This is a genomic window from Mycobacterium sp. ITM-2016-00317, from assembly GCF_002968295.1.
GTDB lineage: Bacteria > Actinomycetota > Actinomycetes > Mycobacteriales > Mycobacteriaceae > Mycobacterium.
On record NZ_CP134399.1, the window covers coordinates 4682059 to 4738581 of the forward strand.

54 protein-coding genes and 5 pseudogenes (1 of these 59 only partly in view) are annotated in these 56523 nt (G+C 68.9%); 17 read left to right on the top strand and 42 right to left on the bottom strand.

Annotated elements, in window-relative coordinates:
• Window positions 1-102: 102 nt before the first annotated feature.
• The 5 genes from C6A87_RS22420 to rpmF all read right to left on the bottom strand — a co-directional run bounded on the left by C6A87_RS22420 (window position 103) and on the right by rpmF (window position 4650).
• Window positions 103-600, bottom strand: coding sequence for a molybdenum cofactor biosynthesis protein B (locus tag C6A87_RS22420; protein ID WP_396836920.1), 498 nt, complete (start codon window positions 598-600; stop codon window positions 103-105).
• A gap of 77 nt (window positions 601-677) precedes the next feature.
• Window positions 678-2063, bottom strand: a complete 1386-nt coding sequence (locus C6A87_RS22425) for a trypsin-like peptidase domain-containing protein (RefSeq protein WP_311114264.1) — start codon at window positions 2061-2063, stop codon at window positions 678-680.
• Between the two features lie 212 nt (window positions 2064-2275).
• Window positions 2276-3715 (bottom strand): HAMP domain-containing sensor histidine kinase, encoded by a 1440-nt coding sequence (locus tag C6A87_RS22430; protein ID WP_311114265.1) that lies wholly within the window; start codon window positions 3713-3715, stop codon window positions 2276-2278.
• Window positions 3715-4404: a response regulator transcription factor gene (locus tag C6A87_RS22435; protein WP_311114266.1), complete on the bottom strand. Its 690-nt coding sequence runs from the start codon at window positions 4402-4404 to the stop codon at window positions 3715-3717. Before C6A87_RS22435 ends, C6A87_RS22430 begins: the two co-directional genes overlap by 1 nt.
• Window positions 4405-4476: 72 nt before the next feature.
• Window positions 4477-4650, bottom strand: coding sequence for a 50S ribosomal protein L32 (gene rpmF / locus C6A87_RS22440; protein WP_003930126.1), 174 nt, complete (start codon window positions 4648-4650; stop codon window positions 4477-4479).
• A gap of 354 nt (window positions 4651-5004) precedes the next feature.
• Between rpmF and C6A87_RS22445 the strand changes: the two genes are divergently transcribed.
• Together C6A87_RS22445 and C6A87_RS22450 are read left to right on the top strand one after the other, a co-directional pair.
• Window positions 5005-6156, top strand: coding sequence for an acyl-CoA dehydrogenase family protein (locus C6A87_RS22445; RefSeq protein WP_311114267.1), 1152 nt, complete (start codon window positions 5005-5007; stop codon window positions 6154-6156).
• Between the two features lie 132 nt (window positions 6157-6288).
• Window positions 6289-6880, top strand: a pseudogene (locus C6A87_RS22450) (DUF1707 domain-containing protein).
• A 6-nt stretch (window positions 6881-6886) separates the two neighbouring features.
• Here the strand turns inward: C6A87_RS22450 and C6A87_RS22455 are convergent.
• The 13 genes from C6A87_RS22455 to C6A87_RS22515 form a co-directional block, all read right to left on the bottom strand.
• Window positions 6887-8896: a VWA domain-containing protein gene (locus C6A87_RS22455; protein WP_311114268.1), complete on the bottom strand. Its 2010-nt coding sequence runs from the start codon at window positions 8894-8896 to the stop codon at window positions 6887-6889.
• Window positions 8889-10271: a sigma 54-interacting transcriptional regulator gene (locus C6A87_RS22460; protein ID WP_003930116.1), complete on the bottom strand. Its 1383-nt coding sequence runs from the start codon at window positions 10269-10271 to the stop codon at window positions 8889-8891. Before C6A87_RS22460 ends, C6A87_RS22455 begins: the two co-directional genes overlap by 8 nt.
• 135 nt (window positions 10272-10406) lie before the next feature.
• Window positions 10407-11837 (bottom strand): amidohydrolase family protein, encoded by a 1431-nt coding sequence (locus tag C6A87_RS22465; RefSeq protein ID WP_311114269.1) that lies wholly within the window; start codon window positions 11835-11837, stop codon window positions 10407-10409.
• A complete protein-coding gene (locus C6A87_RS22470) occupies window positions 11834-12691 on the bottom strand; it encodes an alpha/beta hydrolase (protein WP_311114270.1) in 858 nt (285 codons plus the stop codon). The genes C6A87_RS22465 and C6A87_RS22470 overlap by 4 nt, the downstream gene beginning before the upstream one ends.
• Before the next feature lie 2 nt (window positions 12692-12693).
• A complete protein-coding gene (locus tag C6A87_RS22475) occupies window positions 12694-13098 on the bottom strand; it encodes a RidA family protein (protein WP_311114271.1) in 405 nt (134 codons plus the stop codon).
• Window positions 13099-13133: 35 nt separating this feature from the next.
• On the bottom strand, window positions 13134-14096 hold the full coding sequence (locus C6A87_RS22480) for an extradiol dioxygenase (protein WP_311114272.1): 963 nt from the start codon (window positions 14094-14096) through the stop codon (window positions 13134-13136).
• A gap of 1 nt (window position 14097) precedes the next feature.
• Window positions 14098-14943, bottom strand: a complete 846-nt coding sequence (locus C6A87_RS22485; protein ID WP_311114273.1) for a fumarylacetoacetate hydrolase family protein — start codon at window positions 14941-14943, stop codon at window positions 14098-14100.
• Complete coding sequence (locus tag C6A87_RS22490) at window positions 14934-15725, bottom strand: ABC transporter ATP-binding protein (RefSeq protein ID WP_311114274.1); 792 nt, start codon at window positions 15723-15725, stop codon at window positions 14934-14936. Before C6A87_RS22490 ends, C6A87_RS22485 begins: the two co-directional genes overlap by 10 nt.
• 7 nt (window positions 15726-15732) lie before the next feature.
• The gene (locus tag C6A87_RS22495; RefSeq protein ID WP_311114275.1) at window positions 15733-16503 is read right to left on the bottom strand and encodes an ATP-binding cassette domain-containing protein; all 771 of its coding nucleotides are present in this window, start codon (window positions 16501-16503) and stop codon (window positions 15733-15735) included.
• Window positions 16500-17540, bottom strand: a complete 1041-nt coding sequence (locus C6A87_RS22500; RefSeq protein ID WP_311114276.1) for a branched-chain amino acid ABC transporter permease — start codon at window positions 17538-17540, stop codon at window positions 16500-16502. Before C6A87_RS22500 ends, C6A87_RS22495 begins: the two co-directional genes overlap by 4 nt.
• Window positions 17541-17592: 52 nt before the next feature.
• A complete protein-coding gene (locus tag C6A87_RS22505) occupies window positions 17593-18480 on the bottom strand; it encodes a branched-chain amino acid ABC transporter permease (protein WP_311114277.1) in 888 nt (295 codons plus the stop codon).
• Between the two features lie 4 nt (window positions 18481-18484).
• Entirely contained in the window at window positions 18485-19798 is a 1314-nt protein-coding gene (locus tag C6A87_RS22510) for an ABC transporter substrate-binding protein (RefSeq protein WP_311114278.1), read from the bottom strand.
• Window positions 19799-19935: 137 nt separating this feature from the next.
• Window positions 19936-20658 (bottom strand): transposase domain-containing protein, encoded by a 723-nt coding sequence (locus C6A87_RS22515; protein ID WP_311114279.1) that lies wholly within the window; start codon window positions 20656-20658, stop codon window positions 19936-19938.
• A gap of 169 nt (window positions 20659-20827) precedes the next feature.
• Here C6A87_RS22515 and C6A87_RS22520 point away from each other — a divergent pair, with 169 nt between their 5' ends.
• Window positions 20828-21502, top strand: coding sequence for an FCD domain-containing protein (locus tag C6A87_RS22520; protein ID WP_311114280.1), 675 nt, complete (start codon window positions 20828-20830; stop codon window positions 21500-21502).
• Entirely contained in the window at window positions 21499-22170 is a 672-nt protein-coding gene (locus tag C6A87_RS22525) for an FCD domain-containing protein (protein WP_311114281.1), read from the top strand. The genes C6A87_RS22520 and C6A87_RS22525 overlap by 4 nt, the downstream gene beginning before the upstream one ends.
• A gap of 8 nt (window positions 22171-22178) precedes the next feature.
• Here the strand turns inward: C6A87_RS22525 and C6A87_RS22530 are convergent, their stop codons facing one another.
• From C6A87_RS22530 to C6A87_RS22570, 9 genes and pseudogenes are all read right to left on the bottom strand, one after another.
• On the bottom strand, window positions 22179-22853 hold the full coding sequence (locus C6A87_RS22530; protein ID WP_311114282.1) for a hypothetical protein: 675 nt from the start codon (window positions 22851-22853) through the stop codon (window positions 22179-22181).
• A 13-nt stretch (window positions 22854-22866) separates the two neighbouring features.
• Window positions 22867-24456, bottom strand: coding sequence for a bifunctional phosphoribosylaminoimidazolecarboxamide formyltransferase/IMP cyclohydrolase (gene purH, locus C6A87_RS22535; protein ID WP_311114283.1), 1590 nt, complete (start codon window positions 24454-24456; stop codon window positions 22867-22869).
• Window positions 24453-25109 (bottom strand): phosphoribosylglycinamide formyltransferase, encoded by a 657-nt coding sequence (purN, locus tag C6A87_RS22540; RefSeq protein WP_311114284.1) that lies wholly within the window; start codon window positions 25107-25109, stop codon window positions 24453-24455. Before purN ends, purH begins: the two co-directional genes overlap by 4 nt.
• Window positions 25110-25118: 9 nt before the next feature.
• Window positions 25119-26593, bottom strand: a pseudogene (locus C6A87_RS22545) (DUF6350 family protein).
• 60 nt (window positions 26594-26653) lie between these two features.
• Window positions 26654-27511 (bottom strand): DUF5336 domain-containing protein, encoded by an 858-nt coding sequence (locus C6A87_RS22550; RefSeq protein WP_311114285.1) that lies wholly within the window; start codon window positions 27509-27511, stop codon window positions 26654-26656.
• Window positions 27512-27674: 163 nt separating this feature from the next.
• Window positions 27675-28073, bottom strand: a pseudogene (locus tag C6A87_RS22555) (LLM class flavin-dependent oxidoreductase); the annotation flags it as partial.
• A gap of 58 nt (window positions 28074-28131) precedes the next feature.
• Window positions 28132-28539: a hypothetical protein gene (locus tag C6A87_RS22560; RefSeq protein ID WP_311118044.1), complete on the bottom strand. Its 408-nt coding sequence runs from the start codon at window positions 28537-28539 to the stop codon at window positions 28132-28134.
• A pseudogene (locus tag C6A87_RS22565) lies at window positions 28537-29288 on the bottom strand (type III PLP-dependent enzyme); the annotation flags it as partial. The gene C6A87_RS22560 and the pseudogene C6A87_RS22565, both read right to left, overlap by 3 nt.
• Window positions 29257-29787 carry a hypothetical protein gene (locus C6A87_RS22570; protein WP_311114286.1) on the bottom strand — a complete coding sequence of 177 codons (531 nt, stop codon included), beginning with the start codon at window positions 29785-29787 and terminating at the stop codon, window positions 29257-29259. The pseudogene C6A87_RS22565 and the gene C6A87_RS22570, both read right to left, overlap by 32 nt.
• Window positions 29788-29920: 133 nt before the next feature.
• Here C6A87_RS22570 and C6A87_RS22575 point away from each other — a divergent pair, with 133 nt between their 5' ends.
• Window positions 29921-30769 (top strand): LLM class F420-dependent oxidoreductase, encoded by an 849-nt coding sequence (locus C6A87_RS22575; protein ID WP_311114287.1) that lies wholly within the window; start codon window positions 29921-29923, stop codon window positions 30767-30769.
• Window positions 30770-30838: 69 nt separating this feature from the next.
• On the top strand, window positions 30839-31351 hold the full coding sequence (locus tag C6A87_RS22580) for a hypothetical protein (protein ID WP_311114288.1): 513 nt from the start codon (window positions 30839-30841) through the stop codon (window positions 31349-31351).
• Here C6A87_RS22580 and C6A87_RS22585 read toward each other — a convergent pair whose 3' ends face one another.
• Window positions 31352-32881 (bottom strand): acetyl-CoA acetyltransferase, encoded by a 1530-nt coding sequence (locus tag C6A87_RS22585; RefSeq protein ID WP_311114289.1) that lies wholly within the window; start codon window positions 32879-32881, stop codon window positions 31352-31354.
• 148 nt (window positions 32882-33029) lie between these two features.
• On the opposite strand from C6A87_RS22585, the gene C6A87_RS22590 reads away from it, so the two are divergent.
• Both C6A87_RS22590 and C6A87_RS22595 read left to right on the top strand, forming a co-directional pair.
• Entirely contained in the window at window positions 33030-34169 is a 1140-nt protein-coding gene (locus C6A87_RS22590; protein WP_311118045.1) for an ATP-binding protein, read from the top strand.
• Window positions 34166-35257, top strand: coding sequence for a MarR family transcriptional regulator (locus C6A87_RS22595; RefSeq protein ID WP_311114290.1), 1092 nt, complete (start codon window positions 34166-34168; stop codon window positions 35255-35257). Before C6A87_RS22590 ends, C6A87_RS22595 begins: the two co-directional genes overlap by 4 nt.
• A 68-nt stretch (window positions 35258-35325) precedes the next feature.
• On the opposite strand, the gene sucD is transcribed toward C6A87_RS22595, so the two are convergent.
• Window positions 35326-36228: a succinate--CoA ligase subunit alpha gene (gene sucD, locus C6A87_RS22600; RefSeq protein WP_311114291.1), complete on the bottom strand. Its 903-nt coding sequence runs from the start codon at window positions 36226-36228 to the stop codon at window positions 35326-35328.
• A gap of 12 nt (window positions 36229-36240) precedes the next feature.
• Entirely contained in the window at window positions 36241-37404 is a 1164-nt protein-coding gene (gene sucC, locus C6A87_RS22605; protein ID WP_311114292.1) for an ADP-forming succinate--CoA ligase subunit beta, read from the bottom strand.
• A gap of 252 nt (window positions 37405-37656) precedes the next feature.
• Here sucC and C6A87_RS22610 point away from each other — a divergent pair, with 252 nt between their 5' ends.
• Together C6A87_RS22610 and C6A87_RS22615 are read left to right on the top strand one after the other, a co-directional pair.
• Entirely contained in the window at window positions 37657-38706 is a 1050-nt protein-coding gene (locus tag C6A87_RS22610; protein ID WP_311114293.1) for a M23 family metallopeptidase, read from the top strand.
• Window positions 38707-39309, top strand: a complete 603-nt coding sequence (locus C6A87_RS22615; protein WP_311114294.1) for a hypothetical protein — start codon at window positions 38707-38709, stop codon at window positions 39307-39309. It abuts the gene before it with no gap.
• Here the strand turns inward: C6A87_RS22615 and pcrA are convergent.
• Window positions 39306-41636, bottom strand: a complete 2331-nt coding sequence (pcrA, locus tag C6A87_RS22620; protein WP_311114295.1) for a DNA helicase PcrA — start codon at window positions 41634-41636, stop codon at window positions 39306-39308. The genes C6A87_RS22615 and pcrA overlap by 4 nt on opposite strands.
• Window positions 41637-41916: 280 nt before the next feature.
• Between pcrA and C6A87_RS22625 the strand changes: the two genes are divergently transcribed.
• Complete coding sequence (locus C6A87_RS22625) at window positions 41917-42207, top strand: chorismate mutase (RefSeq protein ID WP_311114296.1); 291 nt, start codon at window positions 41917-41919, stop codon at window positions 42205-42207.
• A 54-nt stretch (window positions 42208-42261) separates the two neighbouring features.
• Here C6A87_RS22625 and C6A87_RS22630 read toward each other — a convergent pair whose 3' ends face one another.
• On the bottom strand, window positions 42262-44268 hold the full coding sequence (locus C6A87_RS22630; RefSeq protein WP_311118046.1) for an acyltransferase family protein: 2007 nt from the start codon (window positions 44266-44268) through the stop codon (window positions 42262-42264).
• Window positions 44269-44469: 201 nt separating this feature from the next.
• Window positions 44470-45918 carry an NAD-dependent succinate-semialdehyde dehydrogenase gene (locus C6A87_RS22635; RefSeq protein WP_311114297.1) on the bottom strand — a complete coding sequence of 483 codons (1449 nt, stop codon included), beginning with the start codon at window positions 45916-45918 and terminating at the stop codon, window positions 44470-44472.
• Window positions 45919-45968: 50 nt separating this feature from the next.
• Between C6A87_RS22635 and pgi the strand changes: the two genes are divergently transcribed.
• Entirely contained in the window at window positions 45969-47618 is a 1650-nt protein-coding gene (gene pgi / locus C6A87_RS22640; protein WP_311114298.1) for a glucose-6-phosphate isomerase, read from the top strand.
• A gap of 45 nt (window positions 47619-47663) precedes the next feature.
• On the opposite strand, the gene C6A87_RS22645 is transcribed toward pgi, so the two are convergent.
• The 6 genes and pseudogenes from C6A87_RS22645 to C6A87_RS22670 all read right to left on the bottom strand — a co-directional run bounded on the left by C6A87_RS22645 (window position 47664) and on the right by C6A87_RS22670 (window position 50640).
• Window positions 47664-48194 carry a hypothetical protein gene (locus C6A87_RS22645; RefSeq protein ID WP_311114299.1) on the bottom strand — a complete coding sequence of 177 codons (531 nt, stop codon included), beginning with the start codon at window positions 48192-48194 and terminating at the stop codon, window positions 47664-47666.
• Window positions 48187-48480: a helix-turn-helix transcriptional regulator gene (locus C6A87_RS22650; RefSeq protein WP_040540913.1), complete on the bottom strand. Its 294-nt coding sequence runs from the start codon at window positions 48478-48480 to the stop codon at window positions 48187-48189. The genes C6A87_RS22645 and C6A87_RS22650 overlap by 8 nt, the downstream gene beginning before the upstream one ends.
• A 90-nt stretch (window positions 48481-48570) precedes the next feature.
• On the bottom strand, window positions 48571-49320 hold the full coding sequence (locus C6A87_RS22655) for an SDR family oxidoreductase (protein ID WP_311114300.1): 750 nt from the start codon (window positions 49318-49320) through the stop codon (window positions 48571-48573).
• 70 nt (window positions 49321-49390) lie between these two features.
• Window positions 49391-49864 carry a zinc finger domain-containing protein gene (locus C6A87_RS22660; protein WP_311118047.1) on the bottom strand — a complete coding sequence of 158 codons (474 nt, stop codon included), beginning with the start codon at window positions 49862-49864 and terminating at the stop codon, window positions 49391-49393.
• A 192-nt stretch (window positions 49865-50056) separates the two neighbouring features.
• Window positions 50057-50254, bottom strand: a pseudogene (locus C6A87_RS22665) (DNA-formamidopyrimidine glycosylase family protein); the annotation flags it as partial.
• Window positions 50255-50259: 5 nt separating this feature from the next.
• The gene (locus C6A87_RS22670) at window positions 50260-50640 is read right to left on the bottom strand and encodes a phage holin family protein (RefSeq protein WP_311114301.1); all 381 of its coding nucleotides are present in this window, start codon (window positions 50638-50640) and stop codon (window positions 50260-50262) included.
• 88 nt (window positions 50641-50728) lie between these two features.
• On the opposite strand from C6A87_RS22670, the gene C6A87_RS22675 reads away from it, so the two are divergent.
• Window positions 50729-51601 (top strand): LLM class flavin-dependent oxidoreductase, encoded by an 873-nt coding sequence (locus C6A87_RS22675; protein WP_311114302.1) that lies wholly within the window; start codon window positions 50729-50731, stop codon window positions 51599-51601.
• Here C6A87_RS22675 and C6A87_RS22680 read toward each other — a convergent pair whose 3' ends face one another.
• Entirely contained in the window at window positions 51602-52882 is a 1281-nt protein-coding gene (locus C6A87_RS22680; protein WP_311114303.1) for a glycosyltransferase, read from the bottom strand.
• A gap of 442 nt (window positions 52883-53324) precedes the next feature.
• Between C6A87_RS22680 and C6A87_RS22685 the strand changes: the two genes are divergently transcribed.
• Together C6A87_RS22685 and C6A87_RS22690 are read left to right on the top strand one after the other, a co-directional pair.
• Entirely contained in the window at window positions 53325-54047 is a 723-nt protein-coding gene (locus C6A87_RS22685) for a class I SAM-dependent methyltransferase (protein WP_311114304.1), read from the top strand.
• 44 nt (window positions 54048-54091) lie between these two features.
• Window positions 54092-54436, top strand: coding sequence for a hypothetical protein (locus tag C6A87_RS22690; RefSeq protein WP_311114305.1), 345 nt, complete (start codon window positions 54092-54094; stop codon window positions 54434-54436).
• Here C6A87_RS22690 and C6A87_RS22695 read toward each other — a convergent pair.
• Window positions 54433-55230, bottom strand: a complete 798-nt coding sequence (locus C6A87_RS22695) for an alpha/beta hydrolase (protein WP_311114306.1) — start codon at window positions 55228-55230, stop codon at window positions 54433-54435. The genes C6A87_RS22690 and C6A87_RS22695 overlap by 4 nt on opposite strands.
• A 144-nt stretch (window positions 55231-55374) precedes the next feature.
• On the opposite strand from C6A87_RS22695, the gene C6A87_RS22700 reads away from it, so the two are divergent.
• Together C6A87_RS22700 and rnhA are read left to right on the top strand one after the other, a co-directional pair.
• Window positions 55375-56025, top strand: coding sequence for a glyoxalase (locus C6A87_RS22700; RefSeq protein ID WP_311114307.1), 651 nt, complete (start codon window positions 55375-55377; stop codon window positions 56023-56025).
• A complete protein-coding gene (rnhA, locus tag C6A87_RS22705; protein WP_311114308.1) occupies window positions 56022-56486 on the top strand; it encodes a ribonuclease HI in 465 nt (154 codons plus the stop codon). Before C6A87_RS22700 ends, rnhA begins: the two co-directional genes overlap by 4 nt.
• Window positions 56487-56494: 8 nt before the next feature.
• Here the strand turns inward: rnhA and C6A87_RS22710 are convergent, their stop codons facing one another.
• Window positions 56495-56523, bottom strand: the final stretch of a protein-coding gene (locus tag C6A87_RS22710; RefSeq protein WP_311114309.1) for a DUF4267 domain-containing protein. It continues 346 nt past the right edge of the window; the window shows 29 of its 375 coding nt (coding positions 347-375); the start codon falls outside the window, past its right edge; it ends in the stop codon at window positions 56495-56497.

The following is a 56523-nucleotide window of genomic DNA, read 5'->3' on the forward strand; positions in this document are numbered from 1 at the left end:
GGTTCCGGCAGCGTCATGCAACACGCCGGCAACGCAGTGAGGCACGGAAGCACGCCGTGCCAGGACTTTCTTCATTCGACATAACCCATGCGGGCAACCCGCTTAGATATCCAAACTGGATAGCTGGGCGATCACCTGGGCCGCCAGCGGTCCCAGAGTGGCCATCCCGTCGCGGACCGCGGCGCGGGAGCCGGCGAGGTTCACCACCAGGGTGCTGCCCGAGATACCGGCCAACCCCCGGGAGACACCGGCGTCGATGATCCCGGCGGACAGGCCGGAGGCCCGGAGCGCCTCGGCGATCCCCAGCAGTTCGCGGTCGAGAAGGTCGCGGGTCGACTCGGGGGTGACATCGCGGGGCGTGACGCCGGTACCGCCGACGGACACCACGAGGTCGACGCCACCGATGACCGCGGTGTTGAGGGCGTTGCGGATCTCCACCTCGTCGGAGGACACCACCACCACACCGTCGACGACGAATCCCGCCTCACCGAGCAGTTCGGTCATCAGCGGGCCGGTGCTGTCCTCTTCGTCGCCGTGAGCGGTGCGGTCATCGACAATGACGACCAGCGCGCGGCCGACCAACGCATGGGGTTGTTCCATGAGCTCAACCGTATATCTCGGCACCGTCACCGGTGCAGCCACACGCAGGTCGGGGCGATGCCGGTCGGCGGGAGTCCTCACGGGCTGGCCTTGCCGAGCGTGACGTCGACGGACTGCGTCCTGCCCGACGGGTCCAGGAACGTCAGCGTCACCGTGTCTCCCGGAGCCTTGGACCGCACCGCGGCCACGAGCGCGTCGGCGCTGCTGATCACCCGGTCGTCGAGCTTGGTGACGATCACGCCGCTGGGCAGACCCGCGGCCGAGGCTGCACCGCCGTTGTTGACCTCGACGATCTTGGCTCCGTCGACGCCGACCTCGTTGCCGACCTGCACTCCAAGCGAGGCGCGGGATGCGGACCCGGTCTTGATGATCTCGTCGGCGATCCGCTTCGCCTGGTCGACCGGGATCGCGAAGCCCAGGCCGATCGATCCGCCCTGCGGTCCCCCGGCGTCGGCACCCATCGTGGCGATGGCGGAGTTCACGCCGACCAACTCGCCGTTCATGTTGACCAGGGCGCCGCCGGAGTTACCCGGGTTGATCGCCGCATCGGTCTGGATCGCGTCGAGCACGGTGTTCTGGTTGCGCGCGTCCCCGCCTGCGGCCACCGGCCGGTTCAACGCGCTGATGATGCCGGTGGTCACGGTTCCCTCCAGGCCGAGCGGGGAACCGATGGCCACGACGTCCTGGCCGACCCGCAGGTCCGCCGAGGAACCGATGGAGATCGGCGTCAGGTCCGACACGTTCTGGGCACGCACGACCGCGATGTCGCTGCTGGGATCGGCGCCGATCACGGTGAACCGGGCGGTCTTGCCGTCGGAGAACGTGACCTTGGTCTGCGGCTCGTCGCTGCCACCCGAGGTGCCCGCAGCCGTGGCCACGACGTGGTTGTTGGTCAGGATCAGCCCGTCGGGCGACAAGATCACCCCGGAGCCCTCCTCGGACGACCGGCCCTGGTTGACCTCCAGCTTGACCACGCTGGGCACGACCTTGGCGGCGACCGCCTCGACCGAGCCGGTCGGTGCGCTCGCGGCGGGCACACTGGGCGCCGCACCGGACGCGCTGATCCCGCCGAGGCTGTGGTCGGGGTGCACCAGCATCGCGACCCCGCCGCCGATACCCGCGGACACCATCGCGAGAGCCACCGCGGCGGCGGCGAGGCCCGCCGTGCGGGGCCGCTTCTTCGGCGGCTGCGCGGGCGAGGGCATCCCGGGCCGCGGGTACTGCCCGGGACCGGTGGGCATCGGGGCGCCCGCATACGGGTCATAGGGCGACCGGAACGCCTGCCGCTGCTGCTCGGTCGCGTAGCGCCAGTCCCAACCACCGCTGCCCTGCGGTTCGTAGGCGCCGGTCTGCGGGCGATTGTGACCGGCATTGTGCCCCGGATTGTGGCCGGGGGCCTGCCCCGGGTATCCGGACTGCCTCCCAGGTTGCTGAGTGGGCGAGTACCTCGGATCGTTGGTCATGTCGGTGCAGTGCTCTTCCTGGAGTCGGGACCGTCGCAAGGAAAACGAACGTTGCTAGCTCAGCGTGCCCAAGCGTGCTGAGAATCGGCTTAGAGAAGGATTGCCGTTCTGACAACTTTTCGAGCGCGCCGTCGCGTCAACCCCCATCTTCGCCAACGCCCGCGCCGATCGCGCTCACCTTCATGCCGCGTGTACCCCCCGTGTCGCGTCGTCTACTCGGTCTGGTCGGGACCGATCGGTGACGGGCGGCCCGGCAACACCACGTGCATGGACGTGCCCGGAGGGTTGCCCCCCGGCACCGTCTCACCGATGTGCAGCATGCCGCCGTGCTTGAGGACCACCTGTTTCACGATCGCCAGGCCGAGCCCCGATCCCGGCATCGCCCTGGCCGTGGTGGAGCGGAAGAACCGTTCGAAGACCAAGCCGCGCTCCTGCGGCGGGATTCCCGGACCGAAGTCCGACACCACCAGTTCGGCGTGGGTGGCGTCGACCTGGGTGAGCCGCACACCGACGTGCGCCCCGGGCGGGCTCCACTTGGCGGCGTTGTCGAGCAGGTTCAGCACCGCCCGTCCCAGGCCTGCCGCGTCGCCGTAGACCTGCCACGGGGTCACCGACACGTCGAACTCGATGTCGTTGCGGCGCCGGCGCACGCGCTCCAGCGAGCGGTCGATCACCTCGGCGAGCTCGACGGTCTCGTGCACCGCGAACCCGGCGTCACCGCGGGTGAGATCCACCAGATCGCCGACCAGGGTCGACATCTCCTCGATCTGGGCGATCACGTCGGCGCGCAACTCGACCATGTCCTCTTCGGGAATTCGCGGGGCGCCCGGCTTCATCGACTCCATCAGCAGCTCGACGTTGGTGCGCATCGAGGTCAGCGGTGTGCGCAGCTCGTGGCCCGCATCGGCGACCAGGCGGGCCTGACGTTCTCGCGATTCGGCCAGTGCGCGCAACATCATGTTGAAGGCCTCGGTGAGCCGGGCGAGTTCGTCGTTGCCCACCACGGGTATCGGGCGCAGGTCGTCGGTGCGCGCCACCCGTTCGGCGGCCTGCGTCAGCCGGGCCACCGGCCGCAGCCCGGCGCTGGCGACCATGCCTCCGGCGATCGCGGCCACCGCGACGCCGAGACCGCCGACGATGAGCAGTACCGAGCCCAGCCGTTTGAGCACCTGACCGGTCGGGGCCAGGCTCTTGGACAGCAGCAGTGAATTACCGCTGTCCAGACGCACGGCCAGCACGCGCTGATGCTCGACGGTGCGCAGCGACATCCACAGCGTGCCGTTCATCACCTCCTGCTCGGGCGGCCCGACGGGCAACGTCTGCCCCTGCTGGTTGGCGGTGTACTTGCTGCGTCCCGGGATGTAGAACATCGCGTTCATGTCCGAGTACGCGGTGCCCTCGATCGCCTTGCCCGGGTCGGCATCGAGCGCGCCGCTCTCGACCAGCATCTGGGCTCGGCTGCGCAGCTGGTCGTCGATGTCGTCGTACAGCGCGCGGGAGACCACCGCGTACACGGCGACGGCCATCAGCACGACCGAGATGACCACCATCGACATGGCCAACAACATGACCCGCCAGCGCAGCGACACCGAACTGGCAGACGGCGGCGGGGCCGACTGCTGCCCCGGCCACGGGACCCGGTCGGCAGCCATCAGGGCGGGGTCTCGCGCAGCACGTATCCCACACCGCGGACGGTGTGGATCAGCCGCGGTTCGCCCTCTGCCTCGGTCTTGCGGCGCAGGTAGCCGACGTAGACCTCAAGGGCGTTTCCGGAGGTGGGGAAGTCGAAGCCCCACACCTCTTCCAGGATCCGGCCGCGGGTCAGCACGCGCCGCGGGTTGGCGATGAGCATCTCCAGCAACGAGAACTCGGTCCGGGTCAGGCTGATCGGCCGGTCTCCGCGGGTCACCTCACGGGTGACCGGGTCCAGCGACAGATCCGAGAAGGTCATCGCCGCCGAGTCGGCCGACCCGTCGTCCGGGCTGGTGCGGCGCAGCAGCGCGCGCATCCGGGCGAGCAACTCCTCCAGCGCGAACGGCTTCGGCAGGTAGTCGTCGGCTCCGGCGTCCAGGCCGGCGACCCGCTCCGACACCGAATCGCGAGCGGTGAGTACCAGGATCGGTAGGTCATCGCCGGTGCTGCGTAATTGCCGGCAGACCTCGAGACCGTCGAGCCTGGGCATCATCACGTCCAGGACCACCGCATCGGGCCGAGCGCTGGCAATCAGGTCGAGCGCTTCGCGGCCATCCTGGGCCAGCTCCACCGAATATCCATTGAACGACAGCGACCGGCGCAGAGATTCGCGCACCGCGCGATCGTCATCAACGACAAGTATGCGCACCGGCACAGTCTCAACCCCCCGTCTGAGAGTGGGCTGAGAGGTAAGCCGCCAATTCGGCGCCTTACCTGAGAGTTAGCGGCGGTCGAGGTCGATCAGGCCCAGGCGCGCGGCCTTGAGCAGGCGGCGGGGCACCTTGCGCTGCTGACCCGCGACGGTGACACCGACGAGGTTGGTAGCGGTGGCCTTCCACTGCGCGCGACGGCTACGGGTGTTCGCACGCGACATCCTGCGCTTCGGCACAGCCATGATCGAGCTCTCCATCTATCGGGGGGTGATACCAGTTCGCACTGCCTGCGGGCCCGACGAGGCCGGGCGCTGGCAATTGCTGTTCAGGATAGCCGGTGCGCTGGGTCGGCTCCAAACTCATGACCCCGGCCGACACGCCAGAGCCCGTTCGGGTGACGCCCCGGACCAGATCCGGCAAACCTCCGCGAAACTACAACGCGATACCGCCGGTACTCGCTAACCTACCGGTTGGTTGGTCGCCTCATGGGCGCGACGATCCGCGCCGAGTCTGAACTTGTGGCTGACAGTCCATCGATATGTCGCGCACAACTTCAGATTCGGCGGGCAGCACTGAAGGAGACAAGGAGAGTCGCCATGAGCTTCATCGAGACCGAAGAGCAGCAGGCGCTGCGCAAGGCCGTGGCGGCGATGGCTGCCGACTACGGGCAGGACTACTACCTGCAGAAGGCGCGAGCGGGCCTGCACACCGACGAGTTGTGGTCCGAGGCGGGCAGACTCGGGTTCATCGGGGTCAACCTGCCCGAGGAGTACGGCGGCGGCGGCGCGGGCATGTACGAGCTGAGCCTGGTCATGGAGGAGATGGCGGCGGCCGGGTCGGCGCTGCTGATGATGGTCGTCTCCCCCGCGATCAACGGCACCATCATCGCGAAGTTCGGCACCGAGGAGCAGAAGCGGCGCTGGCTGCCCGGCATCGCCGACGGCACCCTGACGATGGCGTTCGCGATCACCGAACCCGACGCCGGCTCGAACTCGCACAACATCACCACCACCGCGCGCCGCGACGGCAGCGACTGGATCCTGTCCGGGCAGAAGGTCTACATCTCCGGGGTCGACCAGGCCCAGGCGGTCCTCGTGGTCGGGCGCACCCACAAGGACGGCAACCTCAAGCCCGCATTGTTCGTGGTGCCCACCGACGCACCGGGTTTCACCTACACCAAGATCCCGATGGAGATCGTCAGCCCGGAGTCCCAGTTCCAGGTGTTCCTCGACGAGGTACGACTGCCCGCCGACGCGCTGGTGGGCTCGGAGGACGCGGCGATCGCCCAGCTGTTCGCCGGGCTGAATCCCGAACGCATCATGGGTGCGGCCAGCGCGGTCGGCATGGGCCGGTTCGCGATCGGCAAGGCCGTCGACTACGTCAAGACTCGCAAGGTGTGGAAGACGCCGATCGGCGCCCATCAAGGTCTGTCACATCCGTTGGCGCAGAACCACATCGAGATCGAACTGGCCCGGCTGATGATGCAGAAGGCAGCGACGCTGTACGACGCGGGCGACGACGCCGGCGCCGCGGAGGCCGCGAACATGGCCAAGTACGCGGCGGGCGAGGCCTCGGTGCGGGCCGTCGACCAGGCCGTGCAGTCGCTGGGCGGCAACGGTCTGAGCCAGGAGTACGGCATCGCGTCGGCGCTGGCCGCGTCGAGGCTGGCGCGGATCGCGCCGGTGAGCCGGGAGATGATCCTCAACTTCGTGGCGCAGACCTCGTTGGGCCTGCCCAGGTCCTACTGACGGCGATCCTGGTCGGCCGGGCCGGCACCTCACAGTTTGGTCAAGGGACTTGCATGTGCCGACGTTCGTCGTAGGCTCGTGGGCGATGTACCGCGTACGCAGCGAGGAGCCATCGATGACGACGAGCCCTCGATGAGCAGCCCCGCCTCACGCAACGGGTCGATGCGGGCCGGGGACACCGACCGGATTCAGGTTGCGCAACTGCTGACCGACGCCGCCGCGTCCGGCACACTCGGCCTCTCCGAGTACGAATCGCGACTGAACCGGGCCTACGCCGCCAAGACCAACGACGAGCTGGACCGGCTGTCGGCCGACCTGCCGGGCGCGGTGACGCGCGGGCGCAGCGGCCCGTCCGGCCTGCGCCGTCGTCCATGCTGTTGGCCATCCTCAGCGGCTACGAGCGCCGGGGCCGGTGGAATGTGCCGTGCCGGCTGACCACCTTCGCGCTGTGGGGTGGCGGCGTCGTCGATCTGCGCTACGCCGATTTCACCTCACCGGAGGTCGAGATCCGCTCCTATTCGATCATGGGCGGGCAGACGATCCTGGTGCCCCCGGAGGTCAACGTGGACTCCCACGGTGTCGCGGTGATGGGCAGCTTCGACCACGACGTCGACGGTCCGGCTCCCCCGGTGCGCCGCTGGTCCACATCCGGGGCTTCGCGCTGTGGGGCAGTGTCGGAGTCAAGCGCAAGAAGCGCAAGCCTCCGGTCGAGCCCGAGAACTAGTCCCGGTCAGCGGCGCCGCCGCCGCGCTCCCAGATAGTCGCTGACCACCGCAGCACCCAGACCATCCAGGTCGGGCACCACCACCCGGCCGCCGACCCGGCGTGCCACCTGATCGATGAACCGGGCCAGCCCGGGGTCGCTCCCGAGCCGGAAGATCGTCACCTGCGCCCCCAGTCGGGCCACCTCGTCGAAACCGCGCACGGTGTGCGCGATGGTCCGCGGGTGTGGCGGATAGTCGAAGAACACCGAGGAGCGGCCATCCCCGTCGAAGTCCTCCAGGTGCGCGGTGGGTTCGCCGTCGGTGACCACCAGCACCACCGGTTGCGCGTTCGGGTGGCGCCGAAGGTGCCGGGTCGCCAGCGCCAGCGCATGGTGCAGGTTGGTGCCCTGCTCGTAGACGCCCTCCAGCCCGGTCAACTCGGCCGCGGTGACAGTGCGGGCATACCGGCCGAACGCGACGATCTGCAGCGCGTCCGAGCGGAAACGGGTGCTGACAAGATGATTGAGCGCCAGCGCGGTCTGCTTCATCGGCAGCCAGCGGTTCTCCATCACCATCGAGAACGACGTGTCGACCAGCAACGCCACCGCGGCCTGGGTGCGCGTCTCGGTCTCGGAGATCTCCACGTCGTCCACGGTGACCCGGATGCTCGGAGCGGTCCCGCCTTTCGGGCTCAACGGGTCGCGGCTCATCGGCTCGGTACCCGCGGTGCGCAGCACCGCGTTGGTCAGCGTCCTGGTGACGTTCCACGGTTCGGTGTCGCCGAACTGCCACGGCCGGGTGGCCCCCGTGAGTTCGCCCGCCGCCCCGGCGCGCCGGGTGTCACGTTCGCCGTGCCGACCCGAGATCTGTTGCGCCACATCACGTAGCGCCGCCTGCCCAAGCTGCCGCATGGCCTTGGGCGACAGCCGCCACTGCCCGTCGGACCCACGGTCGAGGAAGCCCTGGTTCATCAGTGCCCGCTCCAGCTCCGAGAGGGTGCGGGCGTCGACGGCGGCCTCGTCCCCGAGCTGGCGGGCCAGCATGTCGAGGTCGACGTCGTCCATCGTGGCGCCGGAATAGCTCTGCGAGAGCTGTTCGGCGAGCTGCTCGAGCTCGGAGATGTCGGCCAGCGCCTGGGCGCCCTCACCCATGCCCAGCGGGTCGTCGCCGGAGAACCGCTCCGAACCCGACCAGTCCTCACCCGGGCGGGCGGCCTGCAGGTGGGAGTCCAGCCGGTTGAGTGCGTTCATCAGCGACGGTGATCCGAAAGCCTGTTGCGCCAACGCATCCAGCTCGGCACGCTGCTGCTCGGACAGGCTGTTGCGGAACCGCTGAGCGGCGGCGGCCCGCTTCGCCAGCGAGTCCAGCAGCTCGTCGATGTTCTGCGGGTTCTCCGGGAAGAACTCGCCGTGCTTGGCCATGAACTCTTGAAAGTCTTCCGGGGAGTCCGTCCCCTGGGCATGCTTGTCGAGCAGTTCGTTGAGGTCGTCGAGCATGTCGTTGACCCGCTGCCGATCCTCGTCGGTGGCGTTCTCCAACGCCTCCTTCATGCCGGCGAACCGCTGATCGAGCATCTCCCGCCCGAGCAGATCCTTGATCTGCTCGTACTTTTCGCGTGCCTCCGGTGACCGCCAGTCGTATTCGGAGAGCTCCTGGACGGCCTTGGCCGGCGACGGCGACAGAGATTCGAGCTGAAGCTCCCCGAACCGGGCGTCGTCGTCGAGGGCTCGGGCCAGCTCCTTGCGCTCGGCCAGCACCGCCTCGTCGAGCAGCTTCTTGATGTCGGCCAGCGTGCCGTCGAGGTTGTTGCGCTGCAACAGTTCCCGGCGGCGCCGGTTGGCTTCGGCGGCCAGCTTGTCGGCTCCGGGCATGTTCCTGGTGCCCCGCCGAAGCAGTTCGGACAGCGCGCGGCGCGGCGAGGTGCCCTCCATGACGTCCTGGCCGATGGCCTCCAACGCCTCCCGCAGGTCCACCGGAGGGGCCAGTGGGTCCGGCCCGCCGGTGTAGCCCGAGTACCTCGACAGCCTCTTAGCCATAGACGGTTTCGCCTTCTCCGGACACCTTGTCGATGCGCTTGGCCAGGTACAACGCTTCCAGCGCCAGCTCGATCGCGGCCGCGCGCTGCCCCTCGGACGTCGCGTCCAGGCGCTGCTGGATCTGCGCGACCGCGGGCACCTCGGGCAGCGCGGCCAGCACCTCACGGGCCGACACCCGCTCGCCGGTGGTGACCGGCGAGCCGTTCTCCACTGCGGTGACGATCGGCCCGACGTCGATACCGCCGAGCAGCCGCTGCGCGGTCTCGGCGGTCGCGCGCCGCAGCAGGTGTTCCAACACGGCCTGCTCGCGCCCTTCCTCGCCGGACTCGAACTCCAGCTTGCCGCGCAACACGTCGATCACGTTCTGCAGATCGACCACCCGGGCGACCGGGTCCTGCTCGCCGAGCAGCGCCGCGCGGTGCCGCGCCGACGCGGCGACGGTCTCGGCGGCCGCGATCGCGAAGCGGGCCGAGACGCCGGAACGCTGGTCGATGGAGCTGGACTCGCGCAGGCTGCGGGCGAACCGGGCCAGGATCTGCAGCAGGTACTCGGGCACCTCGGCGGCCAGGTGTGCCTCCTGGGAGATGACGCCGACCTCGGCGTCGAGCTGCAGCGGGTAGTGGGTGCGGATCTCGGCGCCGAACCGGTCCTTGAGCGGGGTGATGATCCGCCCGCGGTTGGTGTAGTCCTCGGGGTTCGCGCTGGCCACCACGAGCACGTCCAGCGGCAGCCGCAGCGTGTAACCGCGGACCTGGATATCGCGCTCCTCCATCACGTTGAGCATCGAGACCTGGATGCGTTCGGCCAGGTCGGGAAGCTCGTTGACCGCGACGATGCCGCGGTGGGCGCGCGGGATCAGGCCGTAGGCGATGGTCTCCGGATCGCCGAGGCTGCGGCCCTCGGCGACCTTGATCGGGTCGATGTCCCCGACCAGGTCGGCCACGCTGGTGTCCGGGGTGGCCAGTTTCTCGGTGTACCGCTCGCTGCGGTGCCGCCAGGTGATCGGCAGGTCGTCGCCGGAATCGGCGGCCCTCCGGATCGACTCCGGGGTGATCGGGCTGTACGGGTGCTCACCGAGTTCGGAACCGGCGATCGCCGGGGTCCACTCGTCGAGCAGACCGACCAGGGACCGCAGCAGACGCGTCTTGCCCTGACCGCGTTCGCCGAGCAGCACGAAGTCGTGTCCGGCGATCAGTGCCCGCTCGACCTGCGGCAGCACCGTGTCCTCGAAGCCGAACAGACCGGGCCAGATGTCGTCGCCGGCAGCGAGCCGGGCCAGCAGGTTCTCCCGTAGCTCGGCCTTGATGCTGCGCTCCTGATGGCCGGAGTCACGCAGCTCGCCGACGGTGCGGGGCAGATCGTTAGGTGATGTCACACCGACCACGCTACGACTGTCCCGGACATCAGGCAGCCGGTCCCTGCTCAGAGGGGCCGAATCGATACTCCGGCCAGGCCGCCGGACACCGTTGGGCCGCCCGAGGGGTAGCGACCCAACGGTGTGGTCGGTGACCTACTCCGCGGCGGGCTGCGCGCCCACCTTCTCGTACTTGCGGACGTCGTTGACGACGTCCATACGTTGCTCGCTGGTCCAGTCGAGTTGGGTCTTCGGGGTTTCGGCACCCTCGTAGGCCCGTTCGTAGCTCAACAGATCCCAGCCGTACTCGTTCGGTAGGTAGTCGTTGCGGATGAAGCGGGTCCGGATGTCCTCGGGGAAGGACTGGACCTCGCCGTTGAGGATGACGGTCTCGACCTTGCCAGGCTGGTAGAGCACCTTGATGTCGGCCACCGGGTCTCCGTCGACGACGATGATGTCGGCCAGCTTGCCCTCGGCGAGCACCCCGAGGTCGTCGGGCAGGCCCATCGCGTTGGCGCCGTGCTTGGTGCCGGCCTGGATGGCCTCCAGCGAGCTCATGCCCGTGTAGAGCATCAGCATCTCCAGCTCCCTGGCATGCCATTGGCCGTACGGCACCAGCGAGAAGCCGCTGTCGGTGCCCATCGCGAACTTCACCCCGGCCGCGTACGCGCGGTGCAGGCTGTCCATCGTCGCGTCGTTCATCCGTTTGGTCGCCTCGGAGATGTTCGGGCGCACCCGCAGCGTCTCGGCGAACTCCACGATGTGGTGCATCAGCAGCTGGGTCGGGGCCAGCGGGATCTGGCTCTTGGCCAGCTTCTCGATGGTGGCGTCCGACATGTGATTGCCGTGCATGATGTGGTCGAACCCGGCCTCCACCGCCGCGTTCATCTCCCCGTCGCCGCGGGCGTGGATGGTGATCTGCATCCCGAGCTGATGAGCGAGATCGGCACAGAACTTCAGTTCGTCATCGGTGAACGCCTGGAAGTCACCGAACGGGCTGTCGGCCAGCTTGATCAGATCCACCCCGGCCTTCTTCTGGCGGCGGATCTCGTCCTTCATCTCGTCGAGGGTGTTGGTCAGCTTCCCCGTGCTCGAATCCGGATTACCTGTGGCATCGGGGAACCAGTCGGTCAAGCCGTTGCTGGTGGTCAGATACCTTCCCGCGCTGGTCATCCGGGGACCGTGCACGATGCCCTGCTTGATGCCCTCGCGCAGCCCCACACCGATGTAATAGCTGCCACCGGGCTGGGAGATGCTCGTGACGCCGGCGGCCAGCACCTTCTCGACGTTCGCCGCGGCGATCAACGTCCGCAGCTCCGGCGGCGTGTAGATGCCGATCTCTTCCTCGGTGCGGGCCAGCCCGTAGGTCATGTGGCAGTGGATGTCGATCAGCCCCGGCATCACGGTCTTGCCGCGGGCGTCGATCACCTCCAGCCGCGCGCCGCGCGGGATGTCGGTCTCGCGGTCCACTGCGCCGACCTTGACGATCCGCGCGTTGTGCACCAGCACAGCGCAATTCGGGATCGGCGGGTTCGCGTCGCCGTCGACGACGGTTCCGTTCTCGATCAGCAGCCAACGATCGGTCATTTCAGGCCTCCCACGCCGTGTTTGCGGATCAGTTCGACGAACAGGTCCGGGTTTTCGAAGTACGGGGCATGCCCGCAGCCGGGCATCAGTTCGAGGGGCGCACCGGGAAGGTTCTGCTGCGCTTCGACGCCCATCGACGGCGGGGTCCACTTGTCGTCGGCACCCCACACCAGCAGCACCGGTAGCTCCGGCAGCCGCTTGGCCAGCTCGGCGTCCTGCCGGAAGTCGTTGCAGTCCTCGTCCAGCCACTGCGAGACCTTCAGCAGGGCTTGCTTGGCTCCGGTCGAGGAGTTGATCATCGACTCCTCGCGCACCCAGGAATCGGTCACCATCTCCGGATCGGAGACCAGGAACGTCAACTTGCGCCGCACACCCTCGACGCTGCCGTCGGAGAGCACCTCGGGTGGGGTGTGGAACTCCTGTGGGAAGTCGCTGACGCCGACCGAACCGATCAGCACCAGTCCGGCCACCAGGTCCGGCCGTTGCACCGCGATCGCCGCGGCGACATGGCCGCCGAGCGACGTGCCCAGGAAGGTCACCTTCGACAGGCCCAGCGAGTCCAGCACTCCGGCGATCACATCGGCGAAACCCTGTCCGGTGTAGTCGATGTCCTCACGCTTCTCCGCGAGGCCATGGCCGGGGAAGTCGATGGCCAGCACCCGGAAGCCCTCGGCCACCAGACCCGGCATCACCGGCACGAACCGGTCGGCCCGGGATCCCGCGCCGTGCAGGCACACCAGGACGCTGTCGCCGGAACCCGACTCGACGACGCGGGTGGTGACGCCCGCCCCGGTGACGGGGTAGGCGATCACCGTGTCGCGACCGTGGTGGAACGGATAACTGCGGTACCCCACGGTCACGACGCGGCCGGGCGCACGGCCAGTGCCTCGATCTCGACGCGGGCAGCTTCCTCGACCAGACCGGAGATGATCAGGATCGTGTTGGGCGGATACACACCGGACGGGTAGATCTCGGCGAACTTGTCCAGCCGGCCCTTCATGAACTCCGGGATCATCTCGCGGCCGACCAGCAGGGTGCGGAAACCGACGACGTGCTCGAAGCCCAGGCCGGCCGCAGCCAAGGCGATACCGATGTTGTCGTAGGTCGCCTTCACCTGCTCGGCGCCATCAGAGGTGGGGAACTTTCCGTCGGCGTCCGCGCCCATCTGACCGGCCACCACGACGATCTCACCGGGACCCCCGATCCCCAGGGTGGAGTAGTTGCCGAACTTCGGGAGAGGGGCGTCCTGATAGGTGATCATGTGTTTTCCTTCTTCTTCTCTGTGTTTTCGATGTGTCAGACGGTGTAGCGGACCGCGCCTGTGCCGCAGATCCAGGCCGGGGTGGGTTGATAGGTGAGCACTTCACACGGCCCTCCGCCCATCGCCCCGGCGACGGCCATCCAGTTGAGGATCTCGTGACCGCCATGGCCGCCGCGCTTTTCGATGTCGTCGTAGGTCCAGGCGAACAGGGCCTGCATGTCACCGCCGGACAACAGTTCCAGGAACTCCCGGTCCCATTCGGGGTTGACGCAGGCGTCCCCCATCTCCTCGGCCATCTTGATTTCGTAGGGGCCGATGTCGGTCCACAGACCGGGGTCACGCTCGAGATAGCCGCGGCCTTCGTTCTGGAACGTCTTCATCCTGGTCAGGAAGTCGTCCGACTCGCGGCTCGGCTCCCAGATCGGCGGCCAGTGCGACAGACCGCCGGTGCCCCAGAACATGATTCGCTTGTCGCTGTCGGCGACTGCGGCCCGCACCGCCTCCCCCACCTGGTAGGCGCGCCGCATGGTGATCAGAGGCGGAGTGAACACGTTGAGGTACACCGGGATGATCGGGATGTCGCCCTCGGGCCGCAACAGCTTCATCGGCACCATCAGGTTGTTGCCGAACTCGGCCGTACCCATCCGGGTCGCGTCGATGCCGGCGGCCACCAGCGTGCGCAGGATGTGCTCGGCGAGCTCCTTCTCCCCACCGAAGGTGTGCACCCGGTCGAACTTCAGCAGCTCGAGCAGGTGCTCGCCGGGGCCGGTGTGCTGTTCGGCCACAGCGACGCTGACCGACGGCATCAGAGTGCGGAAGTGGTTCTCGAAGTGGTCGTCCAGGAACGCGATGATCACATCGGGCTTCGCCTCGGCGACGGTGCGCTTGAGCTCGTCGTAGGCGGCGAAGACCGACTGATGCTCGTCGGCGGTGACGTCGTCGGGCCAACCGAGTATGCCCGGTGCGTGCGAGGCGGAGATGCCGCCGACTACGGGCATGTCAGCACTCCGTCCTGACCCTGTTCGAAATCGTTCCGACACCGGCGATCTCGACCTCGACGACGTCGCCGTCGCGGAGGAACTCGGGCGGATTGCGCTTGAAGCCCACACCGGCGGCGGTGCCGCTGACGATGATGTCTCCGGGCAACAGCGGTGTCACCTGGGAAATCTCGGCGATCAGCCTCGGGATGTCGAAGATCAGGTCCCGGGTGAACGCGTTCTGCTTGACCACACCGTTGACCCGGCAGGTCACCTCGATGTCGGGGTTGATACCGATGGTGTCGCGGTCGACGATGCCCGGGCCGACCGGGGTGGAGGCCGGTGCGTTCTTGCCCAGTGTCCACTGCACGTGCCGGATCTGGCGGTCACGCACCGACACGTCGTTGACGACGGTGTAGCCCGCCACCACATCCCAGGAGTCCTCTTCGGACACGTTGCGCGCGGGCGCCCCGATGACCACTCCGAGTTCTGCCTCCCAGTCGAACTCGACGGACACCGAACTCGGCAGGTCGAGCCGGTCGAAGGGACCGGCGATCGTGGACAGATCCTTCATGAACACCACCGGCGCCTTCGGCACGGTCGCCAGGAAGACGTCCATGGACTCCTGCTGATGATCCAGGTAGTTGATGCCGATGCAGAAGACCCGGCTGCCGGGCACCACCGGAGGCAGCAGCACGACGTCACTGCGGGGCACCCGTGCGGCCCGGGCGTCGGTGATGCGCTCGTTCTGGCCGGCGGCCAGCAGCACCAGCGCGTCGCGCAGCGACCAGTCCACACCGACGATCTCGTCCCCCTCGGTGTAGCCGCACCGCGTGGCGCCCTGGTGGACGAACTGAACTAACTGCAACGAACTTCTCCTTCGGTTTTCGTGGTTTCGGCAGCGCCGGACAGAATGGCTTCCTCCGTGCCGCCGAGGAAGATGTGCGAAAAGCTGGGATCGGCCCGCAGTTCGGCCGCCGACCCGGACCGGCGCACCCGCCCGGTGGCCAGTACGTAGGCCCAATCTGCCGATGCCATCGCCAGATTGGCCCGCTGTTCGACGAGAAGAACCGCGATCCCGCTGGCCTTGAGCTCGGCCAGCTGCTCATCGAGCAGCCGGGTTGCCATCTCTTCGGTCAGACCCGCGGTGGGCTCGTCGAGGAGCAGGACCTTCGGCTCGAGCATCAACACCCGCGCCATCGCGAGCATCTTGCGCTCCCCGCCCGACAGCACACCGGCGTGCCGCTTGAGCATGGTCTTGAGCCGCGGGAACAGTTCGAGCACGCGTTCCTTGTTGACCGCGACCTTGTCCCGCGACAGCCGGTACCCGCCGATGACGATGTTCTCCTCCACCGTCAGCGGTTTGAAGACGTCGTCGATCTGCGGGACGTATCCCATTCCCGCAGCCGCCCGTTCGGCGGTGGACATGGCGGTGATGTCGCCGCGTCCGGCCAGATCGACCGTGCCGCCCATCGGCTTGACCAGGCCGGCCAGCCCCTTGAGCAGAGTGCTCTTGCCGCAGCCGTTGGGCCCGACGACACAGGCGGTCTTGCCGGCCGTCAGCTCCAGGCTGACGTTGTGCACGATCGGTACGCCGTTGTAACCGACCGTGAGTTCGTGAACGCCGAGCACGGCGGTGCCGGGGCTCATGCGGGTGTCATCCGGCGACATAAGCATCCACCACTTCCTTTTCTCGGCGGGCTGCCGCCATGGATCCTTCGAACAACACCTGTCCGCGGGCCATCACCACGACGGCGTCGGTCAGGCGTTCCACCGCGTCGAGTTCGTGAGCGACCATCAGGATGCTGATGCCCCGGTCCCGCAACTCGACCAGGAAGTCGGAGATGCGCTCGATGATGCTCGCGTGCACCCCGGCGAAAGGTTCGTCGAGCAGCAACATCTCGGGCTCGGTGGTGACCGCCCTGAGCAGCTCCAGAATTCGCCGCTGACCTCCGGAGAGGTCGCCCATGTAGTCGTTCTCCTTGGCTTCGAGCCCGAACTCGGCCAGCAGCGCCCGGGCCTTGACGACCGCGTCGCGCTGAGCGGGCAGCCAGCTGCGCCTGGGCCGGGTGAACACCTGCAGGAACCCGGTGCCGCCCACCGAGCGGTCCGCGATCAGCAGGTTCTCCAGCACCGTCAGGCGCCCGAAGTCGGCGGGCATCTGGAAGGTCCGCATGATGCCGCGACGGGAACGCTTGTAGGGCGGCAGTTTTGCGATGTCCTGGCCGCGATGCAGTACCCTGCCCGCCTCCACCGGCGCGGTGCCGGCCAGTGCGTGCAACAGCGTGGACTTCCCGGCCCCGTTGGGCCCGACCACCGCGGTGATCTTGGCGCTGGGCACGTGCAGTGACACATCCTGCAGCACCCGGTTCTTGCCGTAGGCGACCGTCAGACCTTCGATGGTCAGGATGTTCTCGTCGGCCATCATGCGACTCCCTGCTTGGTCCGGACCTCGCCGGTCGATCCCGGACGCAACGTGTCCCAGAACGGCACCGGCGTCCCGTCGAGGCCGAAGGTGCGCTTGCGCTCGGGGAAGACGCCTTGCGGGCGCCACCACAGGAACGCGAGGATGACCAGGCCGACAACCACGAACTGCAGGGCGTCGACGGTGCCCGGGGCACCGAACTGCGGCAGGTAGCGCGTGGCCTCGGTCAGGCCCACCGGGAGCACCATGGCACCGAGCAGCACACCGAACCGGTTGCCTGCGCCGCCGACGATCACGGCGCCCATCAGGATCAGCGTCTCCTGGTAGGACCAGTCCGCCGGTGCGTAGGTGCCGATGAACGAGGCCAGAACGGCGCCGCTGAGCGCACCGAGGCCGTTGCCGACCGCGAAGGCCGACAACCGCACCGGGGTGACGTTGACGCCGAGGGCGTCGGCGGCCTCCGGGTTCTCCCGCACCGCCCGCAGCACCCGCCACAGCGGGGTCCGGGAGATCCGCAGCACCACCCAGGCGGCCAGCATCGTGAGCAGCACCGCGAATCCTGCGTAGAGCCAGGAGTATTCGTCGGATCGCAGGCCCAGCTCCTCCTTGAGCGGAGCCGGGATCAGGTACAACCCGTGCCCGCCGCCGAGCAGCCCGGGCATCGCGACCACGAGCGCCGCCGCGATCAGCGCCACCGACAGCATCGCCACCGCCTGGTAGTCGGAGCGCAGGCGCCGCAGCGCGACCAGACCGATCGGCAACGAGACCAGCATGCCGGCCAGCACCGCGCCGACGAACGGCAACGGGAACGGCAGCGACGCCCCCCAGAAGTACTCCTGGACGACGGTGCCGCCCTCGGCTTCCGGTGGTCCCAGCGACAGCAGCGCCACGGTATAGCCGCCCACTGCCACCGACACGATGTAGCTCAGGTTGAGCAGACCCGTGTCCGAGTACTGAAGCTCCAGCCCCCAGCAGCCGATGACGGCCACGGCGGCGTAGACCACGAGCGTGACGATGTAGAAGGAAAGATCCGCATTCATGCGCGATCCGTTCCCGCGCTCGTGCCTCGCACGTCCACTCCTCGCTGGGTCGTCATACCTGTAGTGCCCTTCCTGACGAGAACTCCGCACGGATGCCCTGCGGCCGCGCCATCAGCACGCCGATCAGCACCAGCAGCGCGATCGCGATCTTGAAGCTGGGGTCCAGCCACACCGCGGTCACCTCGGTCGCCAGCCCCAGCACCAGTGCACCGAGCATCGCGCCGTAGGCGTCACCGATTCCGCCGAGCACCGCGGCGGCGATCACCAGCACGATGAACGTGCGGCCCGAGGTCGCCGAGAACGACGAGCTGATGATGAACAGGGCGACGCCGGCCAGCCCGCACAATCCTCCGGAGATGGCCCACGCCGTGGCCACCACGCGCTGGGTGGCGATACCGCACGACTGTGCCAGGCCGCCGTCCACCGAGGCTGCGCGCATGGCCAGCCCCAGCCGGGAACGCTTGAGCAGCAAGTGCATTCCGGCCATGGCGGCCACCGCGAGCCCGATCACGACCAACTGCAGATCGGTGACCGCCGCGCTGGCGATGGTGAACACCACCGTCGGCGTGACGTCGTACCGGAACGACAGTGGGCCGACCAGCGCCAGCAGCGTGTTGGCCAGGACCAGGCTGACCGCCAGGCTGATCACCAGCATCTGGAACACCGACACTCCGCGCCGCGCAAACGGTTGGTAGACGAAGTGATTGAGCAGCAGCGACACGACGACGCCCGCTGCGACCCCGACCAGCGCCGCGCCCGCCATCGGCAGCCCGGCGTTCGCGGCCCCGAGGGCCGCGAACCCGGAGATCACCATCGTCTCGCTGAACGCAAGGTTGAAGACGTTGGAGACGCTGTACTGCAGGGTGAAACCGACCGCGGCCAGGGCGAGCACCGCGGCGATCACCACCCCGAACACCGTCGCAGAGACAAGGAGATTCACGAGATCAGCGCTGTCCGCTCGCGAGTGCTTCGAGCTCGTCGGCGGGCAGCTGGTTCACCAGCCGCAGCTGCTTGGCTGCCGGATCCCAGTCGTAGAACGCGAAAGCGCCGATCACGTTGTGGAATTCGTTCAGCCGGTACTCGCCGTTGGCGCCGACGTACTGGATGTCCTCGCCCTTGCCGAGCGCCTCGACTCCTTCGGAGTAGTTGGTGACCACGGTCTTGGCGTCGCCGGCGGCCAGGAGCTCCGGGATCACCGAGTTGTAGTCCTCGGGTTCCACCGAATCGGTCTTGGTGGCGGCCAGACCCGACAGGATCACACCGTCGTAGGCGGCGCGGGAGTACGCGCTGTCCTTGAAGGACGGCACGTCGATCCCGTCCTGACCCTCCAGTGACTGCAGGGTCTCGACGTAGGTCTCGGTGCCGGCTCCGCCTTCCTGGGCGTACCGGACGACGACCTGCAGCGACTTGGCCAGGGCCTCGTCACCGCCGTAGGCGTTCACCGCCACCTTCTGCCAATCACCGGTGGTGGCAAGGGTGTTGGTGACGATCGGGATGTCTGCGCCGCCGGCCTGGTTGAGTTCGGTCAGGAAGGTGCCCGCGGTGACCGCGTCGGCCTCGAAGACGATGGCGGCAGGCCGGTTCTGCAGGATCCGGGCGACCTCGGTGCGGTAGGACGGCTGCTCGGGCTGGATGGTCATGGCTTCGGTGACGTCGACACCCAGGCCGCCCAGTGCCTCCTCCAGCGGTGGGATGTTCGCCTGCGCGGACGCGCCGCCGACGAAGACCAGGGCCACCTTGTCGAAGCCCTGCTGCTGAGAGTGCAGCGCCATCGCCTGTGCGCCGACGGTGTCCGAGGTGATCAGGCGGTAGTAGTAGTCGAGTTCGGTCCGGTCGAAGCGACCGTCGCCGGCCGGGGAGAACATCACCTGGGTGGCTTCTTCCAGGACCGGCGCGGCGGCGGCGGCCTCGGCGGTGCTCGGGCCGAGCACGGTGAACAGATTGCCGGTGGTGCTGAGCATCTGACGTGCGGCGGGCACCGAGTCACTGGCGGTGCCCTTGGTGTCGAACGCCTCGCACTCGATGTCGCGTCCCAGCACACCGCCGGCCTCGTTGATCTCCGCGGCAGCGGGCAGGCACCCGTTGACCACTTCGGCGCCTTCCACCGCAGTGGGGCCGCTGAACGCCATCAGCATGCCCACCACCAGGGGATCACCGGAACCACCGGCGTCGCCGCCGCTGCCGCCCGAGCATGCGGGCACCGCGAGCAAAGCGGCCGCGGCCGCGGCGCTGGACCAGACCTTCGTCGATTTCTTCATGTCACTCCCACTGAGTCGGCAACCAATCCTCAACCATTCATCGCCCAATCAGGCTAGAAGAGTCGGGGTGTGCGTGGGAACACAATCACGCAAATTACCGGGCCGCCACCCAAGATCACTGTTGACTTAAGGCGCCGTCAGCGGCGTGCCCGCGCCGCCGCCAGAGACTTCTCCAGCGCCACGGTGACGCACGCCCGAGCCAACGCATCCTGGCGCCACGCATCCGCGGTGCGGGCACGCAAGCCGCGGAACGGATTCTCGGGCTCCGCCGATTGCGCAGCCGCCACGACCAGGATCCCGGCCGTCGTGCGCTCCTGCAGGACCGCGGCCGCCGACGCGGGCAGGTCCACACTCACCTGTGACCCGGAGACACTGTCCAGCAGTGCCACCGCGGTGTCGAGATCCGCTCCGCGCACGTCACAGGCGCGCAGGCCGCCGGTGCCCGCCTCGGTCATCCACCACAGGCCGGGCATATCGGTCACCTGGTATCGATGCAGTTGAAACACGCTTTCGTCGCCGACTGCCGGTACCGTGCGCACGGTCTCGTGCAGCAACAGGGCCAGCGGCAGCGTGCCGAGCCGGGAGCGGGCCCTGGTGATCGCGCTTCTGGTCGGACGGTCGCCGGACAGTCCGCGTCCGGTGGCGGCGGGCAGCGTTGTCCACAACAGATCCGTGATGGCGTCGTAGCCGGCGAGCGGGCACATCGCCGACGCCAACAGGTGGTAGGTCGTCACCCACGGCGGCAGGCTGCGCACCCGTTCGGCGGCGATGCCTGCGGACACTGACGCCGTTTCGACCATGTCGACCGGGATCGCGCTCACCAATGCCGACAGCGCCAGGCGTTCTGAAGTGCCGATCATCGCGCCGCCTTAAGTCAATTGCTTATGAGCCCGGACAGCTCAGAGTTTACGCATGCGTTACTTGAACCAATCCGGCCATATTGGTCGACTTATGTCGCTCTGACCACTAAACGCGCCCAATTTGGGCGTATTGGTTACAGTGGAGGTCGTGCGCTCGGAGGGGGAGACGATGAGGGAAGCAGCGGGGCCGGACGCCGACCGCGACGTCCGTCGGCTGATCGACGAGTGGGTCGGGGCTGCGGACCTTCCACCGGACGGCCGGCTGCCGGCCGAGCGTCACCTCGCCGGACTGCTCGGCTGTTCCCGCGCCCAGGTGCGCCGCGTGATGTCGGAGCTCGAACGCGAGGGACGGGTGGTCCGCGAGGTGGGGCGGGGAACCTTCCTGGTCCCGGACGGCGACACTCCCCCGTCGGTCGCCGGTGGTGCGTTCGCACCCGCAGCGATCATGACTGCGTCGCTGATCTTCGAGCCCGAGGTCGTCTCGCTGGCCGCTCTCGCCGCCACCGAGGAGGACTTCGCCCAGCTGCGTCGCTGCCTGGCCCGGGGCGCGGCGGCCACCGACTACGAGACGTTCGAGCAGTGGGACGTCACGTTGCATCACGCGTTCGCGGTGGCCACACACAACCCGCAGATCGTCGCGATGGTGGACGTGCTGAACTCGACGAGGAACAACCCGGTGTGGGGCCGGCTCAAACGCGACGGCTACACCCCCGAGAACCGGGCCACCATCGAGCACGAACACGAGGAGATCGTCGAGGCGCTCATGCAGCGTGACCGGCGCCGCGCGGGCGCGGCGATGACCGAGCACCTGCGGTTCGTGCAGTCTGTGGTGTTCGGACAGTGAACGAGGACGAGGACGCCACGGTCGCCCGGTATCTCGACGACCAGATACTGGCCGGCGCACTCCGGCCCGGCAGCCGGGTGCCCACCGAGCGCGCGCTCGCCGAACTCCTCGGCTGCAGCCGCCACGACGTCCGTAGACAACTCGACGTGCTGGAGAACCAGGGGCGGATCACCCGAGAGGTGGGCCGCGGCACGTTTCTGACCCAAGACGGGGCCTCCCCCGCCGCCATCGCGGAGCCCGTCGAGATCAGCCCGCTTGACCTCATCGGCGCCCGCGCGGCATGGGAACCCAACCTCATGACACTGGTGGCCGTGGCCGCCACCGCCGAGGACTTCGCCGAGATCCGACGATGCCTGGAGCAGGGCGACGCCGCACGCACCCCGGAGGAATTCGTGGAGTGCGACATGGCCTTTCACCGGGCGCTGGCGTCCGCCACCCACAATTCAGTGGTGGCGGCACTGCACGACATGGTCGAGTCGGGCCGGCGTCGGCTCGCAGGCAGCGCGCTCGACGCCCGTCCCTACAGCGCCGACAACTACGCCGTGTGCCAGGGGCAGCACCGCGAGATCGCCGAGGCGATCTTCGACCGCGACGCTGTCCGCAGCCGGGAGGCCATGCGGCGCCATCTGCAGACGGTGCGCGGACAGCTGCTCTCCGGTCTACCCTGACCGTCTGATCAGCGGCTACCGGGCGGCAGCATCTGGAAGCCGCCCAGGATCTGGTCGACGTCGCGGCGGTACTCCGGATCCTGCTCGTCGGCGCTCTGCACGGTGACCGCCACCCCGTAGGTCCGGCCCTCGCTGAACATCACGGCGCTGAGCAGATCGGCGCGGCGCGGCTTGAGGCCGGGCAGCAGTGACGACAGATAGTGCCCGCGCACCGCGGGGAGTCCGCACACCGTGGTGTCGGTCAGCGTCAGGTCGGTCACCCCGAGCTGCTTCACCTGCCGCTGCTGGTCGGCGAAGAACTTCTTCGCGGCGATCTCGCCGCGGTGGGACTCCAGCGTCACCACCGCCGTCGGCGCGATCCCGCCCTTGGCCAGCCCGTCGTTGCGCATCACGAACCGGATCATCGGCGAGTCGAGCGCGGTGATCCGCTTCCAGCCGTCGGGCTGCGGGATGCGCAGCACCGGTTCGGTGTCGGCCGCGGACCCACGCGGCGGCGCGATGTCGGCGAGCTTGCCGTTCACCGACGTGCAGGCATCAGCCGACGCGTACGAGCCGAACGGCGTGCCGGGCTCGACGGCCACCGCCCGCGCGTCGTCGACCACCCTGGTGCACGACGGCACCAGGGTCGCGGCGAGCACCACCGCAGCCGCGACCGCCCGGCGCCGCGTTCTGCTCGAGAACATCAACCCGTCACCCCTAGTGCGCGAAATGCCGTGCCCCGGTGAGGTACAGCGTGACCCCGGCAGCCTCGGCGGCCGCGGTCACCTCGTCGTCCCGGACCGAACCGCCGGGATGCACGACCGCGGTGACGCCGGCCCTGATCAGGGTCTCGAGACCGTCCGGGAACGGGAAGAACGCGTCCGAGGCGCCGACCGCGCCGCGCGCGCGCTCACCGGCGCGCTCGACGGCCAGCCGGGCCGCGTCGACCCGGTTGACCTGTCCCATGCCCACACCGACCGTCGCCCCGTCCTTGGCCAGCACGATCGCGTTCGACTTGACCGCGCGGCAGGTGCGCCAGGCGAACACCAGATCGGCGAGCATGGCCGGGTCCGCAGGAGAACCGGTGGCCAGCCGCCAGTTGGCGGGGTCGTCGCCGGCGGCGTCGAGCGCGTCGCGCTGCTGCACCAGCAGTCCACCGCTGACCTGACGGAACTCGGTGCCGCCCTGCTGCGGCTGCGACGCCACCAGCACGCGGATGTTCTTCTTGCCCGACAGCACCTCGACGGCGCCCGGTTCGTAGGCCGGCGCGACGATCACCTCGGTGAAGATCCCGGCGACGGTCTCGGCCATCTCGACCGTCACCTCGGTGTTGGTCGCGATCACGCCGCCGAACGCCGACAGCGGGTCGCATTCGTGGGCCTTGCGGTGCGCATCGGCCACCGATACCGAGGACACCGCGATGCCACAGGGGTTGGCGTGCTTGATGATCGCCACGCACGTGTCCTCGTGGTCGAACGCCGCCCGCCACGCCGCGTCGGCGTCGGTGTAGTTGTTGTAGGACATCTCCTTGCCGTGCAACTGCTCGGCCTGGGCCAGACCCGGCCAGCCACCCACGTCGCCGTACAGCGCGGCCTGCTGATGCGGGTTCTCGCCGTAGCGCAACACCGCCGACCGCCGGAACGTCGCACCCAGCCAGCGCGGCAGCACCGCCGACACGTCCCCTGCGGTGTCGTCGGGGGCCAGCACCGAATCCATCCAGGACGCCACCGCGACGTCGTACTCGGCGGTGTGACGGAAAGCCAACGCCGCCAGCTTCTTCCGCTCCGCATAGGTGAAGCCACCGGCACGCACCGCGGCCAGCACACCGTCATACCCGAGCGGGTCGACGACCACGGCCACGCTCGGATGGTTCTTGGCGGCCGCGCGCACCATCGACGGCCCGCCGATGTCGATCTGCTCCACGCACTCGTCGACGCCTGCCCCGGAGTCGACGGTCTCGGTGAACGGGTACAGGTTCACCACCACGAGCTCGAAAGCTGCGACACCGAGCTCCTCGAGCGCCGCCACGTGTTCGGGCCTGCGCTGATCGGCGAGCAGACCGGCGTGCACGTGCGGGTGCAAGGTCTTGACCCGCCCGTCGAGCACCTCCGGGAAGCCGGTGACGTCCTCGACCGGGGTGACCGGAACACCGGCCCCCGCAATGGTTTTCGCGGTCGATCCGGTGGACACGATGTCCACGCCGGAAGCATGCAACCCCTGCGCGAGCGCAACGAGTCCGGTCTTGTCGTACACGCTGATCAGCGCCCGGCGGATCGGCCGCCGGAACACCTCGTCGTTGTCGCTCATCCTAGGGTCGCCTTTCGTCCTGTCCATCTCACGCCGCGGGTGGCCACCGCCGCCACCACATCAACCAGCAGTTGTCGTTCGCTCACCTTGATCCGTTCGTGCAGGCTCGCCTCGTCGTCGTCGTCGCGCACCGAAACCGCCTCCTGGGCGAGGATCGGGCCGGTGTCGGTTCCCTCGTCCACGAGGTGGACGGTGCAACCGCTCACCCGCACCCCGTAGGCCAGCGCGTCGCGCACCGCGTGCGGGCCGGGGAACGCAGGCAGCAGCGCCGGGTGGGTGTTGAGCACACGACCGGGGAACGCCGAAAGGAACGCCGGTCCAAGAATTCTCATGAACCCGGCCGACACCACGAGGTCCGGTTGGTGAGCTACGGTCGCCGCGGTCAGCGCCGCGTCCCACGCGGCGCGGTCGGCAAACTCGGCGGGCGGCACGGTGAAGGTCGGTACCGAGTATCGGTCCGCGACCTCCAGCGCCGGGCACACCCGGTCGGTACCCACCGCGACCACCCGGGCCGGGTACTCGCCGACGGCCGACCGCAGGAGCGAGGCGAGCAGCGAGCCGCCGCCCGAGGCCAGCACGACCACCCTGGCCGGCGCGCTCGGTGGCACGCGGATGCCATATTGCTCCTCGTGTCCGCGGGCCAGGGATTGCACGCTGAAAGCCTAGTGGGCCCCGCGTTCGCGCTCGCCGCCGCTGTCGTCGTCCACCACGCTGCGCGTTTCCTCGTCGACCACGAAGTGGTCCTCGGGGTCGAAGTCCGCCGCGGGCATGGGTGCGGCGGAGGCCGGCGGGGGGCCGTCCACGGTTTCGGGACCGGGCTCGGGACCGGGTTCGGGGTCGGCCTGCGGCTCGGGTTCGGGGTCGCGTTCGAGGCCGGGCGCGGGCGCGCCGGGCACGATCTCGACGGTCTCGGGGTCCGGGTCCTCGCCTGCCGACTCCTCGCCGTCGAGGTCGTCGTCCGGGTCGCCAGCCGCCGGCGCGGGCACCGGCTTGGGCTTGGGTTTGCGGACGCGGGGGGTGATGCCGCCGGACATCACCACGGTCAGCGCACCGATCCCCCACATCCACAGGAACACGGCGGGCGCGAAGGTGGCCTGGTCGACGCCGACGTCGCCGAAATTGCCCAGCGGTCCCCCCCGGCATATCCGAGCAGCGCCATGATCGCGGCCGCGGCGACCGCGGCGGCGGACAGCTTGGCCAGCGCGGCCCCCATCGGGAGGGGCCGGCGCGCGCACTGCTGGCCCAGCGCGACCGCCGAGACGGCCGCGGCGATCATCAGAGCCACCCACACCGGCCCGAGTGGCGGGGTCGGCACCGCGGCCAGCACCGGCAACGCCGGTATGTCCCCGCCGAACACGGTGAACGGGCTGAACGTCGCAAGACCGATGTGCGCACTCGACCCCACCGCGACCGCGGCGGCGCCGACCATCACGTTGGGCAGGTAGAGCACCGAGAGCACCATCAGGCTGAACTGACCGAACATCGAGTCGGTGATGGAGAACAGGTCGTGCATCGTCGACCAGTGCACGACCAGCGACCCGGCGACGATCGCGCCGGACAGCCCCATCAGCGTGAGCACACCGGCGGCGGCGGCCCGGAACGCCTCGGGCAGCCACCTCGGCAGAGGCGAGGAGGCCAGTAGCGGTCCACCCACCCGGGGCCCGACGCCGAGCACCGCGCCGATCGCGTGGACGGCCAGCACGGAGCCGAACGCGTGCAGCGCGTCGGGGGTCTGCAGTTCGGTCAGCACCGAGGCGGCGTCGTGGATGACCGCCAGGCAGATCGCGGCGATCAGTATCGGCCCGCCCAGCGCCGAGCCCACCACCCAGCGGGTGACGAACCACGACGTCGACGACGCGGTCGCCGCCGCGGTGGTGCGCGCGGTGCCGTAGATCATCAGCAGGACCGGCAACAGCGGCATCACCCCGAGGGCGCTGCCGCCGATGGACACCGGCACCACGTGTACACCCAGCCACATGCTGGCGATGGCGCCGAGAGCGCCTGTCATGTCGCTGTTGGCGATCACCAGCTGCAGCAGGACTACCGCAGCGATGATCAGCAACGCGACGAGCGACGGTCCGAACGCGACCCGCAGCAGGTCACGTGCCTGTCGTGTGCCGACTGGCCGGGTGCTCACGGGTTGGGCCGCTCCTCGCAGACGCTCGGGCGCGCGACGGTCGCGCACGCGCGGCTCAGACTACGACGAGGACTGACCCGACTGCGAGGAAGACGGCGACTGGGGTGGCGTCGGTGTCTGGGTGGTCGGCGTGTTGCTCGCCGGCGGTTGACCGTAGGTGGGGAAACCGGTGGGCGGGGTGGGCGGGCCCGACGGTCCCGACGGGGCCGCGGCCTGGAAACCACCGGTGTTCTGCCCGCTGCCGGGGTAGCCGCCGCCGGTGTACTGCGTCGGGTATCCGGGGCGCTGCTGCTGCGGGCCCTGCTGATGCTGGCCGGGGCCACCGGGCTGCTGCTGGCCGTAATAACCGGGGTACTGGCCGTAGGACTGCGGCTGCTCGTACTTGGGCCGCGGCACCGGCGCCGTGATGACACCGGAGTCGAACAGCAGGACCACGACGGCGACGGCGGCCTGCAGCAGCGTGAACGCGATCACGAGGTACAGACCCCAGTCGATGGACGCCTCGGCAGGCTTGTTGACGACCTCGGCCATCACCAGCAGGAAACCCAGGACCGCGGCGACCGCGGCCACCGCGGTGAAGTTGCGCTGCCGCGGCAGCAGCCCCACCCCGGCCAGCAGCCCCGCCACGATCGCGGCGATGACCGCGAAGACGATGCCCAGCGAACTTCCGGTCAACTCACCCAGACCGGGGAAGCTCGACGACGCGACGCTGAACTGCGGACCGAAGCTCGACAGGTACACGAGCAGGCCGAGGGTCGCGACGGTGGCACTGAGGTAGGCGGGCAGCCGGCTCGGGCCTTCGGTCGCCGGGTCGGCGTCGGCGATCCTGCTGAACTGCTGGGTCGGTGCGGTGAACTGGGTGGTCGGCTGCTGGCCCGGGTATCCAGGACCTCCGGGCGCGCCTTGTGGGTACGACATGACCTCTCCTGTGCTGTGCGGGCATCGGAACCGACGGTGCCGCCATCCAGGACGACAGTCGACGTCGATCAATCCGCCTGAGCGATTCGATAAACCACGCTAGCGCACCCCTGGGTGGGCCTGTCACCTCATCGGGGGCACCCGAGCGCCGTACCGCGCACCGCTACACCGCCGTGAGCACGGGCGCGTCCGCCGATTCCCGCTCCGAATCCTCGATCTCGCGGACCAGCGGGAGCACCCGCTCCCCGAAGTACTCGATCTCCTCCTGGAAGTGCAGGAAGCCGCCCAGGATCAGGTCGACTCCGCGTTTGCGGTAGGCCGCAATGCGTTCGGCGATCTGCTCGGGTGTGCCGATCAGCTGGGTGCGAAATCCGTCGTTGTACTGCACCAGATCCTCGAACGTGGAGTCCGCCCACATGCCGCGCTCGTCGGCGGTGGAGTTGCCCGCCTGCTGCACCGCGTTGCGGAAGCCTTCCACCGCAGGCGTGTTCGCCTTCGCGATGATCTCGCGCAGCACCTCTTTGGCTTCTTTCTCGGTGTCCCTGGCGATGATGAAGCCGTCGGCCGCCCCGTGGTCATCGGTATGGATCGCGGTGATGAAAAGGGTCCGGCGGCGGCGCTCAGGCCATCACCACCGGGGTCGGGCCGATCCCGTTGAAGCGGGACGCGGTGACGCTGGTGTAGGCGCCCATCATCGGGCTGATCAGCAGGTCGCCGACCCCGAGTGCGGGCATCGGGTACCCGCGCGCGATCACGTCGGCGCTGTCGCAGGTCGGCCCGGCCAGCGTCACGGGTTCGAGGACCGGGTCCGCGCCGGTGAGCTCGCCGACCGCGAGGACCGGCGGGTGCACGTCTTCGGTCATCACGTTCGAGTAGCTGCCGTAGAGCCCGTCGTCGAGGTAGTGCCACAGCTGTCCGTCGCGGACCGCGGACCCGACCACGCTGGTCAGCAATGTCATGCAGTCGGCGGCCAGGAAGCGTCCCGGTTCGGCCAGCAACTCGAACTGTCCGCGGCGGTCGCCGAGCACGTCGTCGACGACCGCGCCGATCTCACCGACCGCCGGCGCGGTGTCGCGGTAGCTGACCGGGAACCCGCCGCCGATGTCGATCACCCGGGTGTGCACGCCGAGGCTGTGTTGCAGGTGGGTGACGAGCTCCAGCGTCTGCCGCAGCGCGTGCCGGTACGGTTGCGCCGAGTCTCCCTGGCTGCCGACGTGAAAGCTGAAGCCTGCGAACCGCACCCCGGTGGCGAGCACGTGTTTGACCATCAGCTCGGCGTCGGCGGGTTCGACCCCGAACTTGGTCGACAGATCCGACTTCGCGCCCGGGTTGCGGAACGCCAGCCGCACCAGGAGTTCCACGTCGGCCGGCCGGTCGGTGAATTTCTCCGCCTCGCAGGGATTCTCGACGACGAATGTCCGCACGCCCGTGGCGTAGGCGTGGTCGATGTCAGCCGGTTTCTTGATCGGGTTGGTGTGGATGCAGCGGTGCACCGGCAGGCCGAGCTGCTCAGGAGTTCGATCTCCCCGCGGGTGGCCACGTCGAACCCACCTCCGCAGATCGCGATGGTGGACAACACGATCGGGTGCGGCAGCGCCTTGACGGCGTAGTGCAGGCCGAATCCCGGCAGCGCGGCGCGCAGTTCGGCGAAGCGGCGTGCCACCAGGTGCGGTTCGAGGATCAGCACCGGGGTGCCGTGGGTCTGGGCCAGGTCGGACCAACACCGGCCGCGGTCGCGCAGTTCGTCACACAGCTGGGACCGTCGCAGCGGATTCACGTGCGGTCTCCTTCCCCTGTTCCGGCCGGTGCCGCACGAGTAGTGCGCTGAAGCGCTCGTAGCTGAAGATCGCGCAGGCGTAGAAGGCCACGTCGGAGACGACCTTGCCGAAGATCCAGCCGGCCGCCACATTTCCGAGCAGGGCCGGCCCGAGATAGAAGGCCAGCGGGCGCACCACGATGCTGTCGACCAGTTCGGCGGGGCCGAACTCGACCATGACGCTGCGTAGCGCCAGCAGGTTCGCCAGCACCGCCCGCGGCACTCGGCGACGGTGCGCCAGGTCGCGGTAACCGCCGCGCAGCGCCGCGGCGAACGCCACCGCGTAGTACCCGACGGACGCACCCACCGTGGCCGCCACCGCGGCCAGCGCCATCGACCCCGTGGTGGCGTAGGCGGCCGCTGCCGCCCCGAACTCCCCTGCCGTTCCCGCCAATTCGCACGGCAGGTAGCGCCACGTCCATTCCTTGAGCTTCGCCTTGGGCGCGGTGCAGTCCCCCATGAATCGCACTGTTCCGTCTCGGGAACCCGGTGTCGCGAGTAGCCGGCTACCCGTGTTCGGTGCGGACGGCCCGTTGCCGCCGAACAGGTACCCCCCTTGCGTGCGCGGATTGGAACACGTTCTAATTCGGGGTATGGACTTTGGGTTGGTGCTGTTCACCTCCGACCGCGGCATCACGCCGGCGGCAGCCGCGAAACTGGCCGACGACCACGGCTTCACCACGTTCTACGTGCCCGAGCACACCCACATCCCGATCAAGCGCCAGGCCGCCCACCCCACCACGGGCGACGAGACGCTGCCCGACGACCGCTACATGCGCACGCTGGATCCGTGGGTGTCGCTGGGCACCGCCGCCGCGGTCACCTCCCGGGTCCGGTTGTCCACCGCGGTCGCACTGCCGGTCGAACACGACTGCATCACGCTGGCGAAGTCCATCGCCACGCTCGACCACCTCTCCGGGGGCCGGGTGTCCCTCGGCGTCGGATTCGGCTGGAACACCGACGAACTGGCCGACCACAACGTCCCGCCGGGGCGGCGCCGCACGATGCTACGCGAGTACCTGGAGGCCATGCGCGCGCTGTGGACGCAGGAGGAAGCCGAGTACGACGGCGAGTTCGTGAAGTTCGGGCCGTCCTGGGCCTGGCCGAAGCCCGTGCAGGCCCACATCCCGGTGCTGGTCGGCGCCGCGGGCACCGAGAAGAACTTCAAGTGGATCGCCCGGTCGGCCGACGGCTGGATCACCACCCCGCGCGACTTCGACATCGACGCGCCGGTGAAGCTGCTCCAGGACACCTGGGCCGCGGCGGACCGGGACGGTGCGCCGCAGATCGTCGCGCTGGACTTCAAGCCGGATCCGGACAAGCTGGCCCGCTGGAAGGACCTGGGCGTCACCGAAGTCCTGTTCGGCCTGCCCGACAAGTCCGACTCCGAGGTCGCGGCCTACGTGGAACGGCTGGCCGGCAAGCTCGACGGGCTCGGCTGACCCCGCCGGATGCAGCCTCCGGGCTGGCTAGGCTGGTGAGGCACGCCCGCTGAGGCTTGGGAGCACCCGATGGTCCGCGACCGGTTCCGCCGCCTGACACTCATCGCGTCGGCCCCTGTGCTGGTGATGGCGATGCCGCAGGCGTCGGCCGAGCCGCCCGGGTTTCCCGACCTGTCCGACTACCCCGCCGTCGACACCGAGGCCTACGCGCAGGACTCTCCGTACGTCGGCGGCTTCGGCTTCACGACCCCCGACGGCCAGCAGTGCATCCACAACACGATGAATTCCCGGGGCGACCCGTCGCGGCAGACGTTGTCGTGCGACGGGCCGCGCCCCGACCTGGGGCCGGGGATCTGGCAGGTGCTGGTGGCCACCGATGCGGCCGCGTCCGCCGAACCGCTCTACCCGCAACCGGACCCGACGATCCCGACGGACCCGGCGACGATCCCGAGGCCGCTGCCCGCGATGCACAAGATCACCGGCGGCAGCATCGAGTGCGGGGTCGACGACACCGGGGTCACCGCCTGCCGCGTCGGGAACCACGGCTTCGTGCTGACCCCGACGTCCACTCAGCTGTTCTAGTCAGCGCAGTTTCGCGCGGTTGCCGTTCCCGGTCGGCGTGACGGTGATGCCGACGCCCAGCGGATCCTCGTCGGACATCAGCGCGACGAGTTCGGCATCCTCGGTGGTCGCCATGAACCGGCTGCCGTCGGCGTCCAGCCGCCCGACGATGATGCCGGTGCGCACCGGCCAGTCGTAGCGCACCGAGTAGGTCTCGACGGTGCCGGTCCCGTCGGGCTCCTTGGTGACCGGGACCTTCGGCAGCTCCGCGATCTGCGCGGTCAGCTCCGCGCTGCGCGCGGTGCTCCACGGTGCGGGTTCGGCGGAGTAGATGCCCACCGAGTACTTGCTCATGATGCCGCCGTTGGCCCCGACGAAGCCGAATTGCCCTGGGGTGTCGCGCATCCGGGCGGCAGTCTCGGCGATGGCGTGCAGGGAGTAGCTGTTGCCGGGCCCGCCGAAGTACGGCAGGCCGCCGGTCAGGGTGAGCCCGCGCGGGTCGTCGGCGGCCAGCCCGAGCGCCTCGCAGATCACGAACACCGGGAACGGGAAGCAGCTGTACAGATCGAAGGTCGCGACGTCGTCGACGCCGATTCCGGCGACTCGCAAGGCTTCCTGGGCGGCCAGCACAGACGCCGGCGACGCACCGAGGTCCGCGCGGTCCAGCAGCGCCTGCTCGATCAGGTCGGAGTGGCCGTGCAGGTACACCCATTTCTCCGCAGGTACCCCGAGCCTGCGGGCGGCCTCGACGGACATGACGACCGCCGCCGCGCCCTGGTTGACGGTGTCGCGGGCGACGAGCAACCGTGGGTAGGGATCACAGATCATCCGGTTCTCGTCGGTGACGGTCTCGATCTCGGCCACCGAGCGCTGCACCGGGGACGACGACAGCGGGTTGTGGGCAGCCACTTCCGACAGCGGCGCGAACAGCTCGGCCATCTGGTGGCGGTACTCGGCGACACCGAGGCCCAACCGGGCGCGGCGCGCGTTGTCGAGCAGGCCGTACTGCACCGGCGCACCGGTCAGCCCGTGCGTGACGGTGTATTCGTCGATGTAGTTGTGGATCTGGTGGCCGCGGTCCTCGAGCTGGCCCTCGACGTGCTCGGTGAAATCGGGCTTGTCGTCGCGGCCGGCGAAGTACTTGAGGGTCGAGCCGGCCTCGGAGCCCATGATCATGACGACGTCGGCGTTCCCGGCGACGATCGCGTTCCCGGCCTCGGTGACCAGCTTCTGCGGGCTCTGACCGCCCACGGGTTCGAGAACCACGCGGGCGGGGTCGCCGCCGAGCCGGTTCATCACCGACCGCGGATAGTTGTTCGACTTGCCGAGCACGGCGGGCATCGGCCCGGAGATCTCGAACTGGCGGAGCCCGAAGACCGTGTCGACGGCCTCGGCGACGGCGGCCGCGTCGGCGCCGGTGTCACTCAGCGCGGCCCGCGCCGCGGCGGTGGCGAGGTCGACCGCCGACATCCCGCGGTATCCGGGATCATCGATCCGCTCGGTGAACTGCCCGACCCCGACGATGACCGGGGTCCGTGGATCAACTGCCATGTGCCGTCCTCTCAGTTACTTTGCGAGGCTAATCGAGCGTGCTGTGAGCTTGGCAACGCCCATGACGTACAACGCAACAGACGTACATCTACATTGATGTACATCTGGCCTGACGTAGACTTGCCTGATGAACTGGCAGCCCCGCCCGATGTCGCTGGTCGTCGGCGGCGTCGTGCCCACCGAGGACGTCGTCGGCCGTGTCCGGGAATCCACCGAGGTCCTCGCGTCGCTGCCGCATTCGGGCGTGGTGCTGGTCGGCGACCGACGGCACGGCAAGACCTCGCTGTCGCGCCTCGTGCAGCGGCTGGCAGCCGACCAGGGCGCGGTGGTGGTGTCGGTCAGCGCCGAGCGGGAGACCTACGCCGAGTTCGTGTCTGCGCTGATCTCCGAGCTGGCCCGCCTGGACCCCGCCTGGGCCACCGAACTGGCCAAGATCCGGCTGACCCTCACCGCCGGACCCGTGCGCCTCGAACGCGACAGCCGCGCCGCCGCGACGCTGGACGACCTGCTGCACCGGGCGATCCGGCGCACCGGCGGCCGCATCCTGGCGCTGTTCATCGACGAGGTCAGCGTGCTGGCGCGCAACCTCGAGCGGGCCCAGCCCGGCGCCGGGGACACCTTCCTGCACCTGCTGCGCCGCGTCCGCCAGGAGAATCCCGGCCAGGTTGCGACGGTGCTGTCGGGGTCGATCGGATTCCACCACGTGTCCTCCGACGCGCCCAGCACCGTCAACGACATCCCGAAGATCGCCGTCGGCCCCATCCGTTCCGATCACGCCACCTACCTGGCCGAATGCCTGCTGATGGGCACCGCCACCCCCACCACCGACCAGCACGACGTCGGGGCGGCCATCGCGGCCGCCGCCGAGAACGTGCCCTATTACATCCAGCATCTGGTGGCGGCGGCCCGCAAGTCGTCCTACGACACCCAGATGCCGGTGTACCCCGAGCTGATCGAGCTGCTGGTGCTGGATGCGATCGAGAACCCCTACGACCCTTGGGATCTGCGGCACTACCGGGACCGTCTCCCGCACTACTACGGCGCGGACGCCCCGGCGATCGCCGGGGTGCTCGACGTCTATGCGCACGCCAACCGACCCCTGGACGTCGACACCGTGCTGATGCGGTTGCGCAGCGAGGGCAGCCCGATCACCGATCGCGCGCAGCTGGTGTCGTTCGTCGAACGGCTCACGCTCGACCACTATCTGACGCGCGCAGGAAGTGACCCGATCACCGACCGGTTCTCCTCTCCCCTGGTGCTGCGTGCGTGGAAAGCGATGCGCCGGTGAGTATCCCGGCACTGTTCACCCCGTCGGCGGTGTCCGCAGCCGAGCTGGACGCGCTGACGGTGGGGCGTAGCGATCTGCTGGCGACGCTGACCGCGCGCATCGCGTCGGCCGCCCGCGACGGATCCCGCCCCCACACTCTGCTGGTCGGCCCGCGCGGCTCCGGCAAGACGCACACCCTGCAGGTCGCACTCGCGCGGGCACTGTCCGATGCGGCGACCGCGACACGGGTGCTGCCCGTCGTCGTCGCCGAGGACTCGCTGGCGATCGGCTCCTACACCGACCTGCTCGTGGAAATGGCCCGCGCGGTCGACCCAGCCGTGGAGGACGAGGCCAGGACGCTGCGGCTGGCCCGGGACCCGGTCGGTATCGAGGCCGCCCTGATCGACGCGGCCGCGGGCCGCACGATCCTGCTGGCGATCGAGAACCTCGACCGGGTCTTCGACGCGCTCGGCACCGCCGGGCAGGGCAGCCTGCGCGCGTGGGTGGAGACCTCGACCGCGGTGCTGATCGTCGCGACCACTCCGGCGCTGTTCCCCGGCGTCTCGTCGCGGGAGTATCCCTGGTACGGGTCCTTCATGGTGGAGAGGCTGCCGGATCTCGGAGTCGAGGACACCTCGACCCTGCTGCGGCGGGCAGCGCAGCGACGCGGCGACACCGAGCTGGTCGCGTTCCTGGACACCCCGACGGGGCGGGACCGGGTCGCCTCGATCCACCGGATCGTCGGCGGCGCACCACGGTCGTGGCATCTGTTGTCCGAGTGCGTCGACGCCCGCAGCCTCGACGCACTCACCCCCGCGGTCGATGCGCTGCTGGACCGGCTCGCGCCGTACTTCCAGCAGCGGTTGTGGTTACTGCCCGCCGGAGAGCAGCGCCTGGTCGTGGAGCTGGCCCGCAGTACCGGTCCCCGGACGGTGTCGGATCTGGCTCGCGCCGTGGGTGTTTCGAATCAGTCCGCCTCGGCCGCGCTGGGCCGCCTGGCCACCGACCACTGGGTGACCTCGTCGAAGGCCGCCGACGACCGGCGCACATCCTGGTATGACCTGACCGAACCGCTGCTGCGCAGCTATCTGCAGTACCGCACCGGCTGACCAAACGAAACTGCGGCCAGCTCACGGACCCCGAAGGGTTCGCGCGCTGACCGCAGTCGCGTGGTGACTCAGAGGTTTTCGAGGATCTCCCGGGCCAGCGCCGCCGTCTCCGACGGCGTCTTGCCGACCTTCACGCCTGCAGCTTCCAGCGCCTCCTTCTTGGCGGCGGCGGTGCCCGAGGAGCCCGACACGATGGCGCCGGCGTGGCCCATGGTCTTGCCCTCCGGAGCGGTGAAGCCCGCGACGTAGCCGACGACCGGCTTGGAGACGTTGGCCTTGATGTAGTCGGCGGCCCGCTCCTCGGCGTCGCCGCCGATCTCGCCGATCATCACGATGATCTTGGTCTCCGGGTCCTTCTCGAACGCCTCGATGGCGTCGATGTGGGTGGTGCCGATGACCGGGTCGCCGCCGATGCCGATGGCGGTGGAGAAGCCGAGATCGCGCAGCTCGTACATCATCTGGTAGGTCAGCGTGCCGGACTTCGACACCAGGCCGATCGGACCCTTGCCGGTGATGTTGTTCGGCGTGATGCCGACCAGCGACTCACCGGGGGTGATGACGCCCGGGCAGTTGGGGCCGATGATGCGGGTCTTCTGGCCCTTCTCGACGTTGTAGGCCCACGCATAGGCGGTGTCCTGCACCGGGATTCCCTCGGTGATGACGACCAGCAGCGGGATCTCGGCGTCGATGGCCTCGATGATCGCGTCCTTGGAGAACGCCGGCGGCACGAACGCGATCGAGGTGTCGGCGCCGGTCTCCTTCATCGCCTCGGCGACCGAGGCGAACACCGGGAGCTCGACGTCGTTGCCGTCCTTGTCCTGATGCTTTACGGTCGTGCCGGCCTTGCGCGCGTTCACCCCGCCCACGACCTGGGTGCCGGCCTTGAGCATCAGCTTGGTGTGCTTGGTGCCCTCGCCGCCGGTGATGCCCTGGACGATGACCTTGCTGTCCGCGTTAAGGAAAATAGACATTTCTTGTGTCCCTTACTTGTTCGCCAGCTCGGCGGCCTTGTCGGCGCCGGAGTCCATGGTGTCGGCCTGGATGACCAGCGGATGGTTCGCCTCGGAGAGGATGCGGCGGCCCTCTTCGACGTTGTTGCCGTCGAGACGGACCACGAGCGGCTTGTTGGCCTCGTCGCCGAGGATCTGCAGGGCCGAGACGATGCCGTTGGCCACCGCGTCGCAGGCGGTGATGCCGCCGAACACGTTGACGAACACGCTCTTGACCTGAGAGTCGTTCAGGATCACGTCCAGCCCGGCGGCCATCACCTCGGCCGAGGCGCCGCCACCGATGTCGAGGAAGTTGGCCGGCTTCACGCCGCCGTGCTTCTCACCGGCGTACGCGACGACGTCCAGCGTCGACATGACCAGGCCGGCGCCGTTGCCGATGATGCCGACGGCACCGTCGAGCTTGACGTAGTTGAGGTCGTTCTCCTTGGCCTTGAGCTCCAGCGGATCCGTGGCGTCCTTGTCCTCGAACTCGGCGTGGCCGGGCTGACGGAAGTCGGCGTTCGCGTCGAGGGTGACCTTGCCGTCCAGCGCCAGGATCTGATCGTCGGGCGTGCGGACGAGCGGGTTCACCTCGACCAGCGTGGCGTCCTCCTTGACGAAGACCTCCCACAGCTTGGCGATGGTGACCGCGGCGGCGTCGAGCACCTCGGCGGGCAGGTGGCCCTTCTCGGCGATCTCGCGGGCGAAGGCCTCGTCCACACCCTTGACCGCGTCGACGGGCACCTTGGCCAGCCGCTCGGGCTTGGTGGCGGCGACCTCTTCGATCTCCATGCCGCCCTCGACCGAGCACATGGCCAGGTAGGTGCGGTTGGCGCGGTCGAGCAGGAAGGAGATGTAGTACTCCTCGGCGATGTCACTCGCCTCGGCGACCAGCAGCTTCTTGACGACGTGGCCCTTGATGTCCAGGCCGAGAATGTTCTGTGCGTGGGTGAAGGCGTCCTCGGGGGTCGCGGCGTACTTGACGCCACCGGCCTTGCCGCGGCCGCCGACCTTGACCTGCGCCTTCACCATGACCGGCTTGCCGATCTCCTCGGCGATGGCCTTGGCGTCCTCGGCGGTGTCGGTGACCCGGCCGGGAGTGGTGGGAACGTTGTGCTTGGCGAACAGCTCTTTCGCCTGATACTCGAAGAGGTCCATGGAGTCCGGAAATTCCCTGTCTGTGAGCGGCTAAAGTTACGGCCCGACGGGCTCCGACGAACTGTATCGAGCCGGGTGCTGCCCATTGCCACCGCCTACCGTTCATGTGGTCGATCTCACCGGTGCCCCCGGAGTGATTCAAATCACAAATCGCGGTGGAATAGAGCGACGGGTTGCCACTCCGATGCAAGTTTGGTTAACGTCCACTGGTCTAGATAACGGTCTGATTACGACGACGAAGGATTATTCAGGTTGCCTCAGCATCGTCTGCCTCGCTCTTCCGAGGCCTCCGCGGCGCCTGGCCTGACCGAAGTCACCGACATCATCCCGTTCAACGAATTCGGCCAGCTCGGCGATCTTGACGATCTAGAGTTCTTGTCCCACGCGGCATTTGACCGCGACACTCAGGTGATCCACGCTCCCGAGCTCGACGACCTCAACGACACCGCCGACGAGGCACCGCTCAGCTTGGCCGTGCCGACCGAGTTCCGCGCCGCACCGCGCGCCGACCGGCAACCGTCCGCCCACGCCTACCGCGACAGCCACACCGACGTCAGCGACGGCACAGCAAAGACCGACATCATCGATATGCGCGGCACCAAGGGCCTGCACCGCAAGACCGAAGTGCCGGTCAGGGGCAGGCTCGTCGTCGCGGCGATGGCGGTCGGAGCGACCGCCGCCGGCGCGTACACGATGACCAACAACACCTCGAAGGCGCCGGCCGCGACGGTGCTCGCCGCCGACCAGGCGGTGCTCGGCGACGGCGCGATCACCGGTTCGGTGGACGGCATGCAGATCGTCACGGTCACGCCGGTCGCGAACGCCGCGGTGCACGCCGAGGAGATCACCAAGGCCGCGGCTTTCGCCCAGGAGCGCGCCGAGCGCGAGGCCAGGCTCACCAAGCCTCAGTTCGTGATGCCCACTACCGGCGTCTGGACCTCGGGCTTCGGCTATCGCTGGGGCGTGCTGCACGCCGGCATCGACATCGCCAACGCGATCGGCACCCCGATCCTGGCGGCGGCCGACGGCCTGGTCGTCGCGGCGGGGTCCGAGGGCGGCTACGGCAATGTGGTCAAGATTCGCCACGCCGACGGCACCGTGACGCTGTACGGCCACAACAGCTCGATCATGGTCAACGTCGGCGAGCGCGTGATGGCCGGCGACCAGATCGCCAAGATGGGCAACACCGGAAACTCCACGGGGCCGCACTGCCACTTCGAGGTGCACATCGGCGGCACCCGCGTCGACCCCGTCGGATGGTTGGCCAAGCGGGGGCTCAGCCCCGGCGGCTACGTTGGCTGAGTGGCCGACGAGTCCTCTGATTCCACCGAAGAGACCCGGATCCTGCGGCGCGCGCCGCTGAGCACCGGCTCCCAGCCCGTCCTGTCCGGCCCTGAGACGTCCTCTGAGCCGCCCACAGGCCTTCTCCGCCGTCATCCCACCGGAGAGCTCCCTGTCGCGTCCGTCTCCGCCCCGGTTACCCAGTACGTCCCGCGCGCCAAACCCGTCGCCGTCGGCACGCCCCGCGTACCCCGTGCGGATTCCCGCGCCGCGCAGGCCACCGCGGTGGCCGCGATCGTGTCCGGCTGGGCCTCCGGCGTCATCGCCACCGACCTGATCGCCGGCTGGTGGGCCACGGACCCGCTGTTCTGTGTGGCGATCGGTTTCCTCGCGGCCGTGTCGGCCGCCGGGTCCATCAGCGGGGTGATCGCGCTGCTGCTGCGGCGCCCCAACGCGCGCCTGTTGATCGTGGTCGGGGCGGTGATCGCGATCCTGATCTTCGCCAGCCTGTTCGTCGCCGGGGCGAAGCTGCCCGCGCTGGTCTACGCGATGCCGCTGCTGCCGCTGGCGTCGATCGTGCTGGCGGCGCTGCCTGCCACCGCGCGGTGGAGCAGGCCCGGCTAGAGCTTGCTGATCGGCGCGTGGTTGTGCATCAGCTTCACGCGCCCGGCACTGCCGAAGTCGATCAGCGACATCGCCGACTCGCCGACCCCGGACACCTCTTCCACCCGGCCCAGCCCGTACTTGTCGTGGGTGACGCGGTCGCCGGGCTCCAGGACCACCAGCGGGCGCTTGCCCGCGCCGGACCGGGTGGGCGACGGGCGCGGGGCGCCGTACCGCCCGGCGTTGCCGACCGGCGCCGACAGCGACGACGGCTGCTCGGTGCGGCGCCAGTCGATCAGCTCCTGCGGGATCTCCCGCAGGAACCGGGACTCCGGGTTCAGCATCGGCTGACCCCACGACGACCGCACCTTGGCCCGGCTCAGATACAGCCGCTGCCGGGCCCGGGTGATACCGACGTAGGCCAGCCTGCGTTCCTCGGAGAGTTCTCCGGGGTCACCGAGCGCGCGCATGTGCGGGAACATGCCGTCTTCCCAGCCGGTGACGAAGACGACCGGGAACTCGAGGCCCTTGGCGGTGTGCAGCGTCATCATCGTGACGACGCCGGAGCCGTGTTCGGGGATGTCGTCGGCGTCGGCGACCAGCGATACCCGCTCCAGGAACGCGGCCAGCACGCCGGTGTCGGGCACGTCCTCGTCGGGTGCTTCGGCCCCGTCCTCGTCGGCGAGTGCCCTGGCGTTGGCCAGGTCGATGCTGAACTCGTGGGCGACGCTGACCAGCTCGTTGAGGTTGTCCAGCCGGGCCAGGTCCTGCGGATCGGTGGAGGCCTCCAGCTCGGCGCGGTAACCGGTGCGGTCCAGCACGGTCTCGACCAGATCGCCGAGTTCGCCGTCGAGTCCGCCGCGCAGGTCGTCGAGCAGGTCGACGAACCCCTTGATCGCCTTTTCCGACCGGCTGTTGAGCATCGGCACCTTGCCCTCGGCGGCGGCGGCGAGCGCGTCGTTGAAGTTGGCGCCGGTGGTCTCGGCGTACACCGCCACACAGGCCTCGGCCCGGTCGCCGATGCCGCGGCGCGGGGTGTTGAGGATGCGCCGCATGCTCACCGCGTCGCCGGGGTTGTCGAGCACCCGCAGGTAGGCGACGATGTCGCGGATCTCGCGGCGCTCGTAGAACCGCACGCCGCCGACGACCTTGTACGGGATGCCTGCCCGGATGAAGACCTCTTCGATGGCGCGGGAGGAGTTGTTGGTGCGGTAGAACACCGCGACGTCGTTGTAGGAGAACCCGGGCACGGAGTCGGCCAGCGCGTCGATCTCCTGGGCGACGAAGCGGGCCTCGTCGTGCTCGTTGTCGGCGACGTAACCGACGATCAGCTCACCCTCGCCGGCGTCGGTCCACAGCCGCTTCTCCCGCCTGCCGACATTGCGGGAGATCACCGAGTTCGCGGCGTTCAGGATCGTCTGGGTGGAGCGGTAGTTCTGTTCCAGCAGGATCGTGGTGGCGTTCGGGTAGTCCCGCTCGAAGTCCTCGATGTTGCGGATGGTGGCGCCGCGGAACGCGTAGATGGACTGGTCGGCGTCACCCACGACGCACAGCTCCGCGGGCGGTACCCCGGCAGCATCGTCGTCCGAGGCGGCCGTTCCGACCAGCTCACGCACCAGCACGTACTGCGCGTGGTTGGTGTCCTGGTACTCGTCGACGAGGATGTGCCGGAACCGCCGCCGGTAGTACTGCGCGATCTGCGGGAACGCCTGCAGCACGGCGACCGTCTCGCCGATCAGGTCGTCGAAGTCCAGCGCGTTGGCCGCGCGCAGCCTGCGCTGGTACTCGGCGTAGACGTCGGCGACGATCCGGGCGAGGTCGTCGGCGGCCTCGGAGGCCTCCGCGGCGGCCTGCTGGGGTCCGATCAGCTCGTTCTTGAGGTTGGAGATGCTGTTGGAGAGCAGCCGCGGCGAGTACTTCTTGGTGTCGAGCCCCATGTCCTTGCCGATCATCAGCAGCAGGCGGCGGGAGTCGTCGGCGTCGTAGATGGAGAAGTTGGAGTTCAGGCCGGGCAGTAGCGAGGCCTGGTTACGCAGGATCCGCACGCAGGTCGAGTGAAACGTCGACACCCACATGTTGCGGGCACGCGGCCCGACCAGCGCGGCCACGCGCTCACGCATCTCCGCGGCGGCCTTGTTGGTGAACGTGATGGCCAGGATCTGTCCGACGCCGACCTCGCGGGCGGCCAGCAGGTAGGCGATGCGGCGGGTCAGCACCGCCGTCTTGCCCGAGCCGGCACCGGCGACGATCAACAGAGGGGTGCCCTCGTGCAGCACCGCCTGGCGCTGCTGGGGATTGAGCCCGTCGAGGAGTTCGTCGGTGCTGGTTTCGGAGAAGAGCGAAGTCATATCGACCCCAAACTTACCGCTGCGCGCCGACATTTTTTCCGCACCACGGGCGATGTGCGCAGTGCGAACACCTCCACGGACCGAACGCACGCACAGTTCTTTGCGCCGCCACCGCCGGTGGTGGCAGACTGTTCCAGTGCTCAACGCGCAGCAGCGATTTTTCTACGGGTACCCGCCAGCGGTGCCCGTGGTCTAGCTGCTTCCCAGAGCCCCGCGGTCCGCTTCCGGATCCGGGGCTCGTCTCTTGTGTGAGGCCCTCGAAGCGGATCGGACCAGGCCAGTGACACAACGAGAATCGGAGAACGACATGACGACGGAAACCTCCCACGTGCCTGACATCGACGAACTGCGCCAGGAGATCGACCGCCTCGACGCGACGATCCTGGAGGCTGTCCAGCGCCGCACCGAGGTGTCGCAGATGATCGGCAAGGCGCGCATGGCCTCCGGTGGCACCCGTCTGGTGCACAGCCGGGAGATGAAGGTCATCGAGCGCTACAGCGTGCTCGGCGAAGAGGGCAAGAACCTCGCCATGCTGCTGCTGCGCCTCGGCCGCGGCCGCCTCGGCTACTGACCCCGGCGAATTCGGCGCGCCTGAGCACCCCTGCTGTCGCATTGCGCGCCGGATTCACTCGGGCTTGAGCGCCTCCACCAGCCACGGCGTCAGCCACTCCACGGCCTCGGGCGTCGGATGCACGCCGTCGCTGCGCACCCGGATACCGTCCACCCGAGTCTGGTAGTAGCCGTTCGGGCTCAGCTTCTTGTTCAGGTCGAGCACGGTGGCGTTCGGTCGCTCGTCGACGACGCTGCGCAACAGCGCATTCCACTGCTGCACCCGCTTGGGCTGGTCCTCCTGGTACAGGCTGCCGTCCGGCTTCTCGGCGCGCCGGTTGTACGGCTCGGTCGTGACGACAACGCGGGCGCCCGTCGAGCCCAGGATGTCCAGCGCGCGGTTGAGCTCGGAGCGCAGATACGCGTCGTAGCCGGGCTCTCCGATATGGGTCCACCGGCCCTCGTTCATCCGGTCGACCACCTCCCAGCGGCCGACGATCAGCAGCGCCACGTCGGGTTTCTCGTGCCCGATGCGCTGGGTCCAGCGGGCAGGCCATGCGTCGCACTCGGGCTTCTGCTGCAGCTCCTGGCCGACGTACTCGTAGGGCCCGCCGCGCGCGATGCCGCAGCCGATCGTGGTGTAGTCCGCGAAGTGCAGGCCCGGGGTGTCCGGCAGGTACCGCATCAGCGTCCAGCCGATCGAGTCGCCGAACACCGCCACCCGCAGGTCCCCGGGAGCGGTCTGCCTGGGCGGCCGGGTCACCTCGACCGGCACCTCGGCGCCGACCAGCGCGGCGATGTCCACCTCCGGGCCCGGCGGCGGTGACACCGGCGAGATCCGCACCGGCAGCACCGTCATCGTCACCACCGCGGCGGTCGCGGCGGTCGCCGCTGCCAGCGGCAGCATCGGCACGAACGCCGGCCGCCACTCCCGGATCGGCTGTTCGATCAGCCACCACGACACCGCCGCGACCGCCAGCGTGGCGGCGCAGCGCAGCGCGAAGAGTTCCCAGCCGGTGGTCCCGGTGCGTTCGCCGTTGAGCACCAGGAAGATCGGCCAGTGCCAGAGGTACACCCCGTAGGAGATCGCGCCGAGGCCGACGAGCGGTCCGGCCGACAGCAGCCGCGCGACGGGACCGTCCTGCGCGAGCGCCACCGGTGCGATGACGAGCACCGCCGCCAGCGCGACCACGGTCAGCAGGCCGCTGCGGAACTCCTCGGCACTGCCGGTCGCCATCCGGGCCGCGCTGACGAGCACCACGAGCCCGACGGCCGGCAGCCACCACGCGGTCCAGCGCGCCCACCGCGACCGGAAGATCACCAGACCGGCGGTCAGCCCGCGCCAGTCCCGGACCAGCAGCGCGGCGGCGGCCGCACCGACGAGCAGTGCCTGCACCCGGGTGTCGGTGCCGAAGTAGACGCGGTTCAGCGTTGCGTCGGAGGACGCGACGATCGCGGCCGTCGCCGACGCGGCGACGCCGGCGGCGGCCAGCACGAACACCGCGGTGCGCACGACGCGCTGCGACAGCGCCACCCCGCGGCGGTACGCGATCGCGCCCAGCCCCGCGATGACGCCCGCGATCAGCAGCGGCCAGAGGACGTAGTACTGCTCCTCGACGGCCAGCGACCAGGTGTGCTGCAGCGGTGACGGCGGCGCGCCCTGCGAGAAGTAGTCGGTGTCCTGCGCGACGAACACCCAGTTCGACATCCAGAAGAATGCGGCGACGGCGTCGTCGCGCAGGTTCGCGGTGGATTCCTCGGAGAACAGCTCGCGCAACGCCACCACGGCCAGCACCATCACCAGCAGCGCGGGCAGCAGTCTGCGGGCCCGCCGGATCCAGAAGCCCTTGAGCCCGACCCGGCCCGTGCGGCCGACTTCGTCGAGCAGCAGCGAGGTGATCAGGAAGCCGCTGAGGACGAAGAACACGTCGACGCCGAGGAAGCCGCCCGACAGCCCGGGGACGCCGCCGTGGTCGGCGAGCACCAACGCGACGGCGATCGCCCTGATGCCGTCCAGCGCCGGGATCGCTTGGCCCGGACCGACATACCGCCGTGGGCCCACACGGATCGGCGCCGCACTCACGGCTGCGCCGGATTTGACGGCTCCGCCGTGGGTCAAGTCGCGGCCCCTTCCTCCCTGCTCCGAGCAAGGAAGTCTATGGGTGCGGCGAAGCCGAACCCGGCAGGCGCGCGGACGGGGTGCCGCCCCGCTCGCGAGCAGACGCAAACTCTGGCGTGTCGCGGCAACTCGCCGGAGTTTGCGTCTGCTCGGCGGGGAAGGTGACTATTTCGTGAGAGCGATGTACTTCGTGTCGAGGTATTCCTCGATGCCCTCGGTGCCGCCCTCGCGGCCGAAGCCGGACTCCTTGATCCCGCCGAACGGGGCCGCGGCATCGGAGATCACGCCGCGGTTGACGCCGACCATGCCGGACTCGATGCCCTCGGCGACGCGCAGCGCGCGGTCCAGCGACTGCGTGTAGACGTAGGCGGCCAGGCCGTACTCGGTGTCGTTGGCCGCGGCGATGCCCTCCTCCTCGGTGTCGAAACCGGCGATCGGCGCCACGGGCCCGAACACCTCTTCCTTGAGGATGCGCGCGTCGGTGGGGACGTCGGTCAGCACGGTGGCCGGGTAGAAGTTGCCGGGCCCGCCGGGCGCGACACCGCCGACGGCCACGGTCGCCCCGCGGGACACCGCGTCGGACACCAGCTCGGTGACCGTGGCGACCTGCTTGGCGTTGATCAGCGGACCGAGCGTCGACTTCTCGTCGAGTCCCTTGCCGAGGGTGAATTCGCTCATCCGCTTGACGAACTTGTCGGTGAACTCCTCGCGCACGGCGTTGGCGACGTGGAAGCGGTTGGCCGCGGTGCAGGCCTCACCGCCGTTGCGCATCTTGGCCAGGATCGCCCCATCGACGGCGGCGTCGACGTCGGCATCGTCGAACACGATGAACGGCGCGTTGCCGCCGAGCTCCATCGACGTGCGCAGCAGCTTGTCGGCCGACTGCTTCACCAGCGCCTTGCCCACCCCGGTCGATCCGGTGAAGGTCAGCTTGCGCAGCCGGCCGTCGTTGATCAGCGCCTCGGTGACCGGGCCCGGGTTACTCGTCGGCAGCACCGACAGCACGCCCTTGGGCAGGCCCGCCTCGGCCATCAGCTTGGCCAGCAGCAGCATGGTCAGCGGCGTCTCCTGCGCGGGCTTGACGATCATCGTGCAGCCCGCGGCGAACGCCGGGCCCATCTTGCGGGTGCCCATCGCCAGCGGGAAGTTCCACGGGGTGATCGCGTAGCAGGGGCCGACGGGCTGCTTGGTGACCAGGATGCGACCGGTGCCCGCCGGGCTCGGCGTGAACCGGCCGTCGATGCGCACGGCCTCCTCGGCGAACCAGCGGAAGAACTCCGCGCCGTAGGTCACCTCGCCCTTGCTCTCGGCGACGACCTTGCCCATCTCCAGCGTCATCAACGCGGCGATGTCGTCGGCGCGCGCGGTGATCGTCTCGAACACCGACCGCAGGATCTCGCCGCGCTTGCGGGGTGGGGTCGCGGCCCACTCCGCCTGCACCGCACACGCGGCGTCCAGCGCGTCGCGGGCGTCGTCGGCGGTGGCGTCGGCCACCGAGGTCAGCACCTCGTCGTCGCTGGGGTCCAGCACGTTGAACGTCGACTTGCCCGCGCGTTCCTCACCGCCGATCCACAGCCCGGTCGGTACGGATGCCAGTAGTGCCGAAGTATCCATACCTCCATCATTTACCCCTTCGTCCGCGGCTCCGCACTAGGGTTCTGCACATGGGTTCTGACATCACGGGCACACCCGCATGGCAGGCGCTGTCCCGCCACCACGACGAAATCGCCGACCGGGATCTGCGCGGACTCTTCGCCGACGATCCCGCCCGCGGCACCGAGCTGGCGCTGACCGTCGGCGATCTGTACATCGACTACAGCAAGCACCGCGTAACCCGCGAGACGCTGCGCCTGCTGGTTGATCTGGCCGAGGCCGCCGGGTTACCGGCCCGGCGGGACGAAATGTTCTCCGGTGCACACATCAACAGCTCCGAGGACCGGGCGGTGCTGCACACCGCGCTGCGGCTGCCGCGGGACGCGTCGTTGACCGTCGACGGGCAGGACGTGGTCGCCGACGTGCACGAGGTGCTGGACCGGATGGGTGACTTCACCGACCGACTGCGCAGCGGCCAGTGGCGCGGTGCCACCGGTGAGCGGATCACCACGGTGGTCAACATCGGGATCGGCGGCTCCGACCTCGGACCGGTGATGGTCGATCAGGCGTTGCGCCATTACGCCGACGCCGGCATCTCCGCACGGTTCGTGTCGAACGTCGACCCGGCCGACCTGGTCGCCAAGCTCGACGGACTCGATCCCGCCGCAACGCTTTTCATCATCGCGTCGAAGACGTTCACGACGTTGGAGACATTGACCAACGCCACGGCGGCGCGGCGCTGGCTCACCGAGGCGCTCGGAGATGACGCGGTGTCCAAGCACTTCGTCGCGGTGTCCACCAATGCCGAACTCGTCGCCGAGTTCGGTATCGACACCGACAACATGTTCGGTTTCTGGGACTGGGTCGGCGGCCGGTATTCGGTGGACTCGGCGATCGGGTTGTCGGTGATGGCGGTGATCGGCCGGGAGCGCTTCGCCGAGTTCCTCGGCGGTTTCCACCTGGTGGACGAACACTTCCGCACCGCGCCGCTGGAGGCCAACGCGCCGGTGCTGCTGGGGCTGATCGGGCTCTGGTACAACAACTTCTTCGGCGCGGAAACCCGTGCGGTGCTGCCCTATTCGAACGACCTGGCGCGGTTCGCGGCCTACCTGCAGCAGCTGACGATGGAGTCCAACGGCAAGTCGGTGCAGGCCGACGGCGAGCCGGTGAGCAGCGCCACCGGTGAGATCTTCTGGGGCGAACCCGGCACCAACGGCCAGCACGCGTTCTATCAGTTGCTGCACCAGGGCACCCGCCTGGTCCCGGCCGACTTCATCGGGTTCAGCGAGCCGACCGATGATCTTCCGACCGCCGACGGCACCGGCAGCATGCACGACCTGCTGATGAGCAACTACTTCGCACAGACCCAGGTGCTCGCGTTCGGCAAGACGGCCGAGGAGATCTCCGCCGAGGGCACCGCACCGGATGTGGTGCCGCACAAGGTGATGCCGGGCAACCGGCCGAGCACGTCAATCCTGGCGGCGAAGCTGACGCCGTCGGTGGTCGGGCAGCTGATCGCGCTCTACGAGCATCAGGTCTTCGTCGAGGGCGTGATCTGGGGTATCGACTCGTTCGACCAGTGGGGTGTCGAGCTGGGCAAGACCCAGGCCAAGGCGCTGCTGCCGGTGCTCACCGACGCCACATCGCCTGCGACGCAGTCGGATTCGTCTACCGACGCGCTGGTGCGCCGCTACCGGGCGGAGCGTGGCCGCTCCGCGTGAATTCGGCGCGCTACCCGCCACCAGGGGTGCTCGAGCGCGCCCGATTCACTCGGGCATCGGGTCCGGTCGCGTCCAGCCCAGGATCATTGCCGGCGCGCAGCCGCCGATCAGCAGCACGGTGATCGCCATCAGGCCGCCGGCATAGGCCATGTCGGTGTCGGCGCCGTCGGCGAAAACGGATCCGAAGATCAGGTAGCCGATCGGGATGAGCATCAGGTACTGGGTCAGGGTCAGCCCGATCGACCGGGCGCTGTTGCGCTGGGCCAGTTCGAATTCGTCGAGGGTGGCCAGCGGCGCATCGCCCTGACGGCCCGAGACGATCTGCAGGATCAGCCACAGCGGAAAGAAGATCGCCGTGGCCGGCAGCCAGACCAGCGCCGCCTCGCGGAACCCGAACGCGCACAACACGCTGACGACCGCCATCACGGCGAATGTCGCGGCGAGACCGACGACGAGCATGCGGCGCCGGCGTTGGGTGCGCCAGGATGGCAGCGAGTTCGCATACGTGCGTTCGTATTTCAGGAAGCGCCGGGTGCGGAAGTTCTGGTATCGGTCGATCAGCGTGGCGTCAGGCATGCGCGTTTCCTCCTTGCGGTCGTCCGTCCTTGCGGTAGAGCTCGGTCGACAGCGGCCCGAAGGGCTCTCGGGAGAACACCGCCTCCACGGGCAGATCGAAGACCTCACAGATGCGGAAGGCCAGATCGAGGCTCGGGTAATGGTCGCCCCGCTCGAGTGCGCCCACAGTCTGGGGGTTCACGTCGATCAGTTCGGCGAGCTGCGCCCGCGACATCCGTCGCTCCGCGCGCAGCACACCGATGCGGTTGTGGATGGGGAAGGTTTCCCCCCGCCGTACCGGACTCACCTAACCGATTGTTAGGAAAACCCAACGGAACGTCAAGTTTTGATTTCGCTACTGGCGCGCAACCGCCGCGTGTAAACCGAAAACCCCCAGCTAGGCGAAGTACTTGGCGAAGCGCGGCGGCATGATCTTCATGACCTCCACCAGCGGCCACCACGGCCAGCCGGGGACGACGGCGCGGCCCTTCTCCTTCTCGATGGCCGCGACCATGGCCTTCACGCCGGTCTCGTTGTCGACCATCAGCAGGGTCTTGTTGGCCTTGGCGGTCATCTCGGACTCGATGTAGCCGGGCTCCAGCACGGTGATCTTGATCGGCCCGGACGGGTACTCGGCGCGCAGCGACTCTCCCAGCGAGGTGACCCCGGCCTTGCTGGCGGAGTAGGCGGCCTTGAATCCCGGCACCCCGACGTTGCCGAGCACTGAGGACACCAGGACCAGATGCCCCTTGCCTGCGGCCTTGAAGATCTCCAGCGCGCTCTCGATCTGGACCAGCGCGGCAACGAGATTGGTCTCGATCGTGGCCTTGTTCGCCCACAGCTTGCCGCCGCCGAGCGGATAGCCCTTGCCGATGCCCGCGTTGACGATGACGCAGTCGAGACCGCCGAGTTCCTCGCGCAGTTCATTGAAGACCTTCGGCACCTGCTCGTGGTCGTTGACGTCGAGCGCGGCCACCGCGATCGTGATGTTCGGGTAGTCCGCCAGCAGCTCGGCCTTGAGCTCGTCGAGGTTGTCGACGCGCCGTGCGCACAGGGCCAGGTCGCGCCCCTTGGCGGCGAACTGCCGGGCCATGCCCGCACCGAGGCCCGAGCTGGCGCCGGTGATCAGGATCTTCTGCCGAGTCATGCGGGCAGGATAACCGGGTTAGACAAGTCAGGAGTAATCGCCCGCAACCCTCCGCCGGGATCGGGGCCGGTCATTTGAGTAGGCGCGACATGCGGCGATCGGCGAGCACCTTGCCGCCGGTCTGGCAGGTCGGGCAGTACTGGAACGACTTGTCGGCGAACGAGACCTCGCGGACGGTGTCCCCGCAGACCGGGCAGGGCAGCCCGGTGCGGGCGTGCACGCGCAGCCCGGAACGTTTCTCACCCTTCAACGTCGCCGCCTGCTGCCCGACCGACCTCGTCACCGCGTCGGTCAGCACCGAGATCATCGCGTCGTGCAGCGCCACCGACTGCGCGTCGGTCAGCTTGTTGGCCGTCGCGAACGGCGACAGCTTGGCGACGTGCAGGATCTCGTCGCTGTAGGCGTTGCCGATACCGGCGATCACCTTCTGATCGGTGATGACGGTCTTGATCCGTCCCGACTGCCCACTGAGCACCTCGGTGAGCGCCGGCCCGCTCAGCGACAGCGCGTCGGGCCCCAGCGAGGCGATCTGCGGTACCGACATCGGGTCGTCGACGAGCCAGACCGCGAGCCGCTTCTGGGTGCCGGCCTCGGTCAGGTCGAAGCCCGGGGACTCCCCCGGCGGTCCCAGGTGGACGCGCAGCGCGATCGGCCCCTTGCCGGGTTTCAGCGGCGCGGGGGCCAGCTTGTCCGACCAGCGCAGCCAGCCGGCGCGGGACAGATGTGTGATCAGGTGCAACTCCGCGGTCTGTAGTCCGAGGTACTTGCCCCATCGATTGGCGCCGATCACCTCCTGGCCGTGCAGCACCGACACCGGCGGATCGAAGGTCTTGAGCACCGACAGCGCCGAGACGTCGACCCGGCCGACGGGCAGGCCGGTGGCATGCCGGCGCAGGTGATCGGCGAGTGCTTCGACCTCGGGCAGCTCGGGCATGGCCTTCAGTCTGCCTTGACGAGCACCGACAGTCCCCAGCCAACGATCGACAACACGATCGCCGCCCAGATCGCGGTCCACCAGAAATGGTCGATGGCCAGACCCCAGTGGGTGGTGTGCTCGGTGATCCACGAGGTGATCCACAGCATGAGTGCGTTGATCACGATGTGGAACAGCCCCAGCGTGAGGACGTAGAGCGGGATCGAGATGATCTGCACGATCGGCTTGATGATCGCGTTGACCAACCCGAAGATGATCGCCACCACGAAGATGATGCCGATCCGCGCGGCCGTGCTGTCACCGCCGACGAACTCGATGCCCGGGACGAGCAGTGTCACCAGCCACAGCGCCAGCCCGGTCAGCGCCGCCCGCAGCAGAAAACCCATCCGCTCATGATCACGCCGCGTCGGACAATCCGCCACCCCGGACTAGAACACGTTCTAATATTCGGGGCACCGACCAGCAGGAGGCGATGTGCGTTTCACCTATGCCGAAGCGATGACCGATCCGACGTTCTACATCCCGTTGGCACGGGCCGCCGAAGCCGCCGGCTATCACGCGATGACGATCCCCGACAGCGTGGCCTATCCGTTCGAATCGGACTCGAAGTATCCCTACACCCCGGACGGCAATCGGGAGTTCCTGGACGGCAAGGCGTTCATCGAGTCGTTCGTGCTGACCGCGGCGCTGTGCGCGGTGACGACGACCCTGCATTTCAACCACTTCGTGCTGAAGCTGCCGATCCGGCCGCCGGCGCTGGTGGCCAAGCAAGCGGGCTCGCTGGCGGCGCTGTTCGGCAATCGGCTCGGGCTCGGCGTCGGCACCAGCCCGTGGCCCGAGGACTACGAGCTGATGAACGTGCCGTTCGCCCGGCGCGGCAAGCGGATGGACGAGTGCATCGACATCATCCGGGGCCTGACCTCCGGCGAGTACTTCGAGTACCACGGCGAGTTCTACGACATCCCGAAGACGAAGATGACGCCGGCGCCGTCGCAGCCGGTCCCGATCCTCATCGGCGGGCACGCCGACGCGGCGCTACGCCGCGCTGCGCGCAACGACGGCTGGATGCACGGCGGGGGTGATGCCGAGGAACTCGACACGCTGATCAAGAAGCTGGGGCAGTTCCGCGAGGAGGCCGGCACGGCCGCGAACCCGGATTACCAGATCCACGTGATCTCGATAGACGCCTACACCCCCGACGGCATCAAGCGGCTGGAGGACAAGGGCGTCACCGACGTGATCGTCGGTTTCCGCATCCCCTACGTCATGGGCCAGGACACCGAGCCGCTGGACGCGAAGATCCGCAACCTGGAGATGTTCGCCGAGAACGTCATCGCGAAGCTCTGATCACGCGTCGCAGAGGCGTTTGAGGGTGTTGGCGATCGCGTCCACCGGCGTGGACGCCGCGATCGCTGCGCGCAGCTCCTCGGCGGCGGCTCGGTACCGGCCGTCGCGCCGCACGAGGTCGACGGCGGCGCCGACGGCTTCCGCGGTGGGCCAGGCGGTCTTGAGGTCGACGCCGACGCCGCGGTAGTCCACGCGCGCGGCCACCTCGGCCTTGTCCGAGGTCTCCCCGGCGACGATCAGCGGGACGCCGTGGCCGAGCGCGTACTGCACGCCGCCGTAGCCGCCGTTGGTGATCATCACGTCGACGTGCGGCAACAGCGCAGAGTACGGGATCCAGTCGGCGATGCGGGCGTTGTCGGGCACCCGGCCGCGCATGCGTTGTCCGCGCCGGCCGCCGGTGGTGGCGACCACCAGCAGGTCCCGGCGACCACCGAGGGCTTCCAGGGTGGGGGCGATCAGTTGGTCCAAATCGGCGTTGTCGAAGGTGCCCTGGGTGACGTGCACGACGGCGTCGGCGCGCTCCAGGTCGCCCCACCACGGCGGTCGGTCGAACTCCGCGGGCCCGGCCGGCAGCAGCGGGCCGACGAAGCCGACCGTCGACGGAAGGTCGCTGCGGGGGTATTCGAACTCCGGCACCGTCAGTTGCAGCAGGGCGTCCGCCAGCCGCGGCCAGTCGCTGATGAAGAACGGCGACTCCGGCGAACCCGCTTGGCGCAGTGCGCGATCGAATCGTCGTTGACTGGAGCGCATGATCACCCGGTGCGCGACGGTGGTCATCTGGCGGTAGTCGAGGCCGGGTTCGGGTTTCCAGGCCATGCCGAAGGGCGGGGTGTCCCTGCTCGAGATCGTCAGCGGCGCGACGCCGCAGACCACTACCGGCGGCCGTGGCTCGTCCTTCAGCAGCACGGGCACCGCGCCGGTGAAGGTCATGTCGGCGACGACCGCGTCCACCGCCTCGTCGCGCAGCACCCGGCGTAGCGTTTCAGCTTCCGCGGCAAGGGGTTCGGTGAAGACCGTGGCCAATTCCGCCCGGCCCAGCCAGAACCGGCGTGCGGAGGCGGGCAACGCCCGCAGCAGCGCCGGCGTCCCTGCGGGCGCGTCGATGCGCACGCGGTCGGGCAGCTGGATCATCCGCAGTCCGGCGTCGCGCACCGTGCCGGTGAACTCCACTCCGGTCAGCACGGAGACGTCGTGCCCGAGGCCCTGGAGGCCGACGCCGACGTTGACGATGGGCATCACGTGTCCCTGCAGCGGGCTGACGGCGAGCAGATAATGGGCCACACCGGATCCTTCGCCGTCGGGAGCGTCAGCCGCTGGGACTGCTGACACCGACACTACTGGCCCGCTCCGACCCTCGGCCGTAACCCGGACCCGGCCACCGCGCCGGCGACGATTCGAATACCCGTGGCGCACCGACGAACTGGGCGGTACGCATAACCGGCGCCGAACCGGGCACGGCTGCGGCGCTGGTGCGCACCCTGCTCGCGGGCGTCGGATGTTTGCCCCCACCGAGGTCGGCGCTGCGGGGCGCACCGGCGGTCCGCCGGTGCGCCGACCGCGCCCGCCGCAACCGGGGGTGAACGGCGGCACCGGTATCGTCGTGAACACCGGCGATGGAAGCTACAATTCGCGCTGATGACGAGTGTGGACATCGCGTCGGCGGAAGGCCTGATATGAGCACCACACCAGACCGGCGCGCGCACCGACACCGGTCCCGCCCGACATGACCGGCAAGCGCTACGACGTTCCCGATGCGTTCGACGCCGGGGCCCGGGCCTACGACGGCCTGGTCGGCGCCAACCCCGGCTATCAGGAGCATCTTCGCCTGTCCGCGCAGCGAATGCAGTTGCCCGACCAGGGCCGGGGCCTGCGACTACTCGACATCGGTTGTGGCACAGGCTTGTCCACCGCGGCACTGCTGAGCGTGGCGCCGCACGCCGAGATCGTCGCAGTGGACGGATCGGCGGGCATGCTGGCGCAGGCGCGCGCGAAGAAATGGCCGGCGGCGGTGACGTTCGTGCACAGTCGCGCCGAGACACTCCACGACGCCGGGGTTACCGGCGCGTTCGACGGCATTCTCGCCGCGTACCTGGTCCGCAACGTGGACGACGGGGACGACGTACTGGGGTCGCTGCTGAAACTGCTCAAGCCCGGGGCGGTGCTCGCGGTGCACGAGTACTCGGTGCGCGACTCACGGCGGGCGACCGCCATCTGGAACATCGTCAGCACCGCGATCATCATCCCGGCGGGGCGCCTGCGTTCCGGCGACGCCGGTCTCTACCGGTACCTGCGCCGCAGCGTCAACGAGTTCGACGGCGCCGAGGAGTTCCGTGATCGGCTGCGGCGCAACGGATTCGTCGATGTCGAGAGCATGACCGTGCCGGGCTGGCAGCGCGACATCGTGCACACGTTCCTCGGCAGGGCCCCGCACGCGGCGACCGATTGACGTAACGCGGGATTAACCAGCTGCCCTTTCGGGCATCCGACACCATGGCATTCAAACTCACCTATTCCGATGGTCAAGAGTCCCAGCACGACGACGACACCGTGTGGGATCTCGACGACGGCGTGCTGAAGCTGGGACGGAAGAAGGGCCAGTGGTCGGTGCTGTTGTCACCCAGCCACTGGGCCGTGCTCGAGTTCGTCGGCTCGTCGAGCGACGACGGCGAGTCCGGCAAGGATTCCGATGAGGACTCCGACGACGATGATTCCAAGGACGACTCCAAGGACGACTCTGCCAAGGACGACGCTTCCAAGGATGAGGACAAGGACAAGTCCGAGACGAAGTCCAAGGACGACGACTCCAAGGACGACAAGGACGACAAGGACGACTAGACCGCGATTCCGGCGGCCGCCAGAATCAGGTCGGCCACCTCGCGCGGCCTGGTGATCAGCGACACGTGCGACGTGTCGAGTTCGATTGTGCGCGCGCCCATCCGGTGGGCCAGGAAGCGCTGCAGGTCCGGGTTGATGGTGCGGTCCTGGGTCGATACCTGATACCAGCTCGGCTTAGCATGCCAGGCCGCAGCCGTGGTGCGCTCGGCCGGCAGCGTCGCGCGGTTGCGGCCCTGCACCGCGAACAACGCCCGGGCCCGTTCTACGGGGACGCCCGCGGCGAAGTCGGACAGGAACGCGGCTTCATTCAGTTGGGCGTAGCCGTCCGAGGCGACCACCACACCCGCCGACGCGGGCGCTGTCGGGAACCGTTTCGCCAGCGCGGGGAAGTCCTCGCCTGCGTCGGGCGCCCGAGCCGACACGTACACCAGCGAGCTCACCGACGGGTCGTCGCCGACCTCGCTGACGACGGTCCCCGACCAGGAATGCCCGGCCAGCACCGTCGGCCCGTGCTGCAGCGCCAACACTCGGCGCGTCTCCGCCGCGGCGTCGGCGAGCGTGGTCAGCGGATTCTGTACCACCGCGACGTTCAGCCCGGCGTTCTGCAGGTGCGGCACCACGTCGATCCAGGACGATCCGTCCGCATACAGCCCGTGCACCAGCACGACGTTGCGGGCGAGAGTCGCGGCGGCGGGCACGCCACCGGGTGCCGCATGCGCCGACGCTCCCAGCCCGCTGCCGACGATCCCTGCCGCGGCAGCCAGCGTGAGACCGCCGAACGTTCTTCTCGACACGTCCACCCGAAACCCGCCTTCCCCCGTCGACTCACACCTGGACCGACCGTATGGGATGTGCGCGGCGCCCGCCCGGCGTGAGGCGTGGGGCGTGCGGTCGCGGACGGAAGTGGTGCTCGCCGCGACGTAGTCTGGGCGCCACCTATGACCGACACCCCGCCTGTCACCGTCGACGCACTGCACGTCGCTGATCCCGCCGACGCCTGGACGCAGGCCGGGTTCAGCGTCGATCCGGACGACGTCTGCCGCGTCGGCGGGGTGCGCCTGCGACTGGTCGGCCGCGACCACGGCACGGGCATCGTCGGCTGGTCCCTGCGCGGATGGCCGCCGGATCTCGACGTCTTCGACAGCATCCCGACCACCGGCTCGGACGCAGACCACGCCGCTGCCGCCGCACACGCCAACGGCGTGACCGGGATCGATCACGTCGTGCTCATGTCGCCGAACCTGGACCGGACGGTCGCGGCACTGGCCTCGGTGGGCGTGGCCCCGCGCCGCGAGCGTGACGCCGAATTGGGCGGACGCCCGATCCGCCAGATCTTCTTCCGGCTGGGCGAGGTGATCCTCGAGGTCGTCGGCTCCCCCACCGCAGCGGGCCAAGGGCCGTCAACGCTGTGGGGCATCACCTACGTGGTGACGGACATCGACGCGGCCGCGTCGTTCTTCGGTGATCGCACCTCCGCGGTGAAACCGGCGGTGCAGCCGGGCCGGCGGATCACCACGCTGCGGAACCTCGAGTTCGGGATGTCGGTCCGAACGGCGATGATCTCGGCCCCTTATCCTCGTACCCCATGAACGAGTCCACCGAGGACCCCGTCGTCATCCACACCGACGGCGGCTGCCGGCCCAACCCGGGCCCCGGCGGCTGGGGTGCCGTGCTGCGCCGCGGCGCACACGTGCGCGAGATGTTCGGCGGTGAGGCCGCGACGACGAGCAACAACCGGATGGAGCTGATGGCGCCGATTATGGCGCTGGAGGCGCTGACCCGGCCGGTGGTGGTGCACCTGCACACCGACAGCACCTATGTCCGCAACGGCATCACCAAGTGGGTGTTCGGCTGGGAGCGCAACGGCTGGCTGACCGCCGCCAAGCAGCCGGTGAAGAACGTCGATCTGTGGCAGCGGCTCCAGATCGCCTGCGCGCAGCACCGCGTCGAATGGTTCTGGGTGAAGGGCCACTCGGGTATCGCCGACAACGAGCTTGCCGATCAGTTGGCGACCCGCGGTCTGCAGGAAGCGGTCGCCGCGGCCGTCTGAGCTTCTCGTCAGAGCAGCAGCAGCGCGGCGGTCACGA

Bases quoted from the DNA above. Each gene is read 5' to 3' on its own strand.
- C6A87_RS22515 (WP_311114279.1), bottom strand. From the start codon at position 20,658: ATGATCGGCACTTCAGAACGCCTGGCGCTGTCGGCATTGGTGAGCGCG.
- purH (WP_311114283.1), bottom strand. From the start codon at position 24,456: ATGAGCGACAACGACGAGGTGTTCCGGCGGCCGATCCGCCGGGCGCTG.
- rpmF (WP_003930126.1), bottom strand. From the start codon at position 4,650: ATGGCTGTGCCGAAGCGCAGGATGTCGCGTGCGAACACCCGTAGCCGT.
- pcrA (WP_311114295.1), bottom strand. From the start codon at position 41,636: ATGACTTCGCTCTTCTCCGAAACCAGCACCGACGAACTCCTCGACGGG.
- C6A87_RS22420 (WP_396836920.1), bottom strand. From the start codon at position 600: ATGGAACAACCCCATGCGTTGGTCGGCCGCGCGCTGGTCGTCATTGTC.
- C6A87_RS22580 (WP_311114288.1), top strand. From the start codon at position 30,839: ATGGTCCGCGACCGGTTCCGCCGCCTGACACTCATCGCGTCGGCCCCT.
- C6A87_RS22490 (WP_311114274.1), bottom strand. From the start codon at position 15,725: ATGAGCCCCGGCACCGCCGTGCTCGGCGTTCACGAACTCACGGTCGGT.
- C6A87_RS22585 (WP_311114289.1), bottom strand. From the start codon at position 32,881: ATGGCAGTTGATCCACGGACCCCGGTCATCGTCGGGGTCGGGCAGTTC.
- C6A87_RS22550 (WP_311114285.1), bottom strand. From the start codon at position 27,511: ATGTCGTACCCACAAGGCGCGCCCGGAGGTCCTGGATACCCGGGCCAG.
- C6A87_RS22425 (WP_311114264.1), bottom strand. From the start codon at position 2,063: ATGACCAACGATCCGAGGTACTCGCCCACTCAGCAACCTGGGAGGCAG.
- pgi (WP_311114298.1), top strand. From the start codon at position 45,969: ATGGGTTCTGACATCACGGGCACACCCGCATGGCAGGCGCTGTCCCGC.
- C6A87_RS22670 (WP_311114301.1), bottom strand. From the start codon at position 50,640: ATGGGTTTTCTGCTGCGGGCGGCGCTGACCGGGCTGGCGCTGTGGCTG.
- C6A87_RS22520 (WP_311114280.1), top strand. From the start codon at position 20,828: ATGAGGGAAGCAGCGGGGCCGGACGCCGACCGCGACGTCCGTCGGCTG.
- C6A87_RS22510 (WP_311114278.1), bottom strand. From the start codon at position 19,798: ATGAAGAAATCGACGAAGGTCTGGTCCAGCGCCGCGGCCGCGGCCGCT.
- sucD (WP_311114291.1), bottom strand. From the start codon at position 36,228: ATGTCTATTTTCCTTAACGCGGACAGCAAGGTCATCGTCCAGGGCATC.
- C6A87_RS22570 (WP_311114286.1), bottom strand. From the start codon at position 29,787: ATGGGGGACTGCACCGCGCCCAAGGCGAAGCTCAAGGAATGGACGTGG.
- C6A87_RS22530 (WP_311114282.1), bottom strand. From the start codon at position 22,853: ATGTTCTCGAGCAGAACGCGGCGCCGGGCGGTCGCGGCTGCGGTGGTG.
- C6A87_RS22500 (WP_311114276.1), bottom strand. From the start codon at position 17,540: ATGAATGCGGATCTTTCCTTCTACATCGTCACGCTCGTGGTCTACGCC.
- C6A87_RS22645 (WP_311114299.1), bottom strand. From the start codon at position 48,194: ATGCCTGACGCCACGCTGATCGACCGATACCAGAACTTCCGCACCCGG.
- C6A87_RS22575 (WP_311114287.1), top strand. From the start codon at position 29,921: ATGGACTTTGGGTTGGTGCTGTTCACCTCCGACCGCGGCATCACGCCG.
- C6A87_RS22590 (WP_311118045.1), top strand. From the start codon at position 33,030: ATGTCGCTGGTCGTCGGCGGCGTCGTGCCCACCGAGGACGTCGTCGGC.
- C6A87_RS22635 (WP_311114297.1), bottom strand. From the start codon at position 45,918: ATGGATACTTCGGCACTACTGGCATCCGTACCGACCGGGCTGTGGATC.
- C6A87_RS22660 (WP_311118047.1), bottom strand. From the start codon at position 49,864: ATGTCGGTACCGCAGATCGCCTCGCTGGGGCCCGACGCGCTGTCGCTG.
- C6A87_RS22480 (WP_311114272.1), bottom strand. From the start codon at position 14,096: ATGCCCGTAGTCGGCGGCATCTCCGCCTCGCACGCACCGGGCATACTC.
- C6A87_RS22685 (WP_311114304.1), top strand. From the start codon at position 53,325: ATGACCGGCAAGCGCTACGACGTTCCCGATGCGTTCGACGCCGGGGCC.
- C6A87_RS22455 (WP_311114268.1), bottom strand. From the start codon at position 8,896: ATGGCTAAGAGGCTGTCGAGGTACTCGGGCTACACCGGCGGGCCGGAC.
- sucC (WP_311114292.1), bottom strand. From the start codon at position 37,404: ATGGACCTCTTCGAGTATCAGGCGAAAGAGCTGTTCGCCAAGCACAAC.
- C6A87_RS22690 (WP_311114305.1), top strand. From the start codon at position 54,092: ATGGCATTCAAACTCACCTATTCCGATGGTCAAGAGTCCCAGCACGAC.
- C6A87_RS22495 (WP_311114275.1), bottom strand. From the start codon at position 16,503: ATGATGGCCGACGAGAACATCCTGACCATCGAAGGTCTGACGGTCGCC.
- C6A87_RS22655 (WP_311114300.1), bottom strand. From the start codon at position 49,320: ATGACTCGGCAGAAGATCCTGATCACCGGCGCCAGCTCGGGCCTCGGT.
- C6A87_RS22430 (WP_311114265.1), bottom strand. From the start codon at position 3,715: ATGGCTGCCGACCGGGTCCCGTGGCCGGGGCAGCAGTCGGCCCCGCCG.
- C6A87_RS22465 (WP_311114269.1), bottom strand. From the start codon at position 11,837: ATGACCGATCGTTGGCTGCTGATCGAGAACGGAACCGTCGTCGACGGC.
- C6A87_RS22700 (WP_311114307.1), top strand. From the start codon at position 55,375: ATGACCGACACCCCGCCTGTCACCGTCGACGCACTGCACGTCGCTGAT.
- C6A87_RS22475 (WP_311114271.1), bottom strand. From the start codon at position 13,098: ATGATCACCTATCAGGACGCCCCTCTCCCGAAGTTCGGCAACTACTCC.
- C6A87_RS22445 (WP_311114267.1), top strand. From the start codon at position 5,005: ATGAGCTTCATCGAGACCGAAGAGCAGCAGGCGCTGCGCAAGGCCGTG.
- rnhA (WP_311114308.1), top strand. From the start codon at position 56,022: ATGAACGAGTCCACCGAGGACCCCGTCGTCATCCACACCGACGGCGGC.